The following is a 57671-nucleotide window of genomic DNA, read 5'->3' on the forward strand; positions in this document are numbered from 1 at the left end:
CCCGGCTGACCAGCCGGGTCGCCAGCAGCGAGTGGCCCCCGATGTCGAAGAAGTCCTCGTCGATGGTGACCCGGTCCAGGCCGAGCACGTCGGCGAACAGACTGCAGAGGATGTCCTCCACGGGGTTGCGGGGCTCACGGCCCTGCGGCGCCGTGTGCGCGCTCGGCGCGGGCAGCGCCTTGCGGTCGAGCTTGCCCTGGGGGGTCAGCGGCAGCTCGGGCAGGGCCACGACCGCGGAGGGGACCATGTAGTCGGGCAGTTCGCCGGCCAGCCGCTCGCGCAGCCCCTCGGCGACGGCGTCCTCGTCGGCGAGGACGACGTACGCCACGAGCCGCCGGTCCCCGCTCTCGTCCTCGCGCACGGTCACCGCGGCCTGGGCGACGCCCTCCTGGGCGAGCAGCGCGGAGGAGATCTCGCCGAGCTCGATCCGGAAGCCGCGCAGCTGGACCTGGTCGTCGGCCCGGCCGAGGTAGTCCAGTTCACCGTTGTCGAGTCGGCGCACCAGGTCGCCGGTGCGGTACATCCGCTCGCCGGGAGCGCCGTACGGGTCGGCCACGAACCGCTGGGCGGTGAGGTCCGGGCGGCCCAGATAGCCGCGGGCGAGCCCCCCGGACACGTACAGCTCGCCGGTGACGCCGACCGCGGCCGGCGCCAGGTCGCGGTCCAGGACGTAGACACGGTGCGCGGAGGTCGGGCGGCCGATGGGGGGCCGGCCGGTGCCGGACAGCGGGCCGGCGACCGTCGAGCTGACCACGGCCTCGGTCGGGCCGTACCCGTTGTACAGCCGCACGCTCGACGCCCAGCGTTCTACGATCTCGGCGGGCACGGCCTCGCCGGCGACCGCGAGGCGCAGATCGGCGGGCAGGGCGCTGCCCTCGGGCAGTCCGCCCACGACCACCGGCGGCAGACCCGCCAGGTTGACACGGGCCTTGTCGATCAGGTCGACCAGTGGCCTGCCGGGTGTGCGGCACTCCTCGTCGGCGATCACCAGCGTGCCGCCGTTGAGCAGCGCCAGCATGATCTCCCAGACCGACGCGTCGAAGCTGAACGAGGCGAACTGCAGCACCCGGGTGTCGCTGTCCAGCCCGAAGCGCTCGGTCAGGCTCGTGACCATGGCCAGCAGGCCCTGGTGCGCCACGGCGACGCCCTTGGGGCGGCCGGTGGAGCCGGAGGTGTAGATGACGTAGGCGAGGTGCCGGGCGTCCAGGGGGGCGCGATGCTCGGCGTCCACGACGTCGTGGTCGGCGTAGCGCGGTTCGGCGGGAGGACCGCCGGCGGCGACGGTGACGACGGCCGTTTGCGTCCGCGGGAGGACGGCCGCGATCTCCTCCGTGGTCAGCACGGCCGCCGGGCGGGCGTCCTGAAGCATGTACGCGATGCGGTCCGCGGGGTAGGCGGAGTCGACCGGGAGGTAGCCGGCGCCGGCCTTGAGGACCGCGAGCGCGGCCACCACCATCGTGGCCGAGCGCGGCAGGGCCACCGCGACCAGGTCCTCGGGGCCGGTGCCGCGGTCGATCAGCAGGCGGGCCAGCCGGTTGGCGCGGGCGTTGAGCTCGGCGTAGGTGACGTCCTCGTCGCCGTCGACGACCGCGACGGCGTGCGGCGTGCGGGCGGCGTGCTCCTCGAAGACGTCGGTGGCGGGGCGCGAGGCGACCGGCGCCGCGCGGCCGGCCCAGATGCCGAGCAGGAGGCGACGCTCGTCGTCGCCCAGGGCGTCCACGGTGCTCAGCCGTGCGCCGGGCGCGGCGACCAGCGCCTCGAGGACGTGCACGAAGCGGCTCACGATCGCCCCGACGCCCTGGGCGTCGAAGACGTCGGAGCGGTACTGCGCCTCCAGTCGCAGGCGGTCGCCGGGGAACACACCGAGCGCCAGCGGGTATTCGGCGATCACCCGGGCCTTCCAGTCGAGCATCGACAGCCCGGGAATGTGCTCGCCGATGCGGTCGAGCACACCGGTCGGGTAGTTGTGGAAGCTCACGACGGTGTCGAAGAGTTCGCCGACTCCGGCGAGTTGCTGCACCTCGGCCAGGCCCAGGTGCTGGTGCGGTTCGAGGGCGAGCTGGCGGGACTGGAGGCCGACCAGCATCTCCTCCAGGGTGGTCTGCGGGGTCAGGGTCACCCGCACGGGCAGCGTGTGCATGAACGAGCCCACCATCTGCTCCACGCCCGGCAGTTCGGCGGGGCGCCCGGAGACGACCGCGCCGAAGGTGACGTCCCGGCGCCCGGTCAGCCGGCCGAGGGCCACCGCCCAGGCGCCCTGCGCGACGGTGTTCATCGTCAGGCCGCGCGCGTGGGCCCACGCCGTCAGCGACCGCGTCAGGTCCTCGGGCAGCTCCGTAGTCCAGGTCTCGGGCAGCGACTCGACCCGGGCACGGTCGGCGGGGCCGAGCCGGGTGGGCTCGTCCACCCCGGCCAGCTCGTGCCGCCACGCCGCCCGGGCGGCCTCCTTGTCCTGGGCCCCGGCCCACTCGAGGTAGCCGCGCACCGAGGCGACCGGTGGCAGCGCCGAGGTGTCCGCGCCGTTGGACCACAGCGTGACCAGCTCGTGGGCGAGGACGGCCGACAGGGACCAGCCGTCCACCAGGATGTGGTGGGCGGTCCACACCACGCGATGGCGGTGCGGTGCCAGTGTGTAGACGGTGAACCGGGTCAGCGGGGCCTGTGCCACGTCGAACCGGCGCAACCACTCCTCGTCGGTCAGCCGGATCGCCTCGGCCTCACGGCCGTCCTCCGCGACACCGGTCAGGTCGACCTCGTACCAGGGCACCTCGACGGACCCGGGGATCACCTGCACGGGCTCGCCGGCGTCCCGGTCGCGGAAGCACGCCCGCAGGGCGTCGTTGCGCTCCAGCAGAGCCACCACCGCCCGGCGCAGCGCGGCCTTGTCCAGCGGCCCCTGGATGTCCATGAGGACCTGGAGGGTGTAGGCGTCCATCCCGTGCCGGTCGAACTCGGCCTGGAACAGCAGACCGCGCTGCAACGGCGACAGCGGCAGGATGTCGGTGAGGTCCTCGACCTCGTGCTCGTAGGCCTCGATCTCGTCCTGGGCAACGGCGACCAGCGGGAACTCGGAGGGGGTGCGGCCGCCCGTTCCCGGGCGCCGGGCGTGTTCGGCCAGCAGGCGCAGGTTGCGGAACCAGCCCTCGGCGAGGTCCCGGACGTCCTCCTCGGCGAGCAGGCCGCCGGCGTACGTCCAGGTCGCCGAGAGCACCGGGCCCCCGGGGCGGTCCTCGGTGACCGAGACGACCTCGACGGGGTGGCGCAGCGGGGTGTCCGGATGGGCGCTCTGGCCGGAGGCGCCGGACTCCATCTGCCAGGCCTCCCCCGTGCCTGCGGTGAACCGGCCCAGGTAGTTGAAGCCGATCTGCGGTACGGGCTGCCGGGAGAGCACGCGGGCGGTCTGCGGGTTGAGGTGCCGCAGCAGGCCGTGGCCGAGGCCGTGGCCCGGCACCGCGCGCAGTTGTTCCTTGACTCGCTTGAGCGCACTGCCGCAGCTCGCGCCGGCGTCCGCGACCTCGTTCCAGTCGAGGTCGCCGAGGTCCAGGGCGACCGGGTACACGCTGGTGAACCAGCCGACGGTGCGGGACAGGTCGGGTTCGCCGGGGATCGGTTCGCGGCCGTGCCCCTCCAGCTCGACCACCGTGCGGGCGGCGGCGGCGCCGTTCCTTCGGCGCCGGTCGGCCACCGCCAGGGCCAGGCCGGTCAACAGGACCTCGTCGACTTCCGCGTGGAAGGCCGCCGGGACGGTGGTGAGGAGTTCGGCGGTCTGCTCGGCGGACAGCTCGATCGTGACCTCGCCGGCGGTCGCGTGGGTGTCCCGGGCCGGGTCGAGGGCGCGGGTGCCCAGCGGCGGCTCGTCGGCGCCCGACTGCTCGGTCCACCAGGCGAGTTCACCCGCGCGTCGGGCGGTGCGGGCCTCCTGGGACAAGGCCTGGGCCCAGCCGCGGTAGGAGGTGGCGACGGGGTCGAGCCGCACCGGGCGGCCCTGCGTCACCTGCTGCCACGCGGTCTCCAGGTCGGGCAGCAGGATGCGCCAGGACACCCCGTCCACGGCCAGGTGGTGGATCACGATCAGCAGACGTCCGGGCCGGCCGGGCCCCGCGTCCAGGAGCACGGCCTGCACCATCAGCCCGTCCTCGGGCCGCAACCGGCCGCGGGCGGCGATGAGCTGGGCGGGCAGTGGATCCCCGTCGGCGCCGGAGACGTCGACCAGGGTGACGGCGTCCGCGGCGGACACGGCCCCCACGGGCAGCGTTTCGAGGGACCAGAGCCCGGGGGCCGGGACGGACAGCCGCATCCGCAGGGTGTCGTGCGTGTCCAGCAGCGCCTGCACGGCGGCCGTGAGCCGTTCGGCGCCGGTTCCGGCCGGTACGGTGACCGTCACGTACTGGCTGAACTCCCCTGCGGCGGCGGGAAGTCCGGCGAGTTCCTCGCGGAGCTGGTCCACGATCGGGGTGGGCTCGACCTCACCGACACCGTCCTGGGCGGCCGTCGGAGTCCGGTCCTCGACGGGCCGCGCGGCCGCGGCGATGGCCGCCGGCGTCCGGTGCAGGAAGACGTCGCGGGAGGTGATGACCAGCCCGGCCTTGCGGGCCCGGCTGACCACCTGGATCGAGCTGATGCTGTCGCCGCCGAGGGCGAAGAAGCTGTCGTCCGGCCCGACCGAGGGCAGCCCGAGCACCTCGGCCAGCACCTGGGAGACGACCTGCTCGGCGTGGCTGCGCGGGGCCCCGGGCGCGGCGACGGTGGCGGTCGGCGCGGCGAAGTCGGGGACCGGCAGGGCCTTGCGGTCCACCTTGCCGTGCGCCGTCAGCGGCAGCCGGTCCAGGGGCACGAGGGCGGCCGGCACCATGTAGCCGGGCAGGACGCGGGCGAGACCGTCCCGGACCGCGTCGGCGCTCGGGGCGTGCCGCCCGGTGCTCTGCCCTGCGGGGTCCTGCACGGTCTGCTCGGGCACGTAGTGGCCGATGAGCCGCTTCTGACCGACCTGATCGGCGCTCGCGGTGACCACCGCGTCCGAGACGCCGGGCAGCGCGCGCAGCGCGGCTTCGACCTCGCCCAGCTCGATCCGGTGGCCGCGGATCTTGACCTGGTGGTCGCGGCGCTCGATGAAGTCCAGCTGTCCGTCGGCGCGCAGCACCACCCGGTCGCCGGTGCGGTACATGCGCGCGCCGCCGCCCCCGAACGGGTCGGGCACGAACGTGGTGGCCGTACGGCACGGGTCGGCGAGGTAGCCGCGGCCCACGCCGGCGCCGCCGATGAAGAGTTCGCCCGGCACCCCCTGCGGCACCGGCCGCAGTTCGTCGCCCAGCACGTACAGGCGGGTGTTGCGCAGCGGCCGGCCGATCGGGACGTACGCCCCGTCGAGGACGTCGCCGTCGCGGACGTAGGCGTGCGTCACGTCGTCCGAGCACTCGGTCGGGCCGTACATGTTGACCAGCGGGATCGCCGGGTAGCGGGCGAACCAGCGGTCGCACAGCCCGGGGGCGAGCGCCTCGCCGTTGGAGATCATCCAGCGCAGGCCGGGCAGCCGCGGGGCGCTGCCGGTGGTGTCCCAGGCGTCGAGGGTGGCGCGCAGCAGGGAGGGGACCACCTCCAGTACGGTCAGGCCCTCGTCGCCGATGACGCCGAACAGCGCGTCCGGGTCGGCCGCGGTCTCCCGGCTCACCACCCGGATCCGGCCGCCGACCAGCAGGGTGGTCAGGGTCTGCCACACCGTGATGTCGAAGGTCACCGGCGCGTTGTGCACCAGGCTGTCCGCCCGGGTCAGGGAGAGCTCCTCGACCTTGGCGAGCAGGTGGTTGATCATTCCGCCGCGCTGCACCATCGCGCCCTTGGGCTTGCCCGTGGACCCGGAGGTGAAGATGACGTACGCCAGGTCCTCGGGGCCGCCGGCGACCGGCGCGAGGTCCTCCGGCGCGTCCTCGGCGTCATCCAGGACCAGCAGCTCCGGCTCCCGCCCGGCCTCCGCCGCCAGCCGCTCGGCCAGTTCCCGGTTGGCCGCGTCGGTCACCAGGCAGGTCGCCGAGCTGTCGGCGAGCAGCGCGGTAAGCCGGGCGTGCGGTGAGCGCGCGTCGAGCGGCAGGAAGGCGCGGCCGGCGCCCAGCACGCCCAGCTCGGCGACCACGAAGTCCCGTCCGGGCTCGACCAGCAGGGCCACCGGGCCGGATCCGGTGAGCCGCCGGGAGAGCGCGCCGGCCCGGCCGGTCAGCCGGGCGTAGGTGAGGCTGCCCGCGTCGTCCGTCACGGCCACGGCGTCCGGGCGTTCGGCGGCCCGGGCGCGTACCCGTTCGACGACGCCGACGTACGGTTCGGGCCGCTCGGGACCGGTGAGAACGCGGGTGAGGCGCGCCTGCTCACCGGGCGCCAGCAGGTCCAGGGCGCCGAGCCGGTCGTCGGCGCCGGCGGTCACGAAGCCGTCGAGCCAGGCGATGAACCGCTGGAGGTGGTCACGGGCCTCGTCGCGGTCGTAGCGGCTCTCGTTGGCGCTGAGGTCGATGCCGACGCCGGCCGTGCCCTTGTCGGCGACGGTGAACTCCAGGTCGTCCACGAGACCGGTGGAGGGGCTCTGCAGGACGGCCTCGCAGGGTCCGATGGTCAGCTTCTCGATCTGCGGCATCATGTTGAGGAACGGGCCGAAGGGGCGCCGGTCGTCGCTGGCCAGACCCATTCCGCGGCGCACCTTGCTGACCCGGTAGCGCTGGTGCCTGAGGGCCCCGGTGATCTCCTTGTGCGCGGCGGCGAGCAGTTCGCCCCGGGTCGTCCGCGGTCCGGTGCGCAGCCGCAGCGGCAGGTAGTTGACGACCATGCCGGGGATGTTCTGCAGGGTGCCGCCCACCCGGGCGGTGACCGGCAGCGACAGCATGACGTCGTCCGTGCCGGTCATCCGCTGGGTGTAGGCGCCCAGCGCGGCGACCAGTACGGTCTGCCAGGTCACCCGGGCGTCCCAGGCCACGGCCCGCAGCCGCTCGGCGAGGTCGTCGGCGAGGACGGTTCCCTCACGCAGGAACGACTGGGCCGGCTCGGCGTCCCGGCGGGCCAGGGTCACCGGCTCGGGGGCGTCGGCGAAGTGGTCCTGCCAGTAGGCCCGGTCGCGCTCCTGGCGCGGGGAGCCGGCGTAGGCGGCCTCCGTCTCGATCAGGGTGCTCAGCGGGGCGAAGCGCCCCTCGTCGAGGGAGGTGCCCGCGGTCATCGCCTCGTAGAGGGCGGACAGCCGCTGCCAGTAGATGACGTAGCTGAAGCCGTCGGACGCCAGGTGGTGGTTGAGCAGGCAGAAGATCGTGCGGTCCGCGGCGAGCGTGAACACGCTGAAGCGGAACAGGGGCGCGTCGCCGCCCACGGTGAAGGGCACCCGCAGATCGGCCCGGATGGCGTCGTTGGCGGCTGCCACGGGGTCGGCGGCGCCGCTGACGTCGGTGACCGTCAGCGGCAGCTCGGCGAGGTCCTCGACGACCTGGCGGGGCTCGCCGTCGACCTCGAAGAAGCGGGCCCGCAGGCACTCCGACTCCTCGGCGAGGCGGGCCAGCGCCGCCGTGAACCGCTCATGGTCCAGCGGGCCCTTGATGTCCCAGTAGATCGCGGTGTTGTACGTGGCACCGCCGCCGGTGAGCTTCTCGTCGAACCAGATGTCCTTCTGGCCAGCGGTGAGCGGCAAGCCGGCCGTCGGCACACGAGTCATTGCAATCCCCTCGGGAAGATTCACCAGGTCCATGCAGCCGTCCCGGCCGTCGCAGCGCGATCAGCGCTCGGCGTTCCAGGGCCCCGGGCCATGCATGAAGCGCTGCCTCGGGGCCGGCTGTCGCAGCGGGCGGGGCAGCGTCGTGATCGATGGTGGCCGAGCGCGCTGACAGCGCACTGACCGAGAACTGACGGTTCGCGGCGGCGGTCAGCCGCAGCCGCCCGCGTGGCCGTCGTCGGCCGAGCGGCCGATGCCCACCGCCCCGGCGGTGGCGGGGGCCAGGGCCGTCGCGGAGGGCGCCTTGGCGCGCAGGTGTTCCACGAAGGCGTCGAGCCGGTCGAGCCCCCAGAAGCGGGTGAAGCCGTGCACGAGGAACGGCACTCCGAAGACGCCGTCCTTGCAGACCTCCATCAGGATGTCCGCACCGCGCTCGCGCAGTTCGGGGTCCTGGGCGGCGCGGGAGATCACCTCGGGATCGATCCCGAGCCCGCGGCCGATGTCCGCGATGGTCGCCGGGTCGCAGATGTCGCGCCCCTCGCCGAACCGGGCCCGGTAGACCGCGGCGATGTAGTCGTGCCCCCGGCCCTCCCGGGCCGCCACCAGGTAGCCCAGGTGCGGGACCTCCCAGAGCGGCTCGACGTCCACGGGCCAGGTCACGGAGATGCCGCGTGCCTTGGTGATCCGGCCGATGTCCTGGAGGACGTACCGGTTCTTCTCCCGCGACATCTCCGAGTACGGGAACCGTCCGCCGCGTTCTCGCAGCATCCGCGCGCTGGTGTCGTCCGGTTCGAAGAACGGCAGCCACTCCAGCCGTTCCACCAGGTCCTTGTGGTGCTCCGTCAGGTCCTGGTACGCGAGCCAGGAGTACGGGCTGCGCAGGGAGAAGTAGAAACGCGGGGTCTTGTTCTTGGGCATGGTGCTCCTTACCGGTCAGACGACGAGGCCGCCGTCGACGCCGAAGACCTGTCCGGTGACATAGGCGGCGCGGTCGGAGACCAGGAACGACACGAGGTCCGCCACCTCCCGGGGGTGGCCGAGGCGGCCGAGCGGGATGCGCTCGGTCATTTTCCGTGTGTGCTCCGGCGCCAGCCCGGAGAGCATGTCGGTGTCGATGAAGCCCGGCGCCACGGCGTTGACGCGCACGCCGTAGCGCCCGGACTCCTTGGCCAGTGCCTTGCTGAACCCGATGATTCCGGCCTTGGACGCCGAGTAGTTGGTCTGGGTCGCGTTGCCGTACACGCCCGCGACGGACGACAGCGTGACGACGGTGCCCGCCCGGCGCTTCATCATGGAGAAGACGGCGGCCTTGCACAGGTGGTAGGTGCCGTCCAGGTTGGTGCGCAGGACGGCGTCCCAGTCCTCCTCGGGCAGCATCACCAGCGGGTTGTCGCGGACGATGCCGGCGCAGGAGACCGCCGCGTGCAGCGGGCCGAGCGCGTCCTCGGCGTTCCGCACGAAATCCCGTACGGCGCGGGCGTCGGCGACGTCGACGCGGGCGGTGAACACGCCCGCGCCCTCCTTCTCGGCCTCCTGGGCGACCGACCGGGCCGCCTCCTCGTCGGACCGGTAGCAGAACGCGACGTCGAAGCCGTCGCGCGCGAGCCCGGTGACCACGTGCCGCCCGATGCCCCGGGAGCCCCCGGTCACCAGTGCCAGCCTGCGGGCGTTCGTCTCCACTCAGCTCTCCTCGTTCGTCGTGGCGGCGAGCAGCGCGCAGCCGGCCGTGCCGTCCCGGTCGACCGCCGTCACGAGGGCGAGCGCGCCGGGTGGGGTTTCCTGGTCGTCGAGCACCGACAGCACCGACGCGAGTTGCAGGCTCGCGGTGGCCGCCGAGGTGTCCCCCAGCAGCGCCCGGTTGCCGAGCAGGTGGGGCACGGTCGAGCCGAGCACATCCGCGATCGCTGCCTCCTCGACGCCGGCCAGGCTCCCGCCCGTTTCGGCCGGGGCCACCACGCGCACGTCCTCGGCGCGCGCACCGGCCTGCTTCAGGGCCTCGCGTACGCACTCCGCCAAGGCCGCGCGGGCGTCTGCCGGTTCGGCGAAGGCGCGGAACCGGGTGGTCAGCAGGCGGGCTCGCGCGCGCCGGCCGGCGGCCCGGGCGTCCTGCGCGGTCTCCAGGAGGAACACCGCGCCGCCCTCGCCCAGCGGGGACGTGCGGTCGTCGCCGTCCCGGCCGTGCCATTCCAGCCAGGCGCGCTGTACGGAGTACTCCTCGGCCGCGCCGCACAGCACCCGTGCGCAGTGGCCGCCGCGGTGCAGCCGGGTGGCGTAGCTCAGCGCGGTCAGCCCGGTCAGGCGGCCGCCGGCGATGGTGGTGTTCGGCCCTTTGATGCCGTGCCAGATGGCGCTCTGTCCGGCGGCCCGGTTCATCACCGTGTTCGGGAAACGGGCCGGGTCGACGTGGTACGGGCGCTCCCCCGCGAGTGAGTCGCGGGTGAAGTCCATGATGCTCTGCACACTGCCCGAGCCGGTGCCCAGCACCAGCCCGGTGTCCTCGGGCCGGGACGTCAGCTCCGGTCCGCCGTCGGCCAGCAGCAGGCCGACGGCGGTCACCGCGATGGCGGTGACCCTGTCCATGGTGCGGGTGCCCTTGCGGCCGATGTGCTCGGTGACGTCGAAGTCCGGCACCAGACCGCCCTCGGTGAACGGTCCCGGGCAGGTCTCGGGGTCGAGCGCGGTGATCGCGCCGCGGCTGGCCCGGATGCCCGTGCGGAAGGGCTCGCTGCCCACCCCGTACGGGGACACCGCCGACCAGGTGGAGAAGACCAGTGCGGACATCAGGCGGCCTCCCGGTGCCGGCCCAGGATGAGCACGGCGTTGTTGCCCGCGAAGGCGAGCGCGTTGTTCTGCACCACGGACAGCTCGGCGGGACGCGCCTGGTTGGGCACGCAGTCCAGCCCGCAGTCCGGGTCGGTCTCCCGGTGGTTGATGGTGGGCGGGATGAAACCCTCGGCGATGGACAGGGCGCAGGCGGCCGAGCCGAGGGCACTCGCCGCGCCCATGCTGTGCCCGACCATCGACTTGATGGAGACGGTGGGCGGCGGGGCGTCGAAGACCTGGCGGATGGCGCCCGCCTCGGTCACGTCGTTGGCCTTGGTACCGGTGCCGTGGGCCGAGATGAAGTCGACGTCCGCGGCGCTGATCCCGGCGTTGCGGTGGGCCAGTGCCATGCAGCGGGCGAGGCTGTCCTGGTCGGGGGCGACGGGATGGTGGGCGTCGCAGGTGAGCCCGTAGCCGAGGACCTCGGCGTAGATGCGGGCGCCGCGTGCCCGGGCGGACTCCAGGCTCTCCATCATGAGGATGCCCGCGCCCTCGCCGGTGAGGATGCCCTTGCGGTCCCGGTCGAAGGGCTGGCACACCTCCGGGGCGATGGTCCCCAGCCGGTAGAAGCCGGCGAAGGTCTTGCGGCACACGGCGTCGGCTCCGCCGCACAGCGCCACGTCGACGTCGCCGGCCCGGATCGCGTCGTAGCCGCTGCCGATCGCGTAGTTGCCGGCCGCGCAGGCGGTGGGGATGGTCAGGGCCTCGACGTCGGTCAGTCCGAGCTCCCGGACGATGCTGGAGGAGAGCCTGGCGGCGTGGGCCCGGCGTACGACACCTGGGGAGAGGTGCTCCGGACCCTTCTCGAGCTGTTCGCCGGCCAGCAGGTCGAGGTCGCGGGACTCCGCGTCCGTGGTACCGACCGACACCATGGCCCGCCGGCCGCGGAGTTCCTCCGGGTCGATCCCCGCGTCGGCGACGGCCATGTTGGCCGCCGCCACGGAGAACTGGGTGGCCCGGCCCAGTTCCTCCGGTTCGATGGTGCGGATCCATTCCGCCGGGTCGAAGTCGGCGACCTCGCACCCGTAGGAGTGCGCGAAACCGGTGGTGTCGAAGGCCGTGATGGGCTTGGCCCCGCTCCGGCCGGCCCGCAGTCCGGCCAGGAACTCCCCGGCCCCCAGGCCGATGCTGGTGACCAGGCCGAGTCCGGTGATCACCACCTGGCGCGGCCGCTGATCGTTGTCGTACACCCTGTACTCCAGTCCCTCACGCCCGGCCCGGCCGGGCAGTGCCGGCTACTTGGCGGCGACGGCCTGGTCGACGACGTCGACGACGGCGTCGAGGTGGACCAGGCGGGGCAGCACGCTCTGGTCGAGGTCGATGCCGTACGTCCGCTCAAGGGTGGAGAGGATCTCGATGGCACCCATCGAGTCCGCTTCGTGGTCCTCCTTGAACCGGCTGGTGCCGGTCATGTCCGACGGCTCGATCTCGAGGATGTCGCAGATGATGCCCTTGATCTCGGTACGCCGTTCGGCGCTGGTGGCTGCAGTAGTCATGCACACGATGCTGGAGCAAGCGGCTGACAGCCCACTGACCGCGAACTGACGTGGCGTGCCAGCGAGTTCCGAAGCGGTTCAGCCGGAGCCGGGCAAGTCCGGGGGAGGGTCCGTCAGGTAGCGCCGGACCTCGCGGAAGTCCTCGGGGTGGGCGACCATCCACGACCAGTAGCGCGGGATCGTGCGGGCGTAGTCGCAGTAGTAGCTGCGCACGCTCTCCAGCAGCGTCCCCACGGTCGACCGGCTGATCGCCCCCGTGCGCCACACCAGCAGCAGCTCGCAGGTGTGGGCGTCCGAGATCGGGACGAGGCTGACGTCCTTGGTGGCACCGGTCGGCACGGTGAGCGCGGCCACGCCGGCCTCGCGGACCCAGCTCATCGCCTCATGGTGCCCGCGGACCCGGTGCACCGACTCGGGCTGGTGGTCGACGAGATCGGCGAAGGCCGCCTTCTCGTGGTCGTGGAACCAGTGGCCACGCGCGTAGCGAACCCAGGCGAGCGAACGCAGCTGGGCCGCGCCGACGGGTTCCTCCCCGGCCAGCCGGTGGTCGGTGGGCAGGGCCAGCCACATCGGCTCGCGGACCACGACAGCCGTGTTGAGCGGCAGTTTCTTGACGTCGATCGACTGGCGGTTCGGCGGACTGGGCACCAGCGCCAGGTTGAGCAGCCCCTCGCCGACCGCGCTCATCGCGTCGGCCGGGTCCACCGTCTCGGTCTGCACCTCGACGGCGGGCAGGCACGCGGCGATCGCGTCCCTGAGCGCGGGCGGCGTCCATTCCACGTTCCCGACGCGCAGCGTGTTGGTGCTCTGTGCGGCCACCTCGGCGAGGAGGGCGTCACCGCGACGGGCCAGGTCGACGAGCATCGGGATCAGTCGCTCGCCGAGCGGAGTGGGCACCACGCCGCTGTGCGACCGTACGAACAACTCCCCGCCGAACTCGCGCTCAAGACGGCGCAGTTGGGAGGAAAGGGCGGGCTGCGGAAGACTGAGCTGGATTGCGGCCGCGGAGATGCTCCCGGCGCTTGCGATGGCGGCTACGAGTCGGGCATGCCGTAACTCGACGCGCATTGCGGACCCAGCCTTCCCCGTTCCCCCGTACACAGCACGTGCGTTTGCCCCAGGCGGGGGCATACGCACGACTCACCGTAACACCGGCGTTATTGAATCACGGTGGTCACGGATGCTGTGGGGAGTTTCCGCTTCCGGCTGACGGGTCAGCCGGCGAGGATCAGGGAGCCGTGGGGTCGTCCCAAGACGTCGTCCTGATGGAGGATCGCCTCGTACACGGCGTGCAGAGAACGTCCCGGTTCCACGCCGAGGTCCTCGGCCAGGCGCCGGCGGGCCCGGTGGAACACGTCGAGGGCCTCTGTCTGCCGGCCGTCGCGGTACAGGGCCAGCATCAGCAGTTCGCTGAGGCGTTCACGGCCGGGATGCTCGGCGGCCAGCTGACGCAGCTCCGGCACCGGCACGCGTTCCACACCGACCGCCAGTTTCGCGGTGACCAGGTCCTCGTGAGCGGTGAGCCGGCGCTCCTCCAGACGCACGGACGCAGTCCGGCAGCGGAATCCCTCACTGACGTCCAGCAGGGCCGCGCCCCGCCACATGCCCAGTGCCTGCTCCAGCACACGCACCGCCATCGTGGGATCCTGACCGACCAGGGCGGAGCCCCGGTCCGCGAGGGCCATGAAGCGGTGGGCGTCGACCGACTCGGGCGGTACGTCGAGCAGATAACCGGTGCCGACGGTGCGTACGAGCTCGCGCCCCTCTCTCCCGGCCACGGAGGCCAGGAGTCTGCGCAGCCGGGTCACGTTGGCCTGCAGGGCGTTCTTCGCGTTGGTCATGCGCTCGTCGCCCCAGAGTTCGTCCACGAGCTGGTCGAACGGAACGGGCTGGGCCGGGGCCAGGGCCAGCAGGGCGAGCACCGAGCTCACCCGCTTCGAAGTCACGCCCCAGCTCTGTGCGCCTCGAGTGAGTACAAGTGATCCAAGTATGTGGATCTCCACGTTTTTTAACCCCCGTCGTCGTCTGATCCAATCCTTGCCCGCTTGAAGGCGTAAGAGAAATACCAACCCTGCGGTTTTGCCATACCTGGCAGATATGACTGCGGAATGCGCCATTCCAGAAAATGGTGCTGGGCCGCTCAGCAGGTGAGCGGCCCAGCACCTGGCCTTCCCGGGGGATTGGAAGGCCGTTCGGACGGCTGCCGGTCAGGGCAGCCATGGTTCATACGCGCCCGGATTCACGCATTCGGTAGGGGGTTGCACCCTCAGAAACAGCCGCTCCGGTCTGCTTTGACTGTGCCGTCCGCATCCTTCGGGACGGCCACCAGGTCGCGTTGCCGAGCAGGGTCAGGACCGACGGCAGGATCATGATCCGCACGATGAAGGCGTCGAGCAGGACCGCGGCGGCCAGGACGAAGCCCATCTGCTTCATCTCGACCAGGGTGAGGAAGACGAAGCTGGCGAAGACGGTGACCATCACCACCGCCGCACTGGTCACCACGCCGGCGGAGTTGCCGATCCCCTCCAGTACGGCCCTGCGGGTGTCCAGACCGCGCATGGCCGCCTCCTTGATCCGGCTGACCACGAAGACCTGGTAGTCCATCGACAGCCCGAAGAGGATGACGAACAGGAACAGCGGTACCCGGGCCCCGATCGCTCCGGTGGAGTGGAAGTCGAGGATGCTCTCCGCCCATTGACCCTGGAAGACCAGGACCAGCAGGCCGAAGGCGGACGCGACCGAGAGCAGGTTGAGCACGGTGCCGATGACGCCGATGACCACCGACCGGAAGGCCAGCACCGTCACGGCGAACGTCACCAGCAGCAGGAAGCCGACCACCAGCGGGAGCTTGGCGTTCTGGTGGTCCAGGTAGTCGACGTCGCGGGCGATGTCACCGGTGACGTACGCCTCGGCGCCGGGCACCTTGCCCACGGTCGCGGGCAGGTAGTCGTCGCGGACGCGGTCGAGCGACTGGAGCGCCTGCGGCGAGCTGGGCTTGGACGGCACGGAGAGCATCAGGCTGGTGATCCGCCGATCGCCGGAGGAGGTCAGCTTGAACGCGGCGTCCTTGGCGAACAGCGGGTCCGCCTGGGCCCGTCGGCGCAGGTCCTCCACCGCCTTCACCACCTGCGGTGAGCGGTCCGCGTCGGCGCGCACCACGACTTGGTGCTGGACGAGCATCTCCGGGAAGGCGGCGGTCAGCCGGTCGTAGGTCTGCACCGCGGGGATCTCGCGGGAGAAGGTGTCCCTCCCCAGCACGCTCAGTTTCAGGTCGAGGGCGGGCGCCGCCAGGCCCAGCATGATGAGCACCGAGACCAGCAGGGTGACCCCGGGGCGCCGGGTCGCGGGCCGCAGCAGCGCGTTCCACGTCCTGCTCGTGCCACCGTGGTCCCTGGTCCGCTTGCCGTGGGCCGCGCGACGGGCCGCACGGCGCTCGGCCCGGGCACCGAGCTTGGCCAGCAGGGCGGGCAGGACCGTCAGCGAGCTGGCCATGGCGACCAGGACGACGATGATGGCGCCGGTGGCGATCGAGGAGAAGATGACGTCGGTCGCGAGGTAGAGCGTCGCGGTCGAGACGATCACCGCGAAACCGGAGATCACGACGGCCCGGCCGGCGGTGGCCGCGGCGAGTTCCACGACGGCCTGCGAACCGAGCCGGCCGCCGGCCTTGGCCCGCTCCTCGCGGTCCCGCTTCAGGTAGAAGAGCGAGTAGTCGACGCCGACGGCCAGGCCGATCAGCAGGATGATGTTGTTGCCGACGCCCGCGTCGGGCAGGAGGTGCGAGGCGAGGCCGGACAGGCCCATGGCGGCGGCGATGGAGGAGAGCGCCAGCAGGACCGGAACTCCTGCCGCGATCACCGAACCGAAGGCGATCATCAGGGTGATGACGGTGACCGGCAGGGTGAGCATCTCGGAGAAGGCCAGGTCGTCACTGCGCTGCTGGTCGAGGCCCTTGCTCATCGAAGGGCCGCCGGTCTCCTGCACCCGCACGCCGGGGTGTGCCTGCTGCACGGCCTCGGTCTGCTCGACCAGCGGGCCGACCTTCTTGCGCGCGGCGAGCTCCTCGCCCGCCATGACGACCTGGACCATGAGGACCTTGCCGTCGCGGGAGAGGACCGGCTTCTCGACCCGGTCGACCTCCTGGAGCTTCTCCATCCGCGCGGTGGCGTCCGCGGCGGCGGCCCGGGCCGCGGACACGTCCAGCCTGCCGGACGGGGAGTCGATGACGATCTGCTCGACGGGCCGGCGCTGCAGGCCGCCCTCCGTGGCGATCGCCTCCGCCTTCCCGGCCTTGCCGACCCGGTAGTCCTCGGTGGTGGCGCTGTTGGTCCCCACGGCGGCCGACGCCCCGAGGCACAGCGCGACGAAGACGAACCAGCCCACGATGGCGCGCCAGGGGTGGGCCGCGCTCCAACTCGCCACCTTGACGGTGACCGAGCGTTTCTCCACTGTCTCCAGCCCCTTACTCACGTCGGCAATCTCTTCTACATGTAAGTCCGAGCTTACAGGCGTAAGAGTGTGAGTCAATCGCTCGTGGTGCCAACTCGGCCCGGCAGGCCGGCACTTGGTCCACATCCGGCCACGCAACACGGAACCCCGCCCCCCGGTTTCGGGGCGCGGGGTCCGTGTCGACATCCGAAAGGCCAGGTCAGGCGGTCATCGGGAGCTTGGCGAAGAAGTAACTACTGGACGACGAGGTGTCCTTGGAACCGGCGGCCCACAGGGCGCCGTCCGGGCCGGTCGCCAGCGCCCCCACGGTCAGCGGAGCCGCCAGCGGACCCTCCGCCTCGGACCAGGCCGAGCCGTTCCAGCGCTGCAACGTCACGCCCGTCCCCGCGACCCATACCTCGGTGGTGCCGTATGCCGCCAGCTGCGTGACCTCGGACGCGCTGGAAGAGGCCGGGTTCCGGGCGGACCACGCGCTTCCGTTCCAGACGGCCACGGCGCCCCGGTTGGCGGCCGACCCCGCGGCCCAGCACTGGCCGCCCTTGACGAGCAGCGAGGTCACCTGGCCCGCAGCGGATCCGAACGGGGCGGGCAGCACGGTCCACGAGGATCCGTTCCAGCGCATCACCAGGGATCTGCGTGCGCTGCCGGTGCCGACGGAGCCGGCGACCCAGACGTCGTTCGCCGCCACGACCTGAACGGTGAGCAGACCGGCGGTTCCGAGCGTGCTCGGCAGGCTCACCGGGGCCCAGCTCGAACCGTTGCGGCGCACCACGGCCGGTACGTCGACCGACTGTTTCGCCGTGCCGACCACCCAGACGTCGTTCCCGGTGCCGGAGACCTGGCGCGGCCGGGCGAAGGACTCGGCTCCGGTCATGCTGTCGGTCCAGGCCGTGCCGTCCCAGTGCAGCAGCTGGGGCACGTCAAGCAGCTGCGCCCGGTCCCACTTCTCGCCCACCGCCCAGGCGTCGGCGGCGCCGGTGACCGTGATGCCGTTCAGCGGTCTGGTGTCCGCGGCGAACCTGCTCCCGCTCCACCCCGTCCCGTTGAAGCTCCAGACGAGCGGGTCCTGCTCGATCGGGCCCATGGGGCCGTCCATGAAGTAGTTGACCGTTCCGAGGGCCTTGGCCGTGCCGTTCGCAGCGACGCTGATCCGGCTGAACCTGCACCAGGAGGTCGGCCCCGGGTCGACCGGGAAGACCTGCCACTGCGCCGCCCGGGTCGCGGCGGACGCCACGCCGGGCAGCGCACCGCCGATCACCATGGCCGGTACGACGGCCGCGGCGGACCGCAGAACGCTTCGTCGGCTGACTGTCATCGTCTCTTCTCCTCTGTTGGTGGACGCTGGTGCGCGGACGGCCGCGAGCCGGTCCGGTTCACCGTTCCCGCAGTTCGATCCGGATCAGTGCGGCGGCCCGGTCGAGGGCCTCGACGACCGCCGCCCGGCTGTCGCCGACGGCGACGATGTGGCCGATCCGCCCGTACGCGTCCGTGGGCGGAGCGATCCGCGCGCCCGGGGTGGCGGTGACCGTCACGCGCTCCACGCCCGGGAGGGCCCGGGCCTCCTCCAGCCCGGCCACGCGCTCCAGCACGCCCTGTTCGGCGGGCAGGAGGAACTGGATTCCGGCATGGCGCGCGAAGCCGTCGGGCAGCAGCGGTTCGGTTCCGCCGGCGTAGGCCACCTGGGCCGCGAGCAGGTCGACACCGGTGGCGAGGCGGTAGAGCTCGGGGATGAGGCCGCCCGCGAGCCTCGGGTTGATCTCGACGACGGCACTGCCGGTCGCGGTGTGCTTCACCTCGGTGTGGCTCGGGCCACGGCCGAGGCCGGTCGCGGCCAGTGCGGCCGACACCGTCGCGGTCATCTCCCGTGCCGCCTCGGCGGGCAGGTCGGCGGGCACGAGGTGCCGGGATTCCACGAAGTGCGGGGCGCCGGTCACGGTCTTCTCGGTGATGCCGATCAGCCGGTGCACACCGTCGACGCCGAACATCTCCACGCTGTACTCGGGCGCGTCCAGATACTGCTCGACCAGTGCGCGGCCCGCCATGGCCTGCCCACGTCCGTTGGTGGTCCGGGCCGTGATCTCCGCGGCCAGCTCGGCGGCCTGCTGCGCGGAGTCGCAGCGGCGCACCCGCGTCGAGCCCGAGTCGTCGACCGGCTTGACCACGCAAGGCGTACCGAGCCGGTCCGCCGCCGCGGCGGCGGACTCCGCGTCCTCGACCACCTCGAACCGCGGCTGTCCGATCCCGGCCCGCCGCAGGACGGCGCGCAGCCGCCCCTTGTCCCGGCAGCCGGCTATCGCCTCGGCCCGCTCCGCGGGCAGTCCCACCGCGGTGGCCAGCGCGGCGGCCGCCACCAGGTAGAACTCGCTGGTCGTGGAGACTCCGGCGACGCAGCCGGGCTCGAACGCCTTGGTCACCGCCCGGACCAGCGCGTCGGTGTCGTTGGTGTCGCAGTCCACGACGGTCGCGCCGGACCCGGCCAGCCCCGCGTACCGGGTGGAGTCGCCGGTCACGAGCACCGGCTCGTAACCGGCGTCCGCCGCGATCCGCAGCGCCAGCATGCCGGTCCCGGTGGTGTTGGACTCCACGAAGACGAACGCCGGTCGCGGCGCGTCGGCGCGGTTGCGGCGGAACGACCAGCTGCGCACCTCCGTGCCGTCGAGGACCTGACGCGGCACCGTGGCGACCGGCAGGCGCCGCAGGTCCTTCTCGGTCCAGTGCGCGTCACTGTGCACGGTGTCGGCGTAGCGGTCCCCGCGGTCCGGGAAGATGCCGACGACGGTCGTGCCCGGCGTGGCCCGGGCGGCCATGGCGCCCAGCACCCGGTACACCGACCCGGAGGTGTTTCCGGCGAACAGCTTTTCCTCACGGGCCAGTTCGCGGGTGGCGGCGAAGGCCTCGTGGTCGTTGAGCCAGTGGACCTCGTCGATCAGGGAGTGGTCGAGGTTCTTCGGGTGCAGGCTGTTGCCCAGCCCGCTCTGCAGCCGCTTGGGGCGGTCGGGCTGGCCGAAGAGCACGCTGCCGACGCAGTCCACCCCGGCCACGTACAGCTCCGGCAGGGACTCGCGCAGGACCCGTGACGTGCCGCACAGCGAACCGCCGCTGCCCACCGCGCCGACCAGGACGTCCACCGTGTCCAGATCGGCGAGCAGTTCCTGGGCCAGGTACCGGTAGGCGGCCGGGTTCTGCGGGTTCTCGTACTGCCGTGGCCAGAACGCGCCCGGGTTGCGGTCCATGATCTCCCGCAGCCGGGTCAGCCGGGCGCCCTGCCAGCCGTGGGCGTCCATCGCGGGCACCACGTGCACCGCACAGCCGAGTGCCTCCAGCTTGGCCAGCGTCGTGCGGTCGATCCGCGGGTCGGTGACGATGTGCACCGGGTGACCGAGTGCGGTGCCCACCAGGGCGACTCCGAGGGCCATCGTGCCCGAGGAGCTCTCCACGATCGGGGCGCCCTCGGCCAGCTCCCCCGTCGCGCGCGCCTCGGTGATGATCTGCTTGGCCACCCTGTCCTTCATCGCGAACAGGTTGTTCATCTCGAGTTTGGCGTAGACGCGGACGTCCCGGTCGGCCCCCAGTGTCAGACGCACCAGGGGTGTGTGGCCGATGGCCTCGATCACGTTCTGGCTCAGCATGTGCGCTCTCTCTTCCCATCCCTGCGCCGGGCCGGCGACGCGCCGGAGTTCATCGGTCGAAGCTCAAGGTCCGGTACACCGTGACGTTGCCGACCAGTTCGGAGCACGCGCTCGCGGCGTCCACCAGCCGCTGCGGATACGAGGGGTCGGCCGTGTCGAGGAGGACGCCGAGGCAGGTCCCGCTGTGGCCGACCACCACGCCGAGCCCGCCGACCTGCCGGCAGATGCCGATCATGTCGTCGAGCGTCCTCTTGGGGCGCAGCACCTGGTTCATCAGGGCGCTGCGCGTGGCCACCGCGCCCACTTCGGCGAGGTCGGCACCGGCCACGGCCCCGGCCATCCGCGCCAGCAGCCGCGCGTACTCCGCCCGGTCGGCGGCGGAGAAGGGCTTCGGGATGCGGTTGAAGGCGATCGTGTCGATCTCGCCGCCCTCGTCGGCACCCACCACGGTCATCGACGGCAGGGACCCCAGCTCGGTGTGGAGGGCCACCCGGCGGTGGTAGAACGCCACGATGCCGGGGTACAGCACGCCGTCGGTGGGCTCGATCCGGGCCAGCAGCGACTCGATCCGCCGGGGCGGCATCGGTTCGCCCAGCGCGTTGGCCACCGCGCGTGCCGTCGCCACCAGGTCCGCGGACGAGCTGGCCAGTCCCTTGCCCTCGGTCAGGGTGCTCGCGATGGTCAGTACCCCGCCCATCGGCGTCGCCGAGGACTGCATGATCATCCTGGTGAGCCGGAGCGCCTTGTGCTTGTGCGCCGGCTGGACCTCCAGCACGTCGGTGCCGGGCATGCCGTGGAAGGTCACCCGGGCCCAGCGGGCGATGGGAAGGGTGACCAGGAAGTCGCTGTTCTCCTCGGGCAGTACGCCCTGAAGCAGCTCGCCGAACGTGCCGGACGCGGTACTCATCCCCGTCACCGCGGTGAACGGCGCCGGGTCGCGCCCCGGGACGTCCTGCCGCAGGACGGTGTCAGGGGACCTCACCACTCCTGCCGTCCCTCCGGTCCGTCGAGCAACCGGTCGACTTCGGCCGCCGCCTCCTCGATGTCCGCCCGCCGGCCGTTCCAGCGCCTTTCGAGTGCGTCGAACGCCGTCTCCTGTTCGGCCAGCAGGGACCGTACGGCCTCCGGGTGGGCCGAGCCGTCCGAGCGCTTGGCCGTCAGTCCACCCGGCACGCTCATCGCCTCGGCGAGCAGGTCCGCGGCGTTCTCGGCCGCGTGCCCCTCCGCCGCCAGCACCGTGTCGAGCAACGCGCCGTCGGGCTTCGCGGGCGGCAGCCCGCGCTCGACGGCCAGGACGATGTAGCGCCCGGCGACCACCTGGGCGGTGCGCCAGGGGACCCCGGCCCGCAAGGTCAGCAGATTGGCGAGCGTGAACCCGCCCAGGTACTCGCTCTCACAGGCCTCGCGCATCCGGTCCTCCCGAAACCGCAGGTTCTCCAGCACCGCTCCGAACAGCCGCAGGACCGACCCGACGGCGTCGAAGGCGGCGGGCACCCCCGCCCCCGCCTCCTTGGAGATCTCGACGGAGTTGCTGTACGGGGTGGAGCGCTGTGCGGTGGCGATGGCCGTGTAGGCCGCACCGAGATGCGCCGTACGGCCCCGGATCCGCTCCAGCACCGGGTAGTTCTTCTTCTGCGGCATCGCGGAGGAGATGCCCGACCAGTGGTCCGGCAGCTCGATGAAGCCGTATCCCGCGCTGCCCCAGGTCATCAGGTCGGTGACGAAGCGGCTCAACGCGACACCCAGCAGGGAGAACTCCGCGCAGGCCTCCAGCGCCCAGTCCCGCTGCGCCACCGCCCGCAGCGCGTGCGTACGGACGTCGGTGAAGCCCAGCAGCGAGGCCATCCGGGCCCGGTCCCAGGGGAGTTCCTGCCCTGCCATCGCTCCCGCGCCCATCGGCGAGGCGTCAGCGGTCCGGTACACCGACTCCAGCCGCTCCAGGGTGTGCAGCACCTGGTCACAGAGTGCCGCGAGGTAGAACCCGGGGCTGATCACCTGGGCCGGCTGCATGTGGGTGTAGCCGGGCATGGCCTGTCCCGCGCCGCGCCCGGCCGACCGGTGCGCGGCACGGCCGAAGGCGATCAGCTCCTGGGCGCACTCCAGCAGCCGCGCACGGCCCTGCATCAGCTGGGCGGTGGCCTGCAGGTCGTTGCGGCTGCGGTCGACGTGCCACGCCGGCGGCAGCGCGGCCAGCCGGCGGGCGACATGGCGCTCCAGGGTGAAGGCGATGTCGCTCATGCTCTCCCCGGCCTCCCGGGCGATGGCCTCGGGAGTGACCCGGTCGAGCAGGTCGGTGATGGCGCCGACCTGGGCGCCGTCCAGCAGGCCGAGCCGGCGGTACTCCAGCAGCAGCACCTTCTCCAGTTGGACGTACCAGGGCAGCAGGGCGTCGATCTCGAAGCGGAGCTGCGGCTCGAGCACCTCGGTGCGCAAGAGCGCGTCGGGGCCGGAGGCGATCCGTCCGGTCAACCCGCCCGCACCACTGGAACTGGCCGTCGGCACAGGGTCGTTGGGCATGCGTTTCCTCACGGGGACGAAGGGGCGGTTCGGTTCAGCGCGGTCAGCACCGCGTCTTTCGCGTCGGCCGCCCGCGTGCGCGGGAAGTGCGCTCCCCCGCCCGGCAGCCGGCGGTGCGTCACCTCGTCGGAGAGGAGCCGCCAGTCCCAGTGACCGTGGCCCGGGTCTCCGGCCGCCGCGTCCGGGCCGTCCTCAGCGGCGACGAGTTCGATGCCCGCCTTGACGCGGTGGGTCTGCGGGTCCTGCCGGGCGGCCAGCAGGAAGTCCCCGGACGACCGCACGTCGTGCCGGTAGGCGGGTCCGAGCAGCCGGGCCCGCTCGGGCTTGAGCCCGTCGAACTCCACGTACGCGCCCTCGCGCAGCAGGCCGGCGGCGACGTCCTGGTCGCTCATGGCACGGGTCCGGTCCATGCTCGCCCGCACCCCGGCCGGCCAGCCCGGGCCGGCACCGCCGACCAGGACCCGGCGCGGCGCCGACGGGCCGTCCTCCAGCAGCCGGGCCAGGGCGAGCGCGGGCGCCGCCCCCTCCCGCTGGCCCCACAGCACGAGCGGTACGGCAGTCAGCCGGTCCAGCTCCTGCGCCACCCGGCGCGCCACTTCCGGCACCTCCGCCAGATCCTGCGCGCCGGGGACGAAGTCGTGTCCGGGCAGCTCGACGCCGTACACCTCGACGCCGCTGGGAGCGAGTTCCCGTGCCAGCGCGAGGAAGTTGACGGCGTTGCCGCCGGCGCCGGGGAAGCAGACCAGGCGGCCCTCGGGCACGGTCCGGCCCGCGAGGGCACCCGTCAGCGGGCGGAGCAGGCCTGCTCCCGGCCCCTTCGGTGACGCGTCCCGGCCCGCGAGGGCACCCGTCAGCGGGCGGAGCAGGCCTGCTCCCGGCCCCTTCGGTGACGCGTCCCGGCCCGCGTCGACGACGGCGGCGAGATCGGACAGCACGGGGTGGGCGATGATCTGGGCCAGCGAGACGAGGCGGTCCAGCTTCACGACGAGCCACGTCGCCGCGAGCGACGTACCGCCGAGCGAGAAGAAGTCGTCGGCCCGCCCGATGCTCTGCAGCGGTACGTTGAGCGCCTCGGCCCAGGCCATCGCGAGGCGCTGCTCGGTGCGCGTGGTGGGCGCCGTGCTGGGCACGCCGGCATGCCCGAGCGTGGCGGCCAGCTCGGTGAGCACCTTGCGGTCCACCTTGCCGTTGCCGCTGACCGGCAGCGCGTCGAGCCAGTGGCAGTACGCGGGGATCATGTAGTCCGGCAGATGGCGGGCCAGGGCGGTCCTGACGCTGTCGGCCTCGCGGCGGACGGCGCCGACCAGGAAGGCGACCAGGACCCGGTGCCGGTCGCCCGCCCCCGAGGCGACGACGACCGCGTCCTTCACCTCGTCCAGGGCCATCAGCCGGTTCTCGATCTCACCGGTCTCGACACGGAATCCGCGGATCCTGACCTGCTGGTCGCGGCGGCCGAGGAACTGGAGCCGGCCCCCGGGCAGCCAGCGCCCGAAGTCGCCCGTCCGGTACATCCGCTGCCCCGGCCGGAACGGATCGGGCGAGAACGCGGCCCGGGTCCGCTCGGTGTCGTTGACGTAGCCACGGCCGACCGCGACACCGGAGAAGACGATCTCTCCGGTCGCACCGAGCGGCACCAGCCCGCCCTGCTCGTCCAGCACGTACCCGTGCACGTTGCGGCGCATCCGGCCGAGCGTGACGGGCCCGCGCTCCGGCACCCGGTCGAGGAATTCGTGCATGGTGTCGTCGCAGACCTCGGTCGCACCGTACGCGTTGACCACCCGGATGCCCGGACAGCGGGCGAACCAGCGCCGCAGCAGCGCCGGTTTCAGTTCCTCCCCCGTCACCGACACGGCGCGCAGCACGCCGAGAGCGCGGGGGCCGCGTTCCAGGGCCGTGATCAGCGCGTCGAAGTAGGACGGGACGAACTGTGCGACGGACACCCGCGACGCGGTCAGCTCCGTGACGAAGCGGTCCGGGTCCAGGAGCACGTCGGTGTCGACGATGCGTGAACTGCCGCCGGTCAGCAGGGGGGCGATGAGCTGCCAGAGCGAGATGTCCAGGGACTGGGCGGCGGTCTGCGCCACCACGTCGCCGGGGCCGAGGCCGAGGTCGGCGACCTTCATCAACAGGTGGTTCAGCAACCCCGCGTGCTCGCACATGACGCCCTTCGGCGTGCCGGTGGAGCCCGAGGTGAAGTAGATGTAGGCGAGCCGGCGGGGCGCCAGTGGCCGGCCGGGGTTGCCGGCCCGCGCGTCCGGGCCGTGGCTCCCGGTTCCGGCGCACAGGGCCGCGGCGTCCAGGGGCCGGGGCGCGTCCCCGTCTTCGGCGCTGGTCTGCGGGACCTCACCGTCTCCGAGCACGAACCTGCATCCGGCGCCGTCGAGTTGAGCGGCGATCCGGGCGGCCGGGAGGTCCGGCTGCACCGGGAGGTAGCAGCCGCCCGACTTGAGCAGGCCTATCGTGGCCGCCGCCCATTCCAGGCCGCGCTCCATGACGACGGCCACCACGTCCTCGTCGCGCAGCCCTTCCGCCAGCAGCGCGTGGGCGATGCGGTTGGCGCTCGCGTTGAGCCGGTCGTAGGTCCATGACCGGCTCCCGTGCGACACCGCGACCGCGTCGGGCGTCGCCCTGACCTGTTCCTCGAACCGCTCGACGAACAGCCTCCCGTCGAAGGGCTCCGCCTCGCCCGCCAGCCCGTAGATCTGGAAGTGGCGTTCGTCCTCGGCGAGCAGGCTCCGTTCGCCCGCCGGGGCGTCGGGATGGGCGGCCAGCAGTTCCAGGGCCCGTCCGTGGTAACCGACGATCCGGGTCAGGTGCTCCTCGGACAGGACGTCCGAACGGGACCGGGCGCTGACCGTGACACGGTCCGCGCGCACGGCGATGCGCACCCACAGCGGCGGTGCGTCCTCGGGTGCCGGATCCGTGGCGGACACGTCCAGCACGGATTCGTGGTGCGGCCCCGAGGCCAGGCCCGGCGCCGGGGCGCGCCGGCTCGCCTCCTCGGCCTGCCGGACGAGTTCGTGCCAGCTGTGGCGCAGCACCCCCCTCACGCCCAGCGAACGTGGCGCGAGGGGATCACCCTCGGCGGGCACGTACCCGGTGACCGGGTTCTGGTCGGAGGTCAGCGCCGCGACCACCCTCAGGTGCGCGGCCAGGAACACGGCGTCCAGCGAGGCCGCGCACTCGGCGGCCACCGTGCGCAGCCGGGCGGTCAGAGTGGAGGGCAGGACGAGTTCGGCACTCACTCGGGCCCGCGCACCCGTCTCGCCTGTGGTCCACCGCGGGACGCGTACGGCCGCCCCGACATCCCCCGAACCGTGCTCGTCCGTCGTCCCGACCGCGACTGAACAGCCCAAAGTCTTCGACACGTGATCGCCAACCTACCGAGGAATGGACGGAAGAATGTGTTGCTCGGCATTGCCTTCGTGACCATGCTGTCGACAGGCACTGACAGGCCACTGACGTGCCGCCACCGGCCTCGCGGCGACGGGCTGTCTCCGGTGTCACGCTGAGCGGAACGACTCCCCGCGCTGTTCGCACGCGCCCACGTCGCAGTTTTCGCCGCTGCTTAAGGACGTGTTCCCTGCCTGGTCCGAACGCCTATCGTCCGGTCGGAGCCCGCAGGTCAGGAGGGAATGGACACCGATGAATGCTCTGGACGACATCGTCAGGGGCGTGCGCGAGGACGTGGCGTCACGCCGGGCACGCATACCCGAAGCGGAGGTGCGGGAGCGGGCCCTGGCGCGCGGCGCCGGGCGTGACTGCGTGCCGCTGCTGCGCGGCGGGCCGCGGGTGCGTGTGATCGCGGAAGTGAAGCGCGCCAGCCCCTCGCGCGGTCCGCTCGCCGAGATCCGCGACCCGGCCGCCCTGGCCGCCGGCTACGCGGCGGGCGGTGCGGCCGCGATCAGTGTCCTGACCGAGGAGCGTCGGTTCGCGGGCTCGCTGGCGGACCTGGAGGCGGTGAGCGCCCGGGTGGACGTTCCCGTGCTGCGCAAGGACTTCGTGGTGGACCCCTACCAGGTGTGGGAGGCGCGTGCGTACGGCGCCGAGTTGCTGCTCCTGATCGTCGCCGCTCTGGGCCGGGCGCAGTTGGCCGAACTCGTCGCGCAGGCAGGCGAGGCGGGGCTGACGCCGCTGGTGGAGGTGCACGACGAGGCCGAGGCGGAGCACGCGGTGGCCGCCGGCGCCACGGTGATCGGCGTCAACGCGCGCGACCTGACGACGCTGGAGGTGGAGCGCGGCACCTTCGCGCGGGTCGCGCCGTGCATCCCCGAGGGTCTGGTGCGCATCGCCGAGTCCGGTGTGCGCGGGCCCGACGACGTGGCGGCATACGCCCGCGCCGGCGCGGACGCGGTCCTCGTCGGCGAGGCCCTGGTCACCCACGGCGACCCCCGGACGGCGGTGAACGAACTCCTGGCGGCACCGTGCGGCTAGGGTCTGGTCGGCCGGTGTGGCCGAGGCGGCAAGCGTGCGGGACGTGGGAGCCTGCCGGGTGGGTGTGGCCCGGGCCCCGGGCTCGTCCCGTGGAGGCGTCCGGGACCGGGGCCGCGGATCGCCCCCGGCGACCGGACCCGGTGCACACGTCCGTCGCGGTGACGTCACTGCGGCCGCCCTCACCGGGCCTCGCTCACCGGCGTTCACGCGCACCGCCGCGCACCGAAGCCCGGCGCTCCAGGGCCCCGAGCCTTCCGGCGCCGCGGGGCAACCCCCGGGTGCGGCAGGGCAACCCCCGGGTGCCGAGGGGCAAGCCCTTGGTACCGGGAGGAAATGCCTGGGGCCGAGAAGTAAGGCCCGGGTGTCGACAAGCAAGGCCCGGGTGTCGACACGCCAAGCCACGGCGCCGAGGAGCAGAGCCCGGGCACCGAGGAGCAAGGCCCGGGTGCCGGCGGGCAGAGGACGGGAGGTCGGTCGGGGCTCACCGGTGTGCCGGCTCCGCCGCCTGTGCCCGCTTGGTCGTGACGGCCGCCCACCGTTCCAGCACGGCTGCCGCCGTCCCCGAGTCCACCGACTCCGCCGCCCGCTCCATGCCCGCCGCCAGCCGTTCCGTGACCGACCGCGCCCCACCCGGCTCCAGCACGGCGAGTCCGGCCGCCGCCGACAGCAGCACCGCGTCGCGCACCGGGCCGCGCGCCCCGGCGAGAACCTCACGCGCCACCCGGGCGTTGTACGCCCGGTCGCCGCCCCGCAGGGCGCCGGGCGCGGCGAGCCCGATGCCGACGTCCCGCGGATCGAAGGTCTCCCTGCGCACACCGGAGTCCGTGACCGACCAGATCGTGGAGGTTGTGGTGACCGTCAGTTCGTCCATTCCGTCGTCGCCCCGGAACACGAGCCCGGACGACCCTCGTCGGGCGAGGACCCCTGCCAGCAGCGGCGCGAGCCGCGCGTCCGCCACCCCGATCGCCGTACCGGTGGGCGAGGCCGGATTGAGCAGCGGGCCCAGGGCGTTGAACACCGTGCGCACCCCCAGTTCGCGGCGCGGCCCCGCCGCGTGCCGCATGGCGGGGTGGAACGCCGGCGCGAAACAGAACGTGATGCCGACCTCCTCGGCGACGGCGGCGGTGTCGTCCGCGGGCAGCCGCAGCGCCACCCCCAACTCCTCCAGGACGTCGGCCGATCCGCAGGAGGAGGACGCGGACCGGTTGCCGTGTTTGACGACCCGCGCCCCGGCCCCGGCGGCCACGATCGCCGCCAGTGTGGAGACGTTGACACTGTTCGAGCCGTCCCCGCCGGTGCCCACGATGTCCACCGTGGGGCCCGGCACGTCGAGCGGTACCGCGTGCCGCCGCATGGCGCTGACCAGACCCTCGATCTCCTCGACGGTCTCGCCCTTCGCCCGCAGCGCCACCAGGAGCCCGGCCAGCCGGACCGGCCCCGCGACGCCGGACATCACCTGATCCATCGCCCAGTCGCTCTCCCGCGCGGAAAGGTCCTTCAGGTCGAGCAGTGAATTCAGCAGTTCGGGCCAACTGAAACTCTGCGGTCCAGCTGTCACGTGAATTCTCCTCGGGCGTCTGCGGGGTGAAATCGAACGTCGATCTGTACGTCCATTTTCGCGTCCGGCCGCATACCCCGGCCAGACCACTGCCCCATGAGAGATACGGTCCAATTCAGAAGGAGAGAAAAGGTCATGTCCCTGCACATGGCGGTCGCGGTCGTCCGGGATTCCGAGGTCTCCCTGACCGCCCAGATACAGAGCTTCATCAAGAGCGAGATAGCGGCGGGCAGCCTGCACGCGGGAACCCGGCTGCCCTCCAGCCGCCGTCTCGCGGGTGACCTGGACATCTCGCGCAGCGTGGTCGTGGAGGCGTACGGCCAACTCGTCGCCGAGGGGTACCTGGAAGCCGTCCAGGGCGCCGGCACCCGCGTCGTCGGGCACGTGACCACCCCGGCGGTGGTGCCGACGCTCCTCGGGGCGGACCGGGTGCCCGAGGTCCGCTGGGACCTGCGGCCCGGCGGCGGCAACCTGCCCGACTTCCCGCGCCGCGAGTGGCTCGCCTGCTACGAACGCGCGCTGCGGTCGGCCACCCCCTCGGCGCACGCCTATCCGCCGCTGGCCGGAAGCCCCGCGCTGCGCCTCGAACTCGCCCAGTACCTGGGGCGGACACGCGGCGTACGGACCACGGCCGAGCGTCTCGCCGTGGTGGGCGGGTTCTCCCAGGGGCTGGACCTGCTGTGCGCGGTGCTCCGCCGGGACGGGGGCGAGGCGATCGGCGTGGAGGACCCGGGCCACCCCGGACAGCGGCAGTTCCTCCAGGAATGCGGCATGCGTCCCGTGCCGCTGCCCGTCGACGAGGCGGGTCTGGACGTGGCGGCGCTGGCCGCGACGGACCTGCGCGCTGTCCTCGTCACCCCCGCGCATCAGTTCCCGACCGGCGTGACCCTGCGCGAGGACCGTCGCGAGCAGCTCGTGCGCTGGGCCCGGGACGTCGACGGCCTGATCATCGAGGACGACTACGACGGTGGTCTGTGGTACGAACAGGGCGCCCGCCCCCTGGCGTTGCAGCGCCTCGCCCCTGAACGCGTCGTGTACGCGGGCACCGCGAGCAAGTCCCTCGCCCCGGGGCTGCGGCTCGGCTGGCTGGCCGCACCGCCCGGCCTGCTGGACCGGCTGCTGCGTGAGCGTGCCCGGCACGACCTCGGCACCGAGACCCTCACCCAGCTGGCCTTCGCCGAGCTGCTGCGCAGCGGACTGCTCGACCGCCACCTGCGAAGACTCAACTCCCGGGCGAGCAGCCGCCGTCACGCCCTGGAGGAGGCGGTCCGCCGGCATCTGCCCGGCGCCGACGTGCTCGGCCGGGCGGCGGGGCTGCACACGTACGTCCGGCTGCCCCGGCACACCGACGAGGCGGTCCTGGTGTCCGGGGCGCTGCGCCGCTCCGTCGCGGTGCGTGGCGGCGCGGCCTTCCACGCCCGCCCACGACGGGGTGCTCCCGCACTCGTCGTGGGCCACGCACACCTGCCGCGCTCGGGCATCACCGAGGCCGTCCGTGTGCTGGCGGACGTCATATCCCGGTGAGGGGCCGCTCCTGGCCGCGGTCGTGCGCCGTCATGGCCAGGAAGTTCTCCATCAGGGTCAGGCCCCCGGCGGTCATCACGGACTCGGGGTGGAACTGGACGCCCTCCACGGGCAGGGTGCGATGCCGCAGACCCATCACATAGCCGTGGTCGACGGCGACGGCCGTGGTCTCCAGGGCGTCCGGGAGCGGCTCGGCGACCACGAGGGAGTGGTACCGGGTGGCCTGCAGGCTGTGCCCCAGACCGGTGAACAGGCCCGTGCCGTCGTGCTGCACGGTGCTGATCCGGCCGTGCATCACCTGGTCGGCCACCTCGATCCGCCCTCCGTACGCCAGGGCGATCGCCTGGTGCCCCAGGCACACGCCGAGCAACGGCACCCGGCCGGCGAACTCGTGCACCAGCTCGACATGGCCCGAGTCGGCCGGATGCCCGGGCCCCGGCCCGAGGACCACGGCATCCGGTTCGTACCCGGCGAGTTCGGCGGCGGGGCGGGTCAGCGAGCGCACCACCCGGGTCTGCGCGCCGAGGTGGCGCAGATACTGGTCGATGATGTGCACAAAACTGTCGTACGCGTCGATCAGCAGGACCTTCATCGCAACTCCTCCCCGGTGAGCGCCCAGTAGGCGGCGCCCATCTTCGCCAGCGTCTCGCGCCACTCGGACTCGGGGTCCGACTGCGCCACCAGGCCCGCCGAACTCTGCGTGGAGTACGTATCTCCGTCGTACTCGATCGAGCGGATGCACAGCGCGAGTTCGCTCCATCCCCGCACATCCACCAGCCCCACGGCGCCCGCGTAGCTGCCGCGCCGCTCCCGTTCGAGACCGTCGATGATCTCCATGGCCCGCACCTTGGGCGCGCCGGTCATCGTGCCCGCGGGAAACGTCGCGCACACGGCGTCCCAGGTGCCCATGCCCTGCTCGAGGCGTCCGGTGACGGCGGAGACGAGATGGAAGACGTGCGAGTAGGACTCCACCGCCATCAACCGGTCCACGGGCAGGGTGCCGGGGCGGCTCACCCTCCCGATGTCGTTGCGGCAGAGGTCGACGAGCATGATGTGCTCGGCGCGTTCCTTCGTGCTCTCCCGCATCTCCTTGACGCGCCGTGCGTTCTCCTCGTCGTCCGGCCCCCGGCGCGCGGTGCCCGCGATGGGGCGCATCTCCAGTTCGTCGCCCTCGATGCGGAAGTACAGCTCGGGGCTGGCACCGATGAGCATGTTGCCGGCGCGGGGCATCAGATACATGTACGGCGAGGGGTTGCGGCCGCGCAGCCGCCGGTACACGTCGACGGGAGTGAGCTGGGTGCGCACGTCGATGCGGTGGCCGATCTGGATCTGGTAGATGTCCCCGACCCTGATGTGCTCCAGGCACCGGTCGGCCCACGACAGGAAGGTCTCGCGGCTGACGGTGTCGTGCACGGACGCAGGGACGGGCGCGGCGGGCACGGAGTCCGGGCCCGGGACGGCCGGCTCGCGGGCCACCCGCACGGCCAGCTCCGCCACGGACGGGACGTCCGGTGAGCGTTCCCCGAACTCCGCGCTGTCTGCCGTGAGGTGGCGCACCGCGTCCGTGGTCAGGTCGTACCACACGGCATCCCGGAAGAGCGTGAGCGTGATGTCGGGCCCGTTCGCCTGCTTGGTGCGGGGCGGCAGCGTCTCCATGTGCCATACGGACTCATAGGCGAGCGAGGTCAGGAACCCGAAGGCGTACGACGTCTCGGGTATGTCGGTCTCCACCCCGAACACCTGTTGCGCCAGCGGCAGCAGACGCCAGACGGCGGCGGGGTCGGTCATGCGCAGCCTGAGGGAGTTCGCTCCGGCGCTGTGCGGCGGCTCCTCGGGAAGGAGACCTGCCTCCTTCGCGGCCAGAGCCAGCACCGACGTCACGCCGGGCACGCCGTCGATCTCCACATGTCCGGCGAAGACCCGGATCTCGGCGAGGCGGCCGAGCCCGAGGACGGCGGACCGGCGGTCGGGAGCGGCGCCGTCCCTGCTCTCGAAGAGGAAGACGTCCTCCGCCCGGCACGTCTCCCGCAGACGCTCGTACAGCTCCAGTGGGTCGTGGTGCGGTAATTCGGCAGCGGTGACCCGCACCGTGATCCGTTTCTGCATCGCCATGGACCCCCTGTGAATTCGGCGTTGTCGACCGGGTGACGAGCCTCGCGCTCCACCACGCTCAGAAAATCAGCCGCTTTCCTTCCGGGGCCAGACCAATTGATCCCCGCGCAGCCGGACCACTTCTGAAATCGCTTGACCGCGGCACCGGCTGGGGATTGAGCTGAGGCTGGTTCCCGACCATGAAAGGGACGCGTGATGACTGATTCACCCGCCGAATCGTGGCGCCGGTTGTCGGCGGCCCAGCAGCCGCTCTGGCCCGCCACCGAGCTCCGTTCCGTGACAGATCGGCTGTCCGCCGCTCCGCCCCTCGTGTCCGCCTCCGAGTGCGACCTGCTCCGGCGCAGGATGGCGGCCGTCGCCCGCGGGGAGGCCGTGGTGCTGCAGGGCGGTGACTGCGCCGAGACCTTCGACGGTCTCACCGCCGACAACGTCTACGGGAAGATCAAAACGCTGCTCCAGATGGCGGTCATCCTGACCCACGCCACCGCCCTGCCGGTCGTCAAGATGGGCAGGATGGCGGGACAGTACGCCAAGCCGCGGTCCAGCTCCGTGGAGCGGCGGGGCGCGGTGGAACTGCCCTCCTACCGGGGAGACGCCGTCAACGCGGTGGAGTTCACCGCCGAGGCCCGCCGGCCCGACCCCTGGCGGATCAAACAGATGTACGAGAGCTCGGCGACGACCCTGAACCTCGTCCGGGCCCTGACCAAGGGCGGCTTCGCCGACCTGCGCCAAGTCCACGCCTGGAACCAGGGTTTCGTGACGAACGCCGAGGCCGGCGAGCGCTATGAGACGCTCGCCGACGAGATCGACCGCAGCCTTGCCTTCATGGACGCGTGCGGTGTCGACACGAGCGAGCTGTCCACCGCCGAGTTCTTCGTCGGGCACGAGGGCCTGCTGCTGGACTACGAAGCGGCACTGACCCGTACCGAGCCCACCAGCGGACGCACCTACGCCACCAGCGGCCACCTGCTGTGGATCGGCGAGCGCACCCGAGACCTGGACGGGGCCCACGTCGAGTACTTCTCACGCATCGCCAACCCCATCGCCGTCAAGCTCGGCCCCCGTGCGACTCCGGACGATGTGCTCGGGCTCATCGACCGGCTCGACCCCCAGCGCGAGCCGGGCCGGCTCACCCTCGTGATCCGGGCCGGAGCCGACCGGATCCGTGACGTGCTGCCCACTCTGGTGGAGAAGGTGACGGCCGAGGGTGCCCCGGTGTGCTGGATCAGCGACCCGATGCACGGCAACACCTTCACCGCCCCCAGCGGCCACAAGACCCGGCGCTTCGAGGCGATCGTCGACGAGGTCCGTGGCTTCGTGGAGGTCCACCGGGCCCTGGGCACCCACCCGGGCGGAGTCCACGTCGAACTCACCGGAGACGACGTCACCGAATGCGTCGGCGGCGGCAACGCCGTTCTGGAGGAGAACCTGCACCACCGGTACGAGACGGCCTGCGACCCACGCCTGAACCACACCCAGTCGCTCGAACTGGCTTTTCTGCTCGCGGAGATGTACCAGGGATGACCTCCACGGAGCCCGTGCTCAGAGCGTCGAGGGCGGCTCGGGTGACCTCTTCGGTACACCACGCGCTGGAACTGTCGGTTTACTCGGTGCCGGGCGTCTTGCGCGTGGTGACGTTCATCCGGTTCCACGCGTTGACGGTGAAGATGAGCGCGATGAGCTGGGCGAGCTCCTTGTCGTCGAAGTGCTTCGCGGCCTCGCTGTAGACCTCGTCCGACACGCCCTGGGGCAGGAGGGTGACGGCCTCGGTCAGCGCCAGGGCGGCCCGCTCCTTCTCGGTGTACAGGCTCGACTCCTCCCAGGCGGAGAGCTGGTAGATCCGCTCTTCCGTCTCGCCGGCCTTGCGTGCGTCGGAGGTGTGGTAGTCGATGCAGTACGCGCAGCGGTTGATCTGGGAGGCGCGGATCTGCACCAGCTCCAGCAGGACCGGGTCGAGCCCCTCACGGGCGGCGGTGTCGAGCGCCAGGACGGCCTTGAAGACCTTGGGGGCGACGGTGGAGAAGTTCATGCGCTGCGGAACCCGAAACGTTGTCATGCCTTGAAGTTAAGCGGGGAATCGACCCAAGGTATGGTGCATTTTCATGTCAGAAACATGGGTCAATGTTTCGGAGCCCGGGACCGCCGGAGCGGAACCGGCCCAGGCCGCGGGGACCGACCTCCACCTGGAACTCTCCGGGGAGGGAAGCCTGCGCGGCCAGATCATGCACGCCCTGCGGGAGGCCATCCGCTCGGGCCGGCTCACCCCCGGCACCCGACTGCCCCCCTACCGCAGCCTCGCCCACGATCTGGGCATCGCCCGCAACACCGTCGCCGACGCCTACGCCGAACTCGTCGAGGAGGGCTGGCTCTTCGCCCGTCAGGGCTCCGGCACCCAGGTCGCCCAGCGCGCCACCCCGTTCCATCCGCACCAGGCGCGGCGCCCGCAGCGCCCGACCCGCCGCCGCGTCCTGCACGACCTGATGCCCAGCTCGCCCGACGCGGCCGCCTTCCCGCGTGCCGCGTGGCTGACCTCCGCGCGCAGGGCCGTCGCCGCGGCCCCCAACGACGCCTTCGGCGTGGGCGATCCGCGCGGCAGGGAGGAGCTTCGCGAGACGCTCGCGGAGTATCTGGCGCGCGCCAGGGGTGTGCGCACCGATCCGGGCCGGATCGTGCTCTGCTCCGGCTTCGCCCACGCGCTGCGGCTGCTGGGCGGCCTGCTGAAGGGTCCGGTCGCCGTGGAGTCGTACGGACTGGGCTTCCACCGGAGCCTGGTCGAGAGCGAGGGGACGCCCACCGTCCCGCTGACGGTCGACGCGCAGGGGGCCCGGATCGACGAACTGCCGGGCACCGGCGCCAAGGCCGTCCTGCTCACGCCCGCGCACCAGTTCCCCACCGGCGGCCCGCTGCATCCCGAACGCCGGACGGCGGTCATCGACTGGGCCCGCTCCTTGGGAGGGCTTCTCGTGGAGGACGACTACGACGGCGAGTTCCGCTACGACCGGCAGCCGGTCGGCGCGGTACAGGGCCTCGACCCCGACCGGGTCGTCTACATCGGCTCGATCAGCAAGAGCCTGTCACCGGCGCTGCGGCTCGGCTGGATGGTGCTGCCGGGATGGCTCGTCGACGACGTCCTCGCCGCCAAGGGGCCCCGGGAGATGTGGTCGGGCGTCGTCGACCAGCTCACTCTCGCCGACTTCATCGCCTGCGGCGCCTACGACCGGCACCTGCGCCGTATGCGACAGCACTACCGGCGCCGCCGCGACCTGCTGGCGAGCACGCTCGCCGAACGTGCCCCGCACATCAGGGTCAGCGGCGTCGCGGCGGGACTCCACGCCGTGCTGGAACTGCCGGAGAACACCGAGGAGGCGGCGCTGCGCGCGGCGCGGCGGCAGGGGCTGGCCCTCGACGGGCTCCGCACCTACCGCCACCCCGACAGCACGATGCCACCGCGCGACGGCCTGGTCATCGGCTACGGCACACCCCCGGACCACGCCTTCGCGGCGGCCCTGGACGCGTTGTGCCTGGCACTGCCCGATGCGCCACAGGGCAACGGGTGACAGGCGCGTGACGGGCCGGTGCGGAGGGGGCCTGGCCCGGGGTATGCCTCAGCGGGCGCCCGGGATGAGCTGGAGACCGAGTTCTGCCTCCAGCCGGTCCAGGTCGCCGGCGTGACCATGGGCGGCGATGTGGCCGTCCACGCGGATCAGGTAGCAGCCGGGACGACGGCACAGCCCCTGCCGCTCGGCCGCCTCGGGTCCCCGCCACAGGACACTGAGTTGCGGCCGGCGAGCCACGACATGTCCCGTCTCGGTGACCCATCGTGCGTCCGCGGCGGGGGGCTGCAGCAGCAGCGTCCACGCCGCCGGGTCCGCGTCCGGGCCGGCCGTGCCGAGCGCCAGGGCCGCTTCGCGCGGGAACACGGTGCCCGGCCCCGGGGCGCCCGGAAGCCGGCCACGCATCCGGCAGCGCCGGCCGGACGGATGCTGGGTGTCCCGCTCGGGGGCACGAGGATCCTGGGCGTCGGCGCCTACCGGCTGCAACGCGTCGTCAGCAACGAGGAAGCGAGCCGCCACATCGACTCGTCCGACGAGTGGATCCGGTCGCGCACCGGCATCGTCACCAGACACTGGGCCGCACCGGACGAATCCCTCGCGGACATGGCCCAGGCAGCCGCCGGCAAAGCTCTCGCGATGGCGAGCGTGGCTCCCGAGACCGTCGACTGCGTCATCCTGGCGACCTTCTTACCCATCTGCGCCGGCTTCCTCCACGGAGTCGTCCTGGAAGGCCCTGCGGGACCAGCCCGGCCTGAAGTGGCCCGCCCTGCGCCAGGAGGGGCAGATCCGCTGGGCGGTCTACGAAATGGCGAAGGTCGGACGGAGGGCAGGGACGCGGCGGGGGTCCGGGCCGGTGATCTGGATGCGGCGGGCTCCAGAATCGCCACGCACTCAACATGGTGCGTCATCGGGAACAGGTCCCATGAGACGCCAGTCGATACAGCCGCAGGTCAGCGTGGGTAGGCCGAGGCTCCGAGAGCCTCGCCTGTTTCCACTACCCGGGGACGTCGCGGTCGGCATCGGTATCGGTCGCCGCCAGCACCGCGACCCGGGTCCGGGTGGGATCCAGCACGGCGAAACCCAGGTCCGCGGTGTCATGGTGGAACCAGTCCGTGAACGCCATGAACCGCAGCCACCGGTAATCCGCCGCACGCCGCACCGCTTCCAGGAGCGGCACCCCGGCGGGCAACCCCATGAGCCCGTAGAGACTCTCCCAGGCGTACAGCCGCGCGTACGCACCGCCCTGCCCCTGGCCGCTCACCCCGCCGACGTACGACGCCGAGAAGAGTTCGTTGAGAACATCATCGGGTGTCGTCGCGCAGGCGAGCGCGCTTCCCTGGCGGCTGCCCTCACCTTCCAGGCAGCGCAGGGGCAGTTCCTTGAGGAAGGACATGCCGAAGTCGTCGGGGCTGAGCGGGCTCGGCAGCGTGAAGAACCGTGCCTCGGGCTCACGGGCCCATCCGCCGGCCCTGAACGGTCGGGCGACCGCGTTCGCCCGTCCGTCGTCCCGAGCGTCCCCGGCACCGCGACCGGCGACCGCACCGCCGTCGGTCGAGGGAGCCTCCGGAAAGCGCGACCGGAGCTGCTTCGCGGTCTTGATCGACCCCAGTCCCCGGACACGAACGGTGAACCGGTGTTCGATGTCCAGTCGCGTCCTGGGCAGTCGGGCCAGCGGGTGCCCCAGCTCACGCAGCTTCTCGGCGTACGCGTCCAGGGAGCGCCGACCGGTCCCCGAGCCGATCAGCGCCAGCTCTCCGAGGAGACAGGCGCGCAGCTCGACCGCCGGACCCAGGACCCCGTCCGGCACATCGCCGAACAGAGGCTCGATGTCCCGCAGATGCTGAGCCTTGACCAGCTTCGCGGCCACGGAACGCAGCAGTCGATCGCTGTCGCCGGGGGGCATGACCCCTTCGGGCAGCAGCCGACTCACGAGGTCCACAGCAAACGTCACACAGACCCGCGAACGCGTGTCGGCGAGGGTCTCGGCGATCTGCCCGACGGTCCGCGCCACGGAGGCTCCACGGGGCCCGTCGCCGGCCGCCGTCCGGCACAGCCGCTCCGCCGCTTCGTACATTCCTTCCGGTCCGAGCTCAGCCAGATGCTGCGACTCCGGCCCGGGCCGCTCCCGGCGATGTCGATCGGAAGCGCCGTCGCCGGGCGTCTCTTCGTTGTGGCTCACGCCCCCGAGTCTACGAGCAGGAGATCAAGTAACTTTGCTGAGGCATACGTGCCTTGAGTGGAGCCATGCGACGGGGGAAGCCGTGATCGCCTCGGCCGGGTGGAAGCGGTCTCCGCCACCGGGTGGTCCGAGCGCTACGCCTACGACGCGGCGGGCAACATCAGCCGGGCGGACGCGCCGGAGGGCCCGCAGGGGGAACGGGTCCACGACGGCACGCTCATCCGCAGGACCGGCCACATCACCTACGTGCATGACGCACAGGGGCGCCTGGTCCGGCAGACGCGCAGGTTGCTGTCCGGGGGAACGCGGGAGTGGACCTACACGTGGGACGCCGAGGACCGGCTCACTCAGGCCACGACCCCGGACGGGCGTCGCTGGGCGTACGTCTACGACGCCCTCGGCCGTCGCGTCGCCAAGCGCCTGCTGTCCGACTCGGGCCTACCGGTCGAGGAGACCGTCTTCACCTGGGACGGCTCCCACCTGGTGGAGCAGAGCAGCTCCGCCGGCGGCCCCACCAAAAGCTGGGAATGGGCTCCCGGCACCAACCGTGCGCTGCTGCAGATCGACCAGGACGAGGTCGACCGCCGGTTCTACGCCATCGTCACCGACCTGGTCGGCACCCCCACCGAACTGGTCGACGAGGAGGGCCGGATCGCCTGGCGGGCACGCACGACGCTGTGGGGCACGCCGGTAGGCGGCTCGGCGGGTCCAGTCGACTGCCCTCTGCGCTTCCCGGGTCAGTACCACGACCCCGAAACCGGCCTCCATTACAACTTCCGCCGCTACTACGACCCCGAGAACGCCCGCTACATCAGCCCGGACCCCCTGGGCCTCGCACCCGCACCGAACCACCACGCCTACGTCCTCGACCCCCTTCGCTGGACGCACCCATGGGGGCTGGTGAGCTGCGAGAGCAGCAGGCACGGCATCACAGAGGAACGCGAGGCCCATATCGAGGGCCAGCACGGCCCCGGCGCCCAGGACCGCGTGCGGGAGAACGCCGACCCGACGGGGCCGGAACCCTCACTGCCCGGTGAGTTCTACGAGGACTTCTTCTGGGAGGGCGACGACTTCGTCCTGGGACGCCGGCTCCGCGAGGGCGTCGACGGCACCCCGGCCATACCCAACCCGCGTGCCAGGGCCGGGCAGGACAGCCACCTGCACCGCTTCGAACACGGCGAGCCCGTGGGCATCAACGGCAGCGGGCGGGAGACCAGAGAGGTGGAAGTCGTCATCCGCGACGGCCATATCCATACGGCGTATCCGGTCTGAGAGAGCCGGTCGGTGACGGACATGCCGACCGCAGGGCGCGACCCACCAATAGCGTGCGGCTACTGCACGGATTTCTCTGATAAGCACCGCCGAGGGCCGCTCAAGATCAAGTGCATGGTGATGCAGCGCGATACCAGCGCATGGTCATCGCGGGCGTGACGTACGGACTCGTGCCGCGCGAGGCCGTCAACAGCCCGCGCGGGTCGCCTCGTCGGCGTCACCATCCTGGGAGTGAGGCATCGTCATGGGTCCTCGGCCAGGTCAGCGCCCCTTTGCCACCGGCTCCAGGATCGCCACGCACTCCACATGGTGCGTCATCGGAAACAGATCGAACGCCCGCAACATCCGCACCCGGTACCCCCCGTCCCGGAAGTACCCCAGGTCTCGCGCCAACGCGGCGGGGTCACACGCCACATAGGCGATCCGCCGTGCTCCGAGCGACGACAGGTGCTGGACCGTCTTCCGGCCCGCCCCGGCCCGGGGAGGGTCGAGGACGATCAGGTCGACCTCGGTGATGCCCGTGCGCGGCAGGACCGACTCGACCTTGCCCTGCTCGATCCGGACGCGGTCGAACTCGGCGAGGTTGTGCCGGGCGTCCTCCACCGCGCGCTTGCCGGACTCGATGCCGAGGACCGCGCCCTGGTCGCCGACCCGGTCGGCGAGGGCGCCGGCGAAGAGGCCGACGCCGCAGTACAGGTCGAGGGCCATGTCGCCCTTGCGGGGCAGGAGGCCCTGCATGACGGCCGTCACCAGGGTGTCCGCGGCCTGCGGGTGGACCTGCCAGAAGCCGCCGCCCCCTACGCGGTAGGTCCGGCCGTCCGCGCGCTCGCGGACGAAGGGGCGGCCGTGGACGCGGTGGACGCCACCGGAGCGCTCGTCCACGCGCAGCACCGACACCGGGCGGTCGAGCTCGACCAGCGGGAGGCGCGCGCCCGGCTTCGGCGTGAGGATCACCTGACGGTCCTGCGAACCCGTCGCCGCGATCGCCTCGACGGAGTCCATGCCGGTCCACACCCGCTTCTCGATGCCCAGCTCGCTGACCCCCTCCGCGGCGATCATGCAGTGGTCGATCGGCTCGACCTCGTGGGAGCGGTGCCGGCGCAGGCCCGCGCGGCCGTCGGCCGTGACCGCGTACTGGACGCGGGTACGCCAGGACGGGACCTGGCCCGCGGGCACCTTGTCGCCCTCGGCGGGCATCACCGTGCCGTCCCAGCCGGCCTCCTCCGGGGTGAGGCCGGCGAGGTGCTGGAGCTGCTCGGCGATGACGTCGGCCTTCAGGCGCCGCTGCGCGCCCGGCTTGGCGTGCTGCCAGTCGCAGCCGCCGCAGCGGCCCGGGCCGGCGAACGGGCAGGGGACGTCGATCCGGTCCTTGGAGGCGTCCAGCACCTCCACGGCGTCCGCGCGCAGGAACCGGGCACCCTCCTCGCCCTCCGTCACCCGCGCCACGACCCGCTCACCGGGCAGCGCGTGCCGGACGAACAGCACCTGGCCCTCGGCCGTACGGGCGATGCAGTGTCCACCGTGGGCGACGGGGCCGATCTCGACCTCGTACTCCTCCCCCACCAGCGACTTCCTCGGTTCTGCCTGCATGGTGGGGTGACTCCAAAACACGTGAGGGGCAAGGGCCGGACGGAAACGGCCGGACAACAGCCCACCAGTCTACGTGGGTGCCGCCCGGCCGCTTCACACCAGCCGTCGTCTCACGACTTGTGCTCGGTGGACTCCTTCGACCGCACCTGCGCGGGCCCGCGCCGCACCGAACCCGGCGCGTTCCACTCCGCCTGCCTGCGGGCCCGCTTCTTGGCCGCCTCGGAGGACTGGAGCTGGTACGGCACCGAGGTCACCATGATCCCCGGTGTGAACAGCAGCCGGCCCTTCAGCCGCAGGGCGCTCTGGTTGTGCAGCAGATGCTCGTACCAGTGGCCGACGACGTACTCGGGGATGATCACGGACACCGCGTCCCGCGGCGACTCCTTGCGCAGGCCCTTGACGTACTCGATGATCGGCCGCGTGATCTCGCGGTAGGGCGAGTCCAGGACCTTCAGCGGTACGTCGATACCCCGCCGCTCCCATTCCTCGCGCAGCGCCTTGGTCTCCGCCGGGTCGACGTTGACGCTCAGGGCCTCCAGGCTGTCCGAGCGCATCAGCTTGGCGTAGGCCAGGGCGCGCAGCGCCGGGCGGTGGATCTTGGAGATCAGGACGACGGAGTGGATGCGGGACGGCCGTACGCTGTCGTCGCTCGGGCCCTCGGGGGCGGCGATCTCCTCGGCGACGCGGTCGTAGTGCTTACGGATGGCCGTCATCGTCGCGTAGAAGATCACCATGCCGAGCAGGGCGACCCACGCGCCGTGGGTGAACTTGGTGACGAGGACGACCACCAGCACCAGGCCGGTGAAGAAGGCGCCGAAGGCGTTGATGGCGCGCGAGCGGATCATGTGGCGGCGCTTGGCCTGGTCCTGCTCGGCGGCCAGGAGGCGGTTCCAGTGCCGGACCATGCCGGTCTGGCTGAGCGTGAAGGACACGAACACGCCGACGATGTACAGCTGGATCAGGCGTGTGGAGTCGGCGCCGTAGATGCCCACCAGCAGTCCGGCGGCGCCCGCGAGGAGCACGATGCCGTTGGAGAAGGCGAGGCGGTCGCCGCGGGTGTGCAGCTGGCGCGGCAGGTAGCGGTCCTGGGCGAGGATCGAGCCGAGCAGCGGGAAGCCGTTGTAGGCGGTGTTCGCGGCGAGGAACAGCACCAGCGCGGTGGCGGCGGCCAGCACGATGAACAGGAAGCTGCCCTTGCCGAAGACGGCCTCGGCGACCTGGGAGATCACCGGGTTCTGCACGTAGTCCGCGCCGAGCGGGACGCCGTTGTGGAAGAGGTCGCGGGCCGGGTTCTCGGCCATGCGGACGTCGGTCGTGGCGGCCAGGGCGATGATGCCGCAGAACATGGTGACGGCGAGCAGGCCCATCATCGCGAGCGTGGTCGCGGCGTTCTTGGACTTGGGCTTGCGGAAGGCCGGGACGCCGTTGGAGATCGCCTCGACGCCGGTGAGCGCGGCGCAGCCGGAGGAGAAGGCGCGCAGCAGCAGGAAGACCAGGGCGAAGCCCGCCAGGCCCTGGTGTTCGGGTTTGATGACGTAGTCCGCCGTCGGTGCCCGCATGGTGTCGCCCAGGACCACTCCGCGGAAGGCGCCCCAGGCGATCATGGTGAAGACGCCCGCGACGAAGACGTACGTCGGGATGGCGAACAGCGAGCCCGACTCCTTCACGCCGCGCAGGTTCATCAGCGTCAGCAGCACGATCACGCCGATCGCGCACAGCACCTTGTGTTCGACCACGAACGGGACCGCGGAGCCCAGGTTCTCGATGCCGGAGGAGATCGACACCGCGACGGTGAGGACGTAGTCGACGAGCAGGGCGCTCGCGACCGTCAGGCCGGCCCGGGGGCCGAGGTTGGTGTTCGCCACCTCGTAGTCGCCGCCGCCGCTGGGGTAGGCGTGCACGTTCTGCCGGTACGACGCCACCACGGTGAACATCAGCACGACGACCGCGACCGCGATCCACGGACTGAAGTGGTACGCCGTCACACCCGCGATCGACAGGACCAGCAGCACCTCCCCCGGCGCGTACGCGACGGAGGACAGCGGGTCGGAGGCGAAGACGGGTAGTGCGATGCGCTTCGGCAGGAGCGTTTCCCCCAGCCGGTCACTGCGCAGTGCGCGCCCGATCAGGATCCGTTTGGGCACGTCGGTCAGTTTGGACACAACAGTGGATCGTAAGCGTTCGATTGCGGGCTCGCCCACCCGCCACCCCTCATCGGCCTTCCGTCTGCTCTCCGAGTGAATTCAGAGGCTGCTGCGGCTGGGGATTCGGCAGGTCACCCGGATCCCATGCCTATATGACTAAGCCCCGTCCGTCTCCCGGCCGTTGCCGCCCCCGGAGGTCCCATGCACCCGACCGCAGAACTGATCGGCGCCACGGCCGCCCTCATCGCCCTCGGAATCCTCACCTTGGCCAGCGTCCGCAGCATCAGCCGCCGCAAGGACGTGTCGCCGGACACGCCCTAGAGGCGCGGACACCCCTGCCCGCCGCTGAACCGCGCCCGCTCCAGCTCCGCCACCCGCGCACGCAGTTCCTCCCGCCCGATGCTCTCCGTCCGGGTCGACGGGATCGTGCAGGCGTATGCCCCGGCCACCGTGCCGTGCAGGGCGCAGTGGTGGGGCGGGGCGTCCTGGAGCCAGGCGAAGAGGAACGCGGCGGCGAAGGCGTCGCCCGCGCCGTTGGAGTCGACGACCGGTGCCGGGGGTGTGGCGGCGGGTACGTGGGTCAGCTCGCCGTCGGTCAGCAGGTACGCGCCGTCCGCGCCGGCGGTGGCGACGACGGTCCGGGCCCGCCCCCGCTCGGTGATCCGCCGCATGGTCCGCTCCGGGTCGGCCAGGGCCGCGCAGGAGAGGAAGACCAGGTCGGCCTGGTGGGCGAAGGTCTCGTGGTAGGGGTCGCAGCCGTCCCAGTCGTGCAGGTCGGTCGAGATCGTGATGCCGGCCTCGCGCAGGACCGGCAGCGCGTGGGCGCACGGCTGGGTGATGACGACATGGGCGTGCCGGCCGGCCGCGGCCAGGTCCCGCAGCACGGCCTCGGGCAGCCGGTCCGTCTCCGCCCAGCGCGTGGCGTCGTACAGCGACAGCCGTCTGCCGTCGGGACCGACGAGGTTGACGGCGCGCTTGGTGCCGAGCGGCTGGGGGACGGCCGTGAGCGCGATGCCGTGGTCCCGGTGCAGGGCGCGGACCAGGTCGCCCTCGGGGTCGTCGCCCAGCAGGTCGACGTGGTGCGTGCGCAGCCCCAGCGCGCTCGCGGCCAGCGCGACGAAGTCCCCGCTCTGGCCCGCGCGCGTCACGATCCCGGGCCGGATCATGTGGCTGTCGGCGAACGGCACGGGCAGCTCGGGCACGTGCACGATCGTGTCCACGCCCGCGCCGCCCAGGACGAGGACGTCGATCTCGCTCCTCATGTCGGCTTCCTCCCCGCCGAGGCCCGGCAGGGCCCTCGGCAACGCCCTCGACTTTGCCGATACGTTGGACTCGGGCGGTCGAACGCGGCACCGCCCCCGGAAGGAATCATGGCGTGGTTCCACCGGCATGATGTTGCCCGGCGGCCCGCACTCAGGCCGCGACTGGTGCCTGGCGAGCCGAGAGAGAGACATGAGCAGGACATTGTTGATGGTCAGAGGGCCCGTAGGAAGCACGGTGTGACGCGATGCATATTGTGATCATGGGTTGCGGAAGGGTGGGTTCCGCCCTGGCCCAGAACCTGGAGCAACAGGGCCACACCGTCGCCGTGGTCGACCAGGACCCCACCGCCTTCCGCCGCCTGGGGTCCTCCTTCGGCGGCCGCCGGGTCACCGGGGTCGGCTTCGACCAGGACACCCTGCGCGAGGCGGGCATCGAGGAGGCCGGCGCCTTCGCCGCCGTCTCCAGCGGTGACAACTCCAACATCATCGCCGCGCGCGTGGCCCGCGAGATGTTCGGCATCGAGAACGTCGCCGCCCGCATCTACGACCCCCGCCGCGCCGAGGTCTACCAGCGCCTGGGCATCCCGACCGTCGCGACCGTCCGCTGGACGGCCGACCAGATGCTGCGCCGCCTGCTCCCCTCGGGCGCCGAGCCGCTGTGGCGCGACCCCACCGGGGGCGTCCAGCTCGCCGAGGTGCACACCTCCCCCGCCTGGGTCGGCCACAAGATCAGCCGGATCCAGGAGGAGACGGGCGTGCGCGTGGCGTTCCTGACCCGGCTCGGCGAGGCGGTCCTGCCCACCTCGCAGACGGTGTTGCAGGAGGGCGACCTGGTGCACGTGATGATGCGCACCGACGAGGTCGACACGGTCGAGGCGGCGTTCGCCAAGGGTCCCGAAGAGGAGGGCGGTCTCTGATGAGGGTCGCCATTGCCGGTGCCGGCGCGGTCGGCCGCTCGATCGCGGGCGAACTGCTGGAGAACGGCCACGAGGTTCTGCTGATCGACAAGGCGCCGACCGCCATCTCGGTCGAACGCGTCCCGCAGGCCGAGTGGCTGCTGGCCGACGCGTGCGAGATCACGTCCCTGGACGAGGCGGCGCTCCAGCGCTGCAACGTCGTCATCGCCGCGACCGGCGACGACAAGGTGAACCTGGTCGTCTCGCTCCTCGCCAAGACGGAGTACGGCGTTCCGCGGGTGGTCGCCCGGGTGAACAACCCGAAGAACGAGTGGCTGTTCAACGAGTCCTGGGGCGTGGACGTCGCCGTGTCCACACCGCGTCTGATGTCGGCCCTGGTCGAGGAGGCGGTGAGCGTCGGCGACCTGGTCCGCCTGCTCCGCTTCAGCCACGGCGACGCCAACCTGGTCGAGCTGACCCTGCCGGAGGAGTCGGCCCTGGCCGGCACGCAGGTCGGGGACGTCGAGTGGCCCGAGGACACGTCCCTGGTCACGATCATCCGCGGCACCCGCGTCCTGACACCCTCCCGGGAGGACTCCCTGGAGGCGGGCGACGAACTCCTCTTCGTGGCCGCACAGGCCCGTGAGGAACAGCTGGAGGACCTGCTGTCGGTACGCCGGGACAGCGCGGCGAGCTGAGCGGGCCCCTCCGGGGGGTACGCGGAAGGGGCGTCCTGGGTTCTCAGGACGCCCCTGCCTTTTGCTTCACTTCTCGACCGACCGGGCAGCAGCCTCCCGCTCCCTCTCCTGCGCGGCCTTCTCCTCCGCCTCCATCTCCGCGAACACGTCGATCGGCGCGGGCGCCTTCGCCAGGAAGACCCACGTCAGCCACACGGCGAGCAGGAACGGCGGGATCTTCAGGGCGATCAGGACCCAGCCCAGCTGCGTGGTGTCGGCCCACCAGTACAGCGGGAAGAGGATCGCGCACTTGGCGAGCAGGATCGCGCCCCACGCGTAACTGGCCTTCGCGTACGCCTTCTTCCGGCCGGGGTTCCGCGTACGCCAGGAGAGGTTCTCCTTGAAGACCGGGCCGAGGATCAGCCCGATCAGCGGGACACCGCACAGGGTGGTGACGATGTACGCGAGTCCCAGACCCAGCGTGTAGAGCATGCCGGGCAGGTAGAAGTCCTTGGCGTTGCCGGTCATCATCGCGAAGACGACACCGAAGGCCACGCCGAAGACACCGCTGAAGGCGTGCTTGACGGTGTCCTTCCTCACCAGCCGGACCACCACCAGCACCAGCGACACGGCCAGCGCCGCGATCGCCGACAGGTGCAGGTCCTTGTTGATCGTGTAGATGGTGACGAACAGCAGGCCGGGCACCACCGTCTCGACCATGCCCCGCACGCCGCCGAACGCTTCGAACAGGGCGGCCTCGGTCACCGCCCGGGCGTCGTCCGCAGATGTCTCTTCGGTCGGCTTGTCGAGCGACGTCACCGGCTACTCCCGTCCGAGGGGTCTCAGTTCGTACTTGGGATTGAACAGCACCCGGCGGCCCCGGCTCATCGAGATCCGGCCCGATGCGATCAGCTTGCGCCCCGGCTCTATGCCCACGATGGAGCGCCTGCCGAGCCACACCACGTCCAGCGCGGCGGAGCCGTCGAACAGCTCGGCCTCCAGGGCCGGGACTCCGGCGCGCGGTCGCAGGGTGACCGTGCGCAAGGTACCAGTAACCGTCACTATCTGCCGGTCCTGGCAGTCACCGATCCGGGTACAGCCCGTGGTCTCGGTGTCCTCGCGCAGCTCCTCGGACTCCAGGTCCTCCTGTGACGAGGAGAGCCGGTCGAGCATGCGCCGGAACCGGCCCGCAGGCTTCTGCGAACGAGGAACAGCACTCATGTCTAGAGCGTACCGGGGGCTGCTGAAAGCCACGTAGTCCCGTGGGAGGACCTCACTTCTCGAACCGGTACCCCATCCCCGGCTCCGTGATGAAGTGCTTCGGATGGGAGGGATCCGCCTCCAGCTTCCGCCGCAGCTGCGCCATGTACACGCGCAGGTAATTGGTCTCCGTCCCGTACGACGGCCCCCACACCTCCTGGAGCAGCCGCTTCTGCCCGACCAGCCGCCCGCTGTTGCGGACGAGGACCTCCAGCAGGTGCCACTCGGTGGGGGTCAGCCGTACGTCCTTGCCGGCGCGGCCGACCTTCTTCGCGGCCAGATCGACGGTGAACTCGCCGGTCTCCACGATCATGTCGTCCGCACCGCCCCCTGCCGGCTCGGCCCGGCGCACGGCGGCCCGCAGCCGGGCCAGCAGTTCGTCCATGCCGAAGGGCTTGGTGACGTAGTCGTCGGCGCCCGCGTCCAGCGCCTGAACCTTCTCGTCGGAGGAGTGCCGGGCGGACAGCACCAGGATCGGCACCCGGGTCCAGCCGCGCAGGCCCCTGATCACCTCGACGCCGTCCATGTCGGGCAGGCCGAGGTCGAGGACGACCACGTCCGGGTGGCGGGCGGCGGCGAGCCGGAGGGCGCTGGCACCGTCGTGGGCGGCGTCGACCTCGTACGTGCGTGCCCTGAGGTTGATCACGAGGGCCCGCACGATCTGCGGCTCGTCGTCGACCACCAGCACACGGGTCATGAGGAGGCCTGCCTTTCCGGTTCTGCCGCGTGGTCCGCCGCGTGGCGGAGCTCCGGACGGGATCCCGCCGCGCGGAGGGTGAGGACCATGGTGAGCCCCCCACCGGGGGTGTCCTCGGCGCCGAGCGTGCCGCCCATGGCCTCGGCGAAGCCGCGCGCCACCGCGAGCCCCAGTCCCACGCCGGCGCCGCGCGGGGCGTCGCCGTAGCGCTGGAAGGGCTCGAAGACGCGCTCCTTGGCCTCGTCGGGGACGCCGGGCCCCCGGTCGACCACCCGGACCTCGACCCGGTCGGCGAGTGCGCTGGCGGCGACCAGCACGGGCGTGCCGGACGGACTGTACTTGACGGCGTTCTCGACGAGGTTGGCCATGGCCCGCTCCAGCAGTCCGGGGTCCACGTCGACCATGGGCAGGGTCTCCGGGACGTCCAGGCCGACGCTGCCGCCGGGTACGCCGCCGAGCGCCATCGGCACCACCTCGTCGAGGTCGATCTCGCGGATCAGCGGGGTGACCGTGCCGGTCTGGAGCCGTGACATGTCGAGCAGGTTGCCGACGAGGTGGTCGAGGCGGTCGGCGCCCTCCTCGATGCCCGCCAGCAGCTCCGCCCGGTCCTCCTCGGACCACTCGACGTCCGCCGAGCGCAGCGAGGTCACCGCCGCCTTGATCCCGGCGAGCGGGGTGCGCAGGTCGTGGCTGACGGCGGCGAGCAGCGCCGTGCGGATGCGGTTGCCCTCGGCGAGCGTGCGGGCCCGGTCGGCCTCCTCCCGGAGCCGGCTGCGGTCCAGGACGACAGCGGCCTGGGCGGCGAAGGCCGCCAGCACGCGGCGGTCCTCGGCGGGCAGGACGCGGCCGGTCAGCGCGAGCGACATGTGGTCCCCGACCGGCACGTCCACGTCCGCCTGCTCGGGCCGTTCGACGGGACGCCCGTGCCCGGCGCGGCCGGCGCAGGTCCACGGCTCGACGTCGCTCGCCCGTTCCAGCAGGGCCGCCGACTCCATGCCGAACGTCTCGCGGACCCGTTCCAGCAGGTCCTCCAGACCGGTCTCGCCGCGCAGCACGTTGCCCGCGAGGAAGGACAGGATCTCGGACTCGGCCCGCAGCCGGGCCGCCTGGTGGGTGCGGCGGGCGGCGAGGTCGACCACGGAGGCAACGGCGGCCCCGACGGCGACGAAGATCACGATGGCGAGGACGTTCTTCGGGTCGGCGATGGTCCACCGGTGCAGGGGCGGTGAGTAGAAGTAGTTCAGCAGCAGGGAGCCCACCGCCGCCGAGGCCAGCGCCGGGAACAGCCCGCCGAGCAGGGCCGCGGCCACGGTCAGCGCCAGGAACAGCAGCATGTCGTTGGCGAGGCCGAGGTCGACGGCGTGGAGCAGCGCCGCCAGGGCCGGCGGGCCGGCGACACCGACCAGCCAGCCCCACACCCGGCGGGAGCGCCCGAGGCGGGCGCCCCGGGCCACCGGCAGTCCGCGGCCCTTGGCGACCTCGTCGTGGGTGACGATGTGCACGTCGAGGTCGGGGCCGGACCGCTGGGCGACCGTCGCGCCGACGCCGGGCCCGAAGACGTACTGCCAGGTCCTGCGGCGCGAGGAGCCCAGCACGAGCTGGGTGGCGTTCACCCCGCGGGCGAAGGCGAGCAGCGCGGCCGGTATGTCGTCACCGACCACATGGTGGAACGTTCCGCCGAGGTCCTCGACGAGGGTCCGCTGCATCGCCAGTTCCTTGGGCGAGGCCGAGGTCAGCCCGTCGCTGCGGGCTATGTAGACGGCCAGCACCTCGCCGCCGGCGCCCTTCTCGGCCAGGCGCGCCGCCCGCCGGATCAGTGTCCGGCCCTCCGGGCCGCCGGTCAGCCCGACCACGATCCGCTCCCGCGAACCCCAGATCCGCGACACCTGGTGCTCGCTGCGGTACTGCTGCAGGTACTCGTCGACCCGGTCGGCCACCCACAGCAGCGCCAGCTCGCGCAACGCGGTCAGGTTGCCGGGCCGGAAGTAGTTCGACAGTGCCGCGTCGACCTTGTCGGGCGGGTGGATGTTGCCGTGCGCCATCCGCCGCCGCAGCGCCTCGGGCGACATGTCGACCAGCTCGACCTGGTCGGCCCGCCGCACCACCTCGTCCGGCACCGTCTCCCGCTCCCGCACACCGGTGATCGACTCGACGACGTCGCCGAGGGACTCCAGATGCTGGATGTCGACGGTCGAGACGACGTCGATCCCGGCCGCGAGCAGTTCCTCCACGTCCTGCCAGCGCTTGGCGTTGCGGGAGCCCGGGACGTTCGTGTGGGCGAGTTCGTCCACCAGGGCGACCTGCGGGCGGCGGGCGAGGACGGCGTCGAGATCCATCTCGGGGAAGACACCGCCGCGGTACGCCAGCCGCCGGCGCGGCACCCTCTCCAGGCCGTGCAGCATCGTCTTGGTGCGGGGCCGGTCGTGGTGCTCGACGACGGCGGCCACGCAGTCGGTGCCCCGCTCGACGCGGCGGTGGGCCTCGGACAGCATCGCGTACGTCTTGCCGACGCCGGGTGCCGCACCGAGGTGGATCCGAAGCTTGCCGCGTGCCATGGCCCCATTGTCTTCCGGTCCGCTGTCTGCGCAGCCTCGACCTTACGGCCGGGCGGAGCGGCACGTCGGCGCCGGGCGCGTCGGCGGACCGTCCTTGACGGAACCCTGACGCACCCGGCCGTTCAGCGGGTCACGCGGGATTGTCGCCGTGGGTGAGGGTCTCCCAGGCGACGAAGAGGTTGTTGCTGCCGGCGGGGCGGCCGCGCAGGGTCAGCGTCCCGGTGTTGGTCATGGCGTGTCCGAGGCGGTTGGCCAGGGCGTTGTGGCCGACCTCGGTGATCGGCCCGAGCCCCTGCTTCAGCGAGCCGCCGCACAGCCAGCCGGGGGCAGCGGTACCGAGCTCGTACTTGGCGTGGAAGCCGAGCCCGTGGCGCAGCCGCTCGCCGACGTCGGTGCCGTAGAGGTCCTGCCCCTGGATCCGGCTGGTCTCGGCGACGTGCGAGATGGCCGAGAGCCCGTACCCGGTGTGCGTGAAGTCCCGGCAGGTCTCCTGGCTGAGACCGTCGACGAAGGTCGACTGGCCCTGCCAGTACTTGACGACCTTCTCCCGGGTGTTCAGGTTCTGGCTCGGCACGGTCTTCGGCAGGTCGCCGTCGGAGGCCAGGTAGACGTAGGCGGCGGTCCGGGTGCGGAACTTCGTCATGGCCTTGTCGTACGACGCCTTGTCCTCCAGGAAGACGGAGATGCCGACGGCGGCCTCCATCATCGACAGCTCCCAGTTGCCGTTGGAGTTCGAGCCGTTGATCACCTCGGGGAGGTAGACGTCCCGGAGCATGGTGGCGAAACGGCCGGCGTTGGCCCAGGTGCCGGTGTACGTGTACTTGATGATCTCGGCGGCCCTGGGCCAGGAGGAGCCGGCCCAGCCGGTCTGCAGGGGCGCGTTGCTGTTGGTGTGGTCCCTGATCGCGGCGGACCAGGCGTCCATCAGCTCGATCGCCTTGCGCGCGTGCCGTTCGTCGCGGGTGACGTACCAGGCGAGGGCCTGGGTGTAGGCGGCGATCGCGTCCTCGCGTTCGTCGGTGCAGCCGTTGTTGGGCTTGGAGTACGAACCGCACTCGACGACCGCCCGGGGCCTGGGCGTGCGGTTCAGGTCGGCGTACGGGCTGGCCATCATCCGGTCGAAGGCGCCCTTCCAGGGCTGGGCTCCGGCGTTGACCTTGGAGCGGGTGAAGTCCAGCTGGCCCTTGGAGACGGTGACTCCGGGGTGGACGAAGGCGGCGGGGGCGGCGGCGCCGGGAGCGGCGCCGGCGGGCCAGGCGAGGGCACCGGCGACGAGGGCGGCCGCGGCCGCGAGGAGTGCGGTTCTGCGCATACGTGGGGGCCTTCCGTTCTCGTATGTGAACGTCAAGCGCCTTTATGAACAGACGCGTTGGACGGAGACGGTAGGTACAGACCAATACCCCGTCAAGGCTCCCGGCATGAAGCATGAGAAAGGGCCGCACCCCTGGGGGATGCGGCCCTGGTGTCTCTGCGACGCTCAGCGAACCTCGGTGATCTCCGGTCCGCGCTGGAGCTGGCCCATTCCGCCGGCGAAACGGGAGCCCTCCTCCTGCTGGACGCCCTCGGGGACCATCTGGGCGTCGTCGGGCAGCTTCAGGACGATCGGGTCGCGGGGCGCCATCGGGCCCTCGCCGCGGACCACGACGGTGTCCCGGAAGATCTGCTCGAGCAGCCCGGCGGCCTGCGGCTGCACCGCGCCCTGGCCCGAGATGACCCCGCGCAGGAACCAGCGGGGGCCGTCCACACCGACGAACCGCACGACCTGGAAGCCGCCGGTGCCGTCCGGCAGCTGCACCGGCACCTGGGCCCGCAACTCCCAGCCCAGCGGCCCTTCGACCTCGTCGACGATGCCGCCCTGCTGGGTGATGCCCGAGCCGATCTCCTCGCGCACCTCGGCCCAGATGCCCTCACGCTTGGGTGCTGCGAAGCCCTGCAGCTGGATGGCGCTGTCCCGCAGCACGACCGTCGCCGCCACGATCGCGTCACCCGCGACCTCGACCCGCAGCTCCATGCCGTCGACGCCCGGCACGAACAGACCGCCCAGGTCGACCCGGCCCTCGCCCGGGTCGCGCACCTCGGAGCTGTCCCAGGGCCCGTCGGGCCGCGGCGCCGGCTCGAGCCTCAGGCGCTCGCCCTCGCCGCCCGCCTCACTGTCGACACCGTCGACGACCTGCTCGGCCTCGCCGGCCGCGTCCTCGGCGGCATCCCTCTTCTTGCGACGTCCGAACACGTCACTGTCCTTCCCGGTCGGATACGACCGAAGCGTATCGATTCCCACCCGCCTGACCGCCCAGGGCGGCCTGACCGCTTGTGTCGCTCGTCCCGTCCACCGCGGCGTGTCCTCCGGTGGACCCGAAGCCCCCCTCGGCCCGCGCGGAGCCGGGAAGCTCCGCCACCTCCTGGAAGCGGACCCTCTCGACCTGCTGGACGACCAGTTGGGCAATCCGGTCGAAGCGCTCGAACCGCACGTCCTCGCGCGGGTCGAGATTCACCACGATCACCTTGATCTCCCCACGGTACCCGGCATCAACCGTCCCCGGGGCATTCACCAGGGCGACGCCACAGCGGGCGGCCAGGCCGGACCGGGGGTGCACGAAGGCCGCGTACCCCTCCGGCAGCGCCACAGACACTCCCGTGGGCAGCACGGCCCGCTCGCCCGGCGCCAGCCGGCACGCCTCGGTGGTGCGCAGATCGGCTCCCGCGTCCCCGGGGTGCTCATACGACGGAAGTGGTACGTCCGGATCGACGCGCCGGATCAGCACGTCGAGCTCTTGACGGGTCTCACGGCTCACGGGTTCACCTCGAAGGCGCGGGCGCGCCGGACCTGGTCCGGGTCGTTCATGGCCGCCCGGATCTCCTCCTTGCGGCCGTGGTCGACGAAGTGGTCGACCTTGACCTCGATGAAGAGCGCGTCGGCGCGCACGGCGACGGGCCCGCCGGGGCCGCCGACGCGTCCGGTGGCGGTCGAGTAGATCTTCCGCCCGGCCACCGCCGTCACCTCCGCCTCCAGGTACAGCGTGGTACCGACGGGCACGGGCCGTACGAAGTCGGTCTCCAGCCGTCCGGTCACGGCGATCGTGCGCAACAGCCAGTTCAGCGAGCCGAGCGTCTCGTCCAGGGCGGAGGTGAGCACACCGCCGTGGGCGAGGCCCGGGGCGCCCTGGTGGGCGGGCTGCACGGTGAACTCGGCGGTGAGTGACACGCCCTCGCCGGCCCGGGCCTCCAGGTGCAGCCCGTGCGGCTGGTCGCCGCCACAGCCGAAACACTGGCCGTAGTGCGCGCCGAGGGGCTCACCGGGCGCCGGAGCATCCGGATGCCGCACCGGTCGCACGGCGTCGGCCGGAGGCTGCAGAGCAGTGGAAGTACGACTCACAGCCGGAGACCTTACCCGCGCGTCGGCCCCTTCCGGACACCGTGCCAAGCTTGGCTCCATGCAGCTCTCCGCCGCCCCGTACGAAGAACGCCTGACCGCTCCCCGGTCCTGGTGGCTGATCTCGTTCCTGGTCGGGGTCTCCATGGCCCTGGTCCTGCTCCCGTTCGGCACGCTGCCGATGCTCGGCGGTCTGGCCGGCGGCACGGCGGTCGCGGCCGTCGCCGCGAGTTCGTACGGCTCGGTCCGCATCCGTGTGGTGGGTGATTCCCTGATCGCGGGCGAGGCGAAGATCCCGGTGGCGGCGCTGGGCGAGGCGGAGGTCCTGGACGCGGAGGAAACCCGCGCCTGGCGCACCCACAAGGCCGACCCGCGCGCCTTCATGCTGCTGCGCGCCTACATCCCCACCGCCCTGCGCGTGGAGGTCACGGACCCGGAGGACCCGACTCCGTACCTGTACCTGTCCACCCGCGAGCCGGAGCGCCTGGCGGAGGCGCTGAGGGCGGCGAAGTCGGAGTAGCACACTTGCGCCGGGCGTCACCCGGTGCGGGGCTTCATGAAGCCCCCGTACCCGCGCACCGCCTCGGCGTCGCCTCAGCGTCGGTCGTCGCGCTTGTCGTGTCTCTCGTCGAGGCGGCCCAAGGGGTCGTCGATGAGCTCGCCCATCTCCAGGGCGTCCGCCGGACGCTCCAGGGCGGGGAGCGCCTCCAGGGCCTCCCAGGGCACCTGCATCTTGCGCAGGTCCTCGCGGATCCGGACGGCGAGCTTTCTCGTCTCGCTGCGGTTCATGGCCGCCCCGACGGCGGCGCCCACCAGGAACGGCACCAGGTTCGGCATGCTGCGGACCATCCGCTTCGTGATCCGCTGTCGCAGCTCGCGCTTCATGCGGCTGTTCAGCGCCGTGCTCAGCGTCGACGGCCTGGTCGCGTCGATCCCGCGCTCCCCCGACCAGGCGTCGAGGTACGCCGTGCTGCGCTGCTTGAGGCTGCCGGGCGGCCGTACGCCGTAGACCTCGTGGAGTTCGGCGATCAGCTTCAGCTCGATCGCCGCGACGCCGGTGACCTCGGCGGCCAGTTCCGTCGGCATCGCGGGCGGGACGGGAAGCATCGCCGCCGCGCCGATGCCCGCTCCGACCGTCGCCGTCGCCTTCGCCGCGCCCGCGACGAGTTTGTCCGCGAGCTCTTCGGGCCCCAGGCCCGGGAACTGCCTGCGCAGGGTCGCCAGGTCCCGCACGGGGACGCGCGGGGCCAGATCGATGATCCGGTCGGCGAGGTGCGCGAGACCCGCACGGGCCCGTTCGCCGCCCTTGCGGGCGCCGCCCCAGGCCCTCTCCCGGATCGTCCCCGCCCGTCGCCGGGCGACGGGTGCGGGGACGTCGACGGACGCCGGGAGGTCACCCCGGTCCGCTGCCGGTTCGAGCGAGGCCGCCCCCGTACCGGTTGAGCCTCGCTCGTCGTCACACGCGCCGTGCTTCGGGCCGTCGATCGGCCCTTCGTCCGCTTTCCGCTTGGAGAAGCGGCGCTTCCAGGGAGGGGTCGAGCCAGTCACGGCCGACCCGTCCTCAGTCGCAGTCGCGGCAGATCGGCTGACCGTTCTTCTCCCGGGCCAGCTGGCTGCGGTGGTGCACCAGGAAGCAGCTCATGCAGGTGAACTCGTCCTGCTGCTTCGGGAGCACTCGGACTGCCAGCTCCTCGTTCGAGAGATCGGCGCCGGGCAGCTCGAGGCCTTCCGCGGCCTCGAACTCGTCGACGTCCACTGCGGAGGCCGACTTGTCGTTCCTCCGAGCCTTCAGCTCTTCGAGGCTGTCCGAGTCAACGTCGTCGTCGGTCTTGCGTGGAGTGTCGTAATCGGTTGCCATGTCGCTCTCCCCCTCTGGGTGTCTGCGGTGTCTCCAGCGCACGTAACGCGTGAGAGGCCGGACTTGTGCCCGACCTGAGGCGGAGATTTTGCCTCACATCAAGGTCTGTTACTCAATCGACACCCAACCGGACTCCTCACGAGTGATCGGCTTGGATGGCGATGGGGACCGTACACGGTCCGAATGCCGCACTACAAAGGCGTCTCACCGTGTACTTCCCGTGATCAAGACCCTCGAAAACCGGGATTTTCCCGGCTTTCCGGCAGGACACATGATCACGGAGAGTAGATGACCGGAAAAGCGCCCCTGTGATCGATCACACACGATGCACACACCGTGAGATCTTGAAAATTCCGCGCAAAGCGAACATCCCCGTGTGTCGCCGAGTTGATCGGCGACATGATCTCAGATGGGCAGCGTGACTCGCATCACGAGTCCACCCCCTTCGCGCGGCTGCGCGTAGATGTGCCCGCCGTGCGCCCGCGCCACCGACCGGACGATCGACAGACCGAGTCCCACACCCTTGTCGCTGCCCGTGCGCTCCGTGCGCAGCCGCCGGAACGGCTCGAAGAGGTTGTCGATCTCGTACGCCGGCACGACCGGGCCCGTGTTGGAGACGACCAGCACCGCCTGACCGTGCTGGACGTCGGTGGTGACCTCGACCCAGCCGCCCTCGGCCACGTTGTACCGCACGGCGTTCTGCACCAGGTTGAGGGCGATCCGCTCCAGCAGCACGCCGTTGCCCTGGACGACCGCGGGCTTCTGCTCGCCGCGGATGCGCACGCCCTTGGCCTCGGCCTCGCCGTGCACCTGGTCGATGGCCTGCTCGGCGACCTCCGCGAGGTCCACCGGGCCCCGCTCGACGATCTGGTTGTCGCTGCGGGCGAGCAGCAGCAGGCCCTCGACGAGCTGCTCGCTGCGCTCGTTGGTGGCCAGCAGCGTCTTGCCGAGTTGCTGGAGCTCCACCGGCGCGCCCGGGTCGGACAGGTGCACCTCGAGGAGCGTGCGGTTGATCGCCAGGGGTGTTCTCAGCTCGTGCGAGGCGTTGCCCACGAAGCGCTGCTGGGCGGTGAAGGCGCGCTGCAGCCGCTCCAGCATGTCGTCGAAGGTGTCCGCCAGCTCCTTGAGCTCGTCGTCCGGGCCGTCCAGCTCGATCCGGCGGGACAGGTCGGAGCCGGCCACCGCGCGGGCGGTACGGGTGATCCGGCCCAGCGGCGACAGGACCCGGCCGGCCATCGCGTAGCCGAAGGCGAAGGCGATGACCGCCAGGCCCAGCAGGGACAGGAGCGAGCGGCTGAGCAAGCTGTCCAGGGCGTGCCGGCGCTGATCATTGACGCACGCGTTCATGGCGTTGTTGAACTCGCTGGGCGAGGCCTGGTCGGGCAGGTTGCAGATGTCGCTGGTGACCTTGCCCTCGACGATCTTGAACGGCAGGACGCTGCCCACGTTCAGGGCCTGCGCGGCCAGCAGGTAGATGATCGACAGCAGCAGGATGCCGGCGATCAGGAACATGCCGCCGTAGAGCAGCGTGAGCCTTATGCGGATGGTCGGGCGCAGCCAGGGGAGCGGCGGCGCGGGCCGCCGGGGGTCCCAGGTGGGCTTCGGAGGTGCCTGAGGAGGCACGGGAGTGGTGGCCACGGCCGATCAGATCCGGTAGCCCGAGCCGGGAACGGTGACGATCACGGGCGGCTCGCCGAGCTTGCGGCGCAGGGTCATGACCGTCACGCGGACGACGTTCGTGAACGGGTCGGTGTTCTCGTCCCAGGCCTTCTCCAGCAGCTGCTCCGCCGAGACGACGGCGCCCTCGCTGCGCATCAGCACCTCCAGGACGGCGAACTCCTTGGGAGCGAGCTGGACCTCCTTGCCGTCGCGGAAGACCTCGCGGCGGTTGGGGTCGAGCTTGATCCCGGCGCGCTCCAGGACCGGCGGCAGGGGCACGCTGGTGCGCCGGCCGAGGGCCCGCACGCGCGCGATGAGCTCACTGAACGCGAACGGCTTGGGCAGATAGTCGTCGGCGCCGATCTCCAGGCCCTCCACCCGGTCGCTGACGTCGCCGGAGGCCGTGAGCATCAGCACGCGCGTGGGCATGCCGAGCTCGACGATCTTGCGGCAGACGTCGTCGCCGTGCACGAGCGGGAGG

Annotated in this window: 43 protein-coding genes and 1 pseudogene (1 of these 44 running past the window's edge); 9 read left to right on the forward strand and 35 right to left on the reverse strand. The window is 71.9% G+C overall.

Annotation, left to right across the window (positions count from 1 at the left end):
- The 14 genes from CCL05_RS05960 to CCL05_RS06025 all read right to left on the reverse strand — a co-directional run.
- The coding region (locus CCL05_RS05960) for a non-ribosomal peptide synthetase (RefSeq protein ID WP_158102423.1) at positions 1-7678 on the reverse strand (7678 nt) is incomplete at its 3' end.
- Positions 7679-7885: 207 nt separating this feature from the next.
- On the reverse strand, positions 7886-8593 hold the full coding sequence (locus CCL05_RS05965; RefSeq protein ID WP_086559424.1) for a 2-hydroxychromene-2-carboxylate isomerase: 708 nt from the start codon (positions 8591-8593) through the stop codon (positions 7886-7888).
- A 15-nt stretch (positions 8594-8608) separates the two neighbouring features.
- On the reverse strand, positions 8609-9355 hold the full coding sequence (gene fabG, locus CCL05_RS05970) for a 3-oxoacyl-ACP reductase FabG (RefSeq protein WP_086559425.1): 747 nt from the start codon (positions 9353-9355) through the stop codon (positions 8609-8611).
- Entirely contained in the window at positions 9356-10456 is a 1101-nt protein-coding gene (locus CCL05_RS05975) for a beta-ketoacyl synthase N-terminal-like domain-containing protein (RefSeq protein WP_086559426.1), read from the reverse strand.
- Complete coding sequence (locus CCL05_RS05980) at positions 10456-11688, reverse strand: beta-ketoacyl-[acyl-carrier-protein] synthase family protein (protein ID WP_086559427.1); 1233 nt, start codon at positions 11686-11688, stop codon at positions 10456-10458. Before CCL05_RS05980 ends, CCL05_RS05975 begins: the two co-directional genes overlap by 1 nt.
- Before the next feature lie 45 nt (positions 11689-11733).
- Positions 11734-11994 (reverse strand): acyl carrier protein, encoded by a 261-nt coding sequence (locus CCL05_RS05985; protein WP_086559428.1) that lies wholly within the window; start codon positions 11992-11994, stop codon positions 11734-11736.
- A 78-nt stretch (positions 11995-12072) separates the two neighbouring features.
- On the reverse strand, positions 12073-13062 hold the full coding sequence (locus CCL05_RS05990) for a LysR family transcriptional regulator (RefSeq protein ID WP_086559429.1): 990 nt from the start codon (positions 13060-13062) through the stop codon (positions 12073-12075).
- Between the two features lie 146 nt (positions 13063-13208).
- A complete protein-coding gene (locus CCL05_RS05995; protein ID WP_244204185.1) occupies positions 13209-13940 on the reverse strand; it encodes an AfsR/SARP family transcriptional regulator in 732 nt (243 codons plus the stop codon).
- A gap of 277 nt (positions 13941-14217) precedes the next feature.
- Positions 14218-16464 (reverse strand): MMPL family transporter, encoded by a 2247-nt coding sequence (locus CCL05_RS06000; RefSeq protein WP_244204186.1) that lies wholly within the window; start codon positions 16462-16464, stop codon positions 14218-14220.
- 178 nt (positions 16465-16642) lie between these two features.
- Positions 16643-17758 carry a hypothetical protein gene (locus tag CCL05_RS06005; RefSeq protein WP_086559432.1) on the reverse strand — a complete coding sequence of 372 codons (1116 nt, stop codon included), beginning with the start codon at positions 17756-17758 and terminating at the stop codon, positions 16643-16645.
- A 58-nt stretch (positions 17759-17816) separates the two neighbouring features.
- The gene (locus CCL05_RS06010; RefSeq protein WP_086559433.1) at positions 17817-20072 is read right to left on the reverse strand and encodes a pyridoxal-phosphate dependent enzyme; all 2256 of its coding nucleotides are present in this window, start codon (positions 20070-20072) and stop codon (positions 17817-17819) included.
- 49 nt (positions 20073-20121) lie between these two features.
- Positions 20122-21054 carry a GHMP family kinase ATP-binding protein gene (locus CCL05_RS06015; RefSeq protein ID WP_244204187.1) on the reverse strand — a complete coding sequence of 311 codons (933 nt, stop codon included), beginning with the start codon at positions 21052-21054 and terminating at the stop codon, positions 20122-20124.
- Positions 21051-22589 (reverse strand): argininosuccinate lyase, encoded by a 1539-nt coding sequence (locus CCL05_RS06020; RefSeq protein ID WP_086559434.1) that lies wholly within the window; start codon positions 22587-22589, stop codon positions 21051-21053. Before CCL05_RS06020 ends, CCL05_RS06015 begins: the two co-directional genes overlap by 4 nt.
- Positions 22590-22597: 8 nt before the next feature.
- Positions 22598-25834 (reverse strand): non-ribosomal peptide synthetase, encoded by a 3237-nt coding sequence (locus CCL05_RS06025; protein WP_107400429.1) that lies wholly within the window; start codon positions 25832-25834, stop codon positions 22598-22600.
- 400 nt (positions 25835-26234) lie between these two features.
- On the opposite strand from CCL05_RS06025, the gene trpC reads away from it, so the two are divergent.
- Positions 26235-27023 carry an indole-3-glycerol phosphate synthase TrpC gene (trpC, locus tag CCL05_RS06030; protein ID WP_086559436.1) on the forward strand — a complete coding sequence of 263 codons (789 nt, stop codon included), beginning with the start codon at positions 26235-26237 and terminating at the stop codon, positions 27021-27023.
- 481 nt (positions 27024-27504) lie between these two features.
- Here trpC and trpD read toward each other — a convergent pair whose 3' ends face one another.
- Complete coding sequence (gene trpD, locus CCL05_RS06035) at positions 27505-28581, reverse strand: anthranilate phosphoribosyltransferase (RefSeq protein WP_425275894.1); 1077 nt, start codon at positions 28579-28581, stop codon at positions 27505-27507.
- Positions 28582-28716: 135 nt separating this feature from the next.
- Between trpD and pdxR (CCL05_RS06040) the strand changes: the two genes are divergently transcribed.
- Positions 28717-30105 (forward strand): MocR-like pyridoxine biosynthesis transcription factor PdxR, encoded by a 1389-nt coding sequence (gene pdxR, locus CCL05_RS06040; RefSeq protein WP_086559437.1) that lies wholly within the window; start codon positions 28717-28719, stop codon positions 30103-30105.
- Here pdxR (CCL05_RS06040) and CCL05_RS06045 read toward each other — a convergent pair.
- Both CCL05_RS06045 and CCL05_RS06050 read right to left on the reverse strand, forming a co-directional pair.
- The gene (locus CCL05_RS06045; protein ID WP_086559438.1) at positions 30092-30697 is read right to left on the reverse strand and encodes an anthranilate synthase component II; all 606 of its coding nucleotides are present in this window, start codon (positions 30695-30697) and stop codon (positions 30092-30094) included. The genes pdxR (CCL05_RS06040) and CCL05_RS06045 overlap by 14 nt on opposite strands.
- Positions 30694-32217 (reverse strand): chorismate-binding protein, encoded by a 1524-nt coding sequence (locus tag CCL05_RS06050; RefSeq protein ID WP_086559439.1) that lies wholly within the window; start codon positions 32215-32217, stop codon positions 30694-30696. The genes CCL05_RS06045 and CCL05_RS06050 overlap by 4 nt, the downstream gene beginning before the upstream one ends.
- Positions 32218-32412: 195 nt before the next feature.
- On the opposite strand from CCL05_RS06050, the gene CCL05_RS06055 reads away from it, so the two are divergent.
- Positions 32413-33741 carry a class II 3-deoxy-7-phosphoheptulonate synthase gene (locus CCL05_RS06055; RefSeq protein ID WP_086559440.1) on the forward strand — a complete coding sequence of 443 codons (1329 nt, stop codon included), beginning with the start codon at positions 32413-32415 and terminating at the stop codon, positions 33739-33741.
- Between the two features lie 79 nt (positions 33742-33820).
- On the opposite strand, the gene CCL05_RS06060 is transcribed toward CCL05_RS06055, so the two are convergent.
- Entirely contained in the window at positions 33821-34273 is a 453-nt protein-coding gene (locus CCL05_RS06060) for a carboxymuconolactone decarboxylase family protein (protein ID WP_244204188.1), read from the reverse strand.
- A gap of 46 nt (positions 34274-34319) precedes the next feature.
- Between CCL05_RS06060 and pdxR (CCL05_RS06065) the strand changes: the two genes are divergently transcribed.
- Entirely contained in the window at positions 34320-35774 is a 1455-nt protein-coding gene (gene pdxR, locus CCL05_RS06065) for a MocR-like pyridoxine biosynthesis transcription factor PdxR (protein ID WP_086559442.1), read from the forward strand.
- 48 nt (positions 35775-35822) lie between these two features.
- Here the strand turns inward: pdxR (CCL05_RS06065) and CCL05_RS06070 are convergent, their stop codons facing one another.
- On the reverse strand, positions 35823-36290 hold the full coding sequence (locus CCL05_RS06070; RefSeq protein ID WP_143589816.1) for a hypothetical protein: 468 nt from the start codon (positions 36288-36290) through the stop codon (positions 35823-35825).
- On the opposite strand from CCL05_RS06070, the pseudogene CCL05_RS47405 reads away from it, so the two are divergent.
- Positions 36198-36455 (forward strand): annotated as a pseudogene (locus CCL05_RS47405) (3-oxoacyl-ACP synthase); the annotation flags it as partial. The gene CCL05_RS06070 and the pseudogene CCL05_RS47405 overlap by 93 nt on opposite strands.
- A gap of 310 nt (positions 36456-36765) precedes the next feature.
- Here the strand turns inward: CCL05_RS47405 and CCL05_RS06080 are convergent.
- Complete coding sequence (locus CCL05_RS06080; protein ID WP_086559444.1) at positions 36766-37950, reverse strand: DUF6183 family protein; 1185 nt, start codon at positions 37948-37950, stop codon at positions 36766-36768.
- Positions 37951-38049: 99 nt separating this feature from the next.
- On the opposite strand from CCL05_RS06080, the gene CCL05_RS06085 reads away from it, so the two are divergent.
- Entirely contained in the window at positions 38050-39222 is a 1173-nt protein-coding gene (locus CCL05_RS06085; RefSeq protein ID WP_244204189.1) for an RHS repeat domain-containing protein, read from the forward strand.
- Between the two features lie 261 nt (positions 39223-39483).
- Here CCL05_RS06085 and CCL05_RS06090 read toward each other — a convergent pair whose 3' ends face one another.
- The 3 genes from CCL05_RS06090 to CCL05_RS06100 form a co-directional block, all read right to left on the reverse strand.
- Complete coding sequence (locus tag CCL05_RS06090; protein WP_086559446.1) at positions 39484-40812, reverse strand: class I SAM-dependent RNA methyltransferase; 1329 nt, start codon at positions 40810-40812, stop codon at positions 39484-39486.
- Between the two features lie 110 nt (positions 40813-40922).
- The gene (locus CCL05_RS06095; RefSeq protein WP_086559447.1) at positions 40923-42974 is read right to left on the reverse strand and encodes an APC family permease; all 2052 of its coding nucleotides are present in this window, start codon (positions 42972-42974) and stop codon (positions 40923-40925) included.
- A gap of 299 nt (positions 42975-43273) precedes the next feature.
- Entirely contained in the window at positions 43274-44218 is a 945-nt protein-coding gene (locus tag CCL05_RS06100; RefSeq protein WP_086559448.1) for an adenosine kinase, read from the reverse strand.
- 245 nt (positions 44219-44463) lie between these two features.
- Between CCL05_RS06100 and CCL05_RS06105 the strand changes: the two genes are divergently transcribed.
- Both CCL05_RS06105 and CCL05_RS06110 read left to right on the forward strand, forming a co-directional pair.
- Positions 44464-45135, forward strand: a complete 672-nt coding sequence (locus CCL05_RS06105; RefSeq protein ID WP_086559449.1) for a potassium channel family protein — start codon at positions 44464-44466, stop codon at positions 45133-45135.
- Entirely contained in the window at positions 45135-45812 is a 678-nt protein-coding gene (locus CCL05_RS06110; RefSeq protein ID WP_010035052.1) for a potassium channel family protein, read from the forward strand. The genes CCL05_RS06105 and CCL05_RS06110 overlap by 1 nt, the downstream gene beginning before the upstream one ends.
- 66 nt (positions 45813-45878) lie before the next feature.
- Here CCL05_RS06110 and CCL05_RS06115 read toward each other — a convergent pair whose 3' ends face one another.
- From CCL05_RS06115 to CCL05_RS06150, 8 genes are all read right to left on the reverse strand, one after another.
- A complete protein-coding gene (locus CCL05_RS06115; protein ID WP_086559450.1) occupies positions 45879-46610 on the reverse strand; it encodes a DUF3159 domain-containing protein in 732 nt (243 codons plus the stop codon).
- Positions 46611-46613: 3 nt separating this feature from the next.
- Entirely contained in the window at positions 46614-47012 is a 399-nt protein-coding gene (locus CCL05_RS06120) for an OB-fold nucleic acid binding domain-containing protein (RefSeq protein ID WP_086559477.1), read from the reverse strand.
- Positions 47013-47064: 52 nt separating this feature from the next.
- Complete coding sequence (locus tag CCL05_RS06125; protein WP_086559451.1) at positions 47065-47748, reverse strand: response regulator; 684 nt, start codon at positions 47746-47748, stop codon at positions 47065-47067.
- Positions 47745-50303, reverse strand: coding sequence for an ATP-binding protein (locus CCL05_RS06130; protein ID WP_086559452.1), 2559 nt, complete (start codon positions 50301-50303; stop codon positions 47745-47747). Before CCL05_RS06130 ends, CCL05_RS06125 begins: the two co-directional genes overlap by 4 nt.
- Before the next feature lie 130 nt (positions 50304-50433).
- Positions 50434-51615 (reverse strand): alginate lyase family protein, encoded by a 1182-nt coding sequence (locus tag CCL05_RS06135; RefSeq protein WP_086559453.1) that lies wholly within the window; start codon positions 51613-51615, stop codon positions 50434-50436.
- Between the two features lie 165 nt (positions 51616-51780).
- Positions 51781-52533: a DUF3710 domain-containing protein gene (locus CCL05_RS06140; RefSeq protein WP_086559454.1), complete on the reverse strand. Its 753-nt coding sequence runs from the start codon at positions 52531-52533 to the stop codon at positions 51781-51783.
- 1 nt (position 52534) lies between these two features.
- Entirely contained in the window at positions 52535-53095 is a 561-nt protein-coding gene (gene dut / locus CCL05_RS06145; protein ID WP_086559455.1) for a dUTP diphosphatase, read from the reverse strand.
- Complete coding sequence (locus tag CCL05_RS06150) at positions 53092-53676, reverse strand: PaaI family thioesterase (protein ID WP_086559456.1); 585 nt, start codon at positions 53674-53676, stop codon at positions 53092-53094. Before CCL05_RS06150 ends, dut begins: the two co-directional genes overlap by 4 nt.
- 58 nt (positions 53677-53734) lie before the next feature.
- Between CCL05_RS06150 and CCL05_RS06155 the strand changes: the two genes are divergently transcribed.
- Positions 53735-54193, forward strand: coding sequence for a DUF3093 domain-containing protein (locus tag CCL05_RS06155; protein ID WP_086559457.1), 459 nt, complete (start codon positions 53735-53737; stop codon positions 54191-54193).
- Positions 54194-54267: 74 nt separating this feature from the next.
- On the opposite strand, the gene CCL05_RS06160 is transcribed toward CCL05_RS06155, so the two are convergent.
- From CCL05_RS06160 to CCL05_RS06175, 4 genes are all read right to left on the reverse strand, one after another.
- Entirely contained in the window at positions 54268-55221 is a 954-nt protein-coding gene (locus tag CCL05_RS06160; RefSeq protein WP_086559458.1) for a hypothetical protein, read from the reverse strand.
- A 13-nt stretch (positions 55222-55234) separates the two neighbouring features.
- Entirely contained in the window at positions 55235-55531 is a 297-nt protein-coding gene (locus CCL05_RS06165) for a DUF4193 domain-containing protein (protein WP_003993510.1), read from the reverse strand.
- A gap of 405 nt (positions 55532-55936) precedes the next feature.
- Positions 55937-57169: a sensor histidine kinase gene (locus CCL05_RS06170; protein ID WP_086559459.1), complete on the reverse strand. Its 1233-nt coding sequence runs from the start codon at positions 57167-57169 to the stop codon at positions 55937-55939.
- 6 nt (positions 57170-57175) lie between these two features.
- A protein-coding gene (locus CCL05_RS06175; RefSeq protein WP_003993508.1) for a response regulator transcription factor crosses the window boundary here: on the reverse strand, positions 57176-57671 show its 3' portion. It continues 158 nt past the right edge of the window; only the last 496 of its 654 coding nucleotides appear in the window; the start codon falls outside the window, past its right edge; its stop codon occupies positions 57176-57178.

The sequence above is a fragment of the Streptomyces africanus genome, assembly GCF_002150735.1.
Lineage (GTDB): Bacteria > Actinomycetota > Actinomycetes > Streptomycetales > Streptomycetaceae > Streptomyces > Streptomyces africanus.

What these genes read in the sequence shown, in the direction of transcription:
- CCL05_RS05985 (WP_086559428.1), bottom strand. Translation starts at nt 11,994, where the DNA reads ATGACTACTGCAGCCACCAGCGCCGAACGGCGTACCGAGATCAAGGGC.
- CCL05_RS05965 (WP_086559424.1), bottom strand. Translation starts at nt 8,593, where the DNA reads ATGCCCAAGAACAAGACCCCGCGTTTCTACTTCTCCCTGCGCAGCCCG.
- pdxR (WP_086559437.1), top strand. Translation starts at nt 28,717, where the DNA reads ATGTCCCTGCACATGGCGGTCGCGGTCGTCCGGGATTCCGAGGTCTCC.
- CCL05_RS06110 (WP_010035052.1), top strand. Translation starts at nt 45,135, where the DNA reads ATGAGGGTCGCCATTGCCGGTGCCGGCGCGGTCGGCCGCTCGATCGCG.
- CCL05_RS06125 (WP_086559451.1), bottom strand. Translation starts at nt 47,748, where the DNA reads ATGACCCGTGTGCTGGTGGTCGACGACGAGCCGCAGATCGTGCGGGCC.
- CCL05_RS06050 (WP_086559439.1), bottom strand. Translation starts at nt 32,217, where the DNA reads ATGGCGATGCAGAAACGGATCACGGTGCGGGTCACCGCTGCCGAATTA.
- CCL05_RS06090 (WP_086559446.1), bottom strand. Translation starts at nt 40,812, where the DNA reads ATGCAGGCAGAACCGAGGAAGTCGCTGGTGGGGGAGGAGTACGAGGTC.
- CCL05_RS06045 (WP_086559438.1), bottom strand. Translation starts at nt 30,697, where the DNA reads ATGAAGGTCCTGCTGATCGACGCGTACGACAGTTTTGTGCACATCATC.
- CCL05_RS06105 (WP_086559449.1), top strand. Translation starts at nt 44,464, where the DNA reads ATGCATATTGTGATCATGGGTTGCGGAAGGGTGGGTTCCGCCCTGGCC.
- CCL05_RS06155 (WP_086559457.1), top strand. Translation starts at nt 53,735, where the DNA reads ATGCAGCTCTCCGCCGCCCCGTACGAAGAACGCCTGACCGCTCCCCGG.
- CCL05_RS06005 (WP_086559432.1), bottom strand. Translation starts at nt 17,758, where the DNA reads ATGACAGTCAGCCGACGAAGCGTTCTGCGGTCCGCCGCGGCCGTCGTA.
- CCL05_RS06130 (WP_086559452.1), bottom strand. Translation starts at nt 50,303, where the DNA reads ATGGCACGCGGCAAGCTTCGGATCCACCTCGGTGCGGCACCCGGCGTC.
- CCL05_RS06135 (WP_086559453.1), bottom strand. Translation starts at nt 51,615, where the DNA reads ATGCGCAGAACCGCACTCCTCGCGGCCGCGGCCGCCCTCGTCGCCGGT.
- CCL05_RS06060 (WP_244204188.1), bottom strand. Translation starts at nt 34,273, where the DNA reads ATGACAACGTTTCGGGTTCCGCAGCGCATGAACTTCTCCACCGTCGCC.
- CCL05_RS05990 (WP_086559429.1), bottom strand. Translation starts at nt 13,062, where the DNA reads ATGCGCGTCGAGTTACGGCATGCCCGACTCGTAGCCGCCATCGCAAGC.
- CCL05_RS06120 (WP_086559477.1), bottom strand. Translation starts at nt 47,012, where the DNA reads ATGAGTGCTGTTCCTCGTTCGCAGAAGCCTGCGGGCCGGTTCCGGCGC.
- CCL05_RS06020 (WP_086559434.1), bottom strand. Translation starts at nt 22,589, where the DNA reads ATGCCCAACGACCCTGTGCCGACGGCCAGTTCCAGTGGTGCGGGCGGG.
- CCL05_RS06165 (WP_003993510.1), bottom strand. Translation starts at nt 55,531, where the DNA reads ATGGCAACCGATTACGACACTCCACGCAAGACCGACGACGACGTTGAC.
- trpC (WP_086559436.1), top strand. Translation starts at nt 26,235, where the DNA reads ATGAATGCTCTGGACGACATCGTCAGGGGCGTGCGCGAGGACGTGGCG.
- CCL05_RS06055 (WP_086559440.1), top strand. Translation starts at nt 32,413, where the DNA reads ATGACTGATTCACCCGCCGAATCGTGGCGCCGGTTGTCGGCGGCCCAG.
- CCL05_RS05975 (WP_086559426.1), bottom strand. Translation starts at nt 10,456, where the DNA reads ATGTCCGCACTGGTCTTCTCCACCTGGTCGGCGGTGTCCCCGTACGGG.
- CCL05_RS06100 (WP_086559448.1), bottom strand. Translation starts at nt 44,218, where the DNA reads ATGAGGAGCGAGATCGACGTCCTCGTCCTGGGCGGCGCGGGCGTGGAC.
- CCL05_RS06010 (WP_086559433.1), bottom strand. Translation starts at nt 20,072, where the DNA reads ATGCTGAGCCAGAACGTGATCGAGGCCATCGGCCACACACCCCTGGTG.
- pdxR (WP_086559442.1), top strand. Translation starts at nt 34,320, where the DNA reads ATGTCAGAAACATGGGTCAATGTTTCGGAGCCCGGGACCGCCGGAGCG.